This is a genomic window from Serratia sp. KG1D (genome assembly GCF_037150675.1).
In the GTDB taxonomy this organism is placed as follows: Bacteria; Pseudomonadota; Gammaproteobacteria; order Enterobacterales; family Enterobacteriaceae; genus Serratia; species Serratia nematodiphila.
In genome coordinates this window covers 456,021-513,691 of sequence record NZ_JBAGIH010000004.1, presented here as the reverse complement: position 1 = coordinate 513,691, position 57,671 = coordinate 456,021, and the positions used below count along the sequence as shown (strand labels likewise).

The following is a 57,671-nucleotide window of genomic DNA, read 5'->3' as shown; positions in this document are numbered from 1 at the left end:
CTCGCCGGGCAGATGCTCCAGCGCCCATGCGACGCGCTGTTCGGCGCTGAGGGTCTCCAGTTGGCCGTTGACCACCGCCAATGCCAGCGCCTGCCCGGATTTGGGCAACGCGTTCAGCGCCGCCAGATCGAATTCAGCCATGTTGTCTCTCCTGATACTTGAAATTTTCTGTGCGGCCCCTCTGCCCAGGGGCCGCCCGGCCTCACTCCCAGAAATCTCGCGCCGGATCCAGCACCGGTTTGACGACGCCCGCGCGCACGGTGAAGTCACCGAAACCTTCGCCGGCGTTGCGCTCCTTCGCCCAGCGTCCCACCAGCAGATCGATCTCGCTCAGGATCTCATCTTCGTTGATGTTCTCGCGGTACATGCGCGGAATGCGCGTGCCTTCGCGGTTGCCGCCCAAATGCAGGTTATAGCGGCCGACCGCCTTGCCCACCAGCCCCAGCTCCGCCAGCAGCGCGCGGCCACAGCCGTTCGGGCAGCCGGTGATGCGCAGCACGATATGCTCGTCGCCCACCCCATGCCGATGCATAATCCCTTCCACCTTGGTGACAAACTGCGGCAGGAAGCGCTCGGCCTCCGCCATCGCCAGCGGGCAGGTCGGGAACGATACGCAGGCCATCGAGTTCTTCCGTTGCTCGCTGATCTGGTCGTCGATCAGGCCATGATCGCGCGCCAAGGCTTCGATCTTCGCCTTCTCGCTTTCCGGCACGCCGGCGATGATCACGTTTTGGTTCGCCGTCAGACGGAAGTCGCCTTTATGGATCTTGGCGATCTCCGCCATGCCGGTCTTCAGCGGGCGCCCCGGATAGTCCAGCAGGCGGCCGTTCTCGATAAACAGCGTCAGGTGCCACTGATCGTCTATGCCCTTCACCCAACCGATGCGATCGCCGCGGCCGGTGAATTCATACGGCCGGATCGGCGCGAAGGTGATGCCGGCGCGCTTTTCCACTTCGGCGCGGAAAACGTCCACGCCGACGCGCTCCAGCGTGTATTTGGTCTTGGCGTTCTTGCGGTCGGTGCGGTTGCCCCAGTCGCGCTGTGTGGTCACCACCGCTTCCGCCACCGCCAGCGTATGCTCGAGCGGAATGTAGCCGAACTCGCTGGCCTGACGCGCGTAGGTTTTCTTGTTGCCGTGCTCAATGGACAGCCCGCCGCCCACCAGCAGGTTGAAGCCCACCAGCTTGCCGTTTTCGGCGATCGCCACAAAGTTCATGTCGTTGGCGTGCAGATCGACGTCGTTCTGCGGCGGGATCACCACCGTGGTTTTGAATTTGCGCGGCAGGTAGGTCGGCCCCAGAATCGGCTCTTCGTCGGTGGTGGCCACCTTCTCCTGATCCAGCCACACCTCTGCGTAGGCGCGGGTGCGCGGCAGCAGGTGTTCGGAGATCTTCTTCGCCCACTCGTAGGCTTCCTGATGCAGCTCGGACTCCACCGGATTGGAGGTGCACAGCACGTTGCGGTTCACGTCGTTGGCGGTCGCCAGCGCGTCCAGCCCCAGGCGGTTCAGCAGCTGGTGCACCGGTTTGACGTTGCCTTTCAGAATGCCGTGAAACTGGAACGTTTGGCGGTTGGTGATGCGAATGCTGCCGTACAGCGTGCTCTCCTGGGCGAACTTGTCGATGCCCAGCCACTGCTGCGGGCTGATGATGCCACCCGGCAGGCGACAGCGCAGCATCATGGCGTGGCGCGGCTCCAGCTTCTGCTCGGCGCGTTCGGCGCGAATGTCGCGGTCATCCTGCTGGTACATGCCGTGAAAACGGATCAGCAGGAAGTTGTCGCCGTTGAAGCCGCCGGTCAGGCCGTCGTTCAAATCTTCGGCGATGGTGCCACGCAAGAAGTTGCTTTCCTTCTTCATGCGCTCCGCATCGGCCAGTTTGCCTTCGACTACCAAAGGCCCGGGGTGTTTATCACTCATCAGTAAACATCTCGCTGATAACGGCGCTCAAGGCGCAGCTCACTTAAAAATTCATCCGCCTGCTCGGTATCCATGCCACCGTGCTCGGCCACCAGTTCCAGTAATGTGTTTTCCACGTCTTTCGCCATGCGATTGGCATCGCCGCAGACGTAAATGTGCGCGCCTTCCTGAATCCAGCGCCACACTTCCGCGCCCTGTTCGCGCAGTTTGTCTTGTACATATATTTTATGTTGCTGGTCACGGGACCAGGCCAGATCGATGCGGGTCAGCAGGCCGTCTTTCACATAGCGCTGCCATTCGACCTGATACAGGAAATCTTCGGTAAAGTGCGGGTTGCCGAAGAACAGCCAGTTTTTGCCGCCGGCACCGTCGGCGTCGCGCTGCTGCATAAAGGCGCGGAACGGCGCGATGCCGGTGCCCGGGCCGATCATGATCACCGGCGTTTCCGGGTTGGCCGGCAGGCGGAAGTTATCGTTGTGTTCGATAAACACCCGCACGTCGCCGTCTTCCTCCAGGCGATCCGCCAGGAAGCCGGAGGCGCCGCCGCTGCGGGCGCGCCCGTCGATGTCGTAACGCACCACGCCCACGGTGATGTGGACTTCGCTTTCGTTCTCCGCCTGTGAGGAGGCGATGGAGTACAGGCGCGGCGTCAGCGGGCGCAGCAGGCCGACCAGCTGTTCGGCGCTCAAGTCCGCCGGCGCCTGGCGCACCATGTCGACGATCGGCGTGTTGTGCGCGTAATGCTGCAGCGCGGCTTTATCCGCCAGCAGGCCGATCAGCGTTTCGTCGCGCGACAGCGCGGCGTATTTATCGACGATCGGCGTGGTGTTCTGCGTCAGCTCGAAATGGCTGCGCAGCGCTTGCGCCAGCGGCAGGGTCTGCCCTTCCACCTCGACCGGCTCGTCGCCTTTCAGCCACAACAGCTGCACCAGTTCGTCCACCAGCGCAGGATCGTTGTCGAACCATACGCCGAGCGCATCGCCCGGCTGATAGCGCAGGCCGGAGTCACCCAGATCGATCTCGATATGGCGCACGTCTTTATCCGACGCGCGGCCGGTAATTTTCTGCTTGACCGCCAGTTGGGCGGTGAGCGGCTGTTCCTTGCTGTACGGGCTGCTGTCGATCAGATCGACCGCGCCGCTGGCCAGCACGCCCGGCGCGGCGCTTTCCGCCGGCGCGCGCGCCTTCAGCACCGACACCACCTGTTTGCGCCAGGCGGCGGCCAGTTCCTGGTACTCCACGTCGGCGTCCACGCGCTCCACCAGGCGCTCGGCGCCCAGCTCGGCCAGCTTGCCGTCGAAATCCTTGCCAGACTGGCAGAAATTCTCATAAGAGGTGTCGCCCAGCCCGAACACCGCAAAAGCGGTATCATTCAGCTTCGGCGCCTTTTTCGAGAACAGGAATTTATGCAGCGCCACCGCTTCTTCCGCCGGCTCGCCTTCTCCTTGCGTGGAGGCGACGATCACCAACAGGCGCTCTTGAGCTATCTGCTTGAACTTGTAGTCGCCGGCGCTGATCAGCGTGGCGCTCAGATTGGCGGCCAGCAGATCGTCGCGCAGCTGCTCCGCCAGGCGGCGCGCATTGCCGGTCTGCGAAGCGGAAATGATGGTGATGCCGGCGGCAGCCGCAGGGGCAACAGGCGCAATGGCCACGGCTCCGGGCTGTTGATTGACCATGCCCCAAAAATAACCGGACAGCCACGCCAGCTGCGTCGGCGAATAGTCGCCGATCGTCGCCTGCAAGCGTGCCAGCTGTTCGGGCGTCAGCGGGAGCAAAGATGTTGGAGGAGCCTGAGTCGTCATTGCTGTACTTATTTCCTATACTTAGCGCCTTTCCTGCCAGGCGCGCGCCAGTGTCAGTCGCTGTCTCTTCGCTGCGTCGGGCGTGCGGAAAAGATCAGGAGAGTTTGTAAGGTTACCGAGCAGAATAGCAACGATTAAATAAGGGATAGCAATAAATCATAACCAAAATGACTAAGCTGTTTTTCTGGTAAGGGATAACGCTTAAACCGTTAAACAAAGTTTTTTATCCAGATGAAATTAAAGCGCTTTTTTTCATCGTTTTTTCACCGTTCAACATTTCGGCTCATAACCCCAGCCGATAGGTGCCGCAAACACCAAACAAAAAAAGTGTTAAACGGGCGCGTTGGCCGTGGCGGTAGACCATAACGGTATAAATGGCAAGCAGACGCGCTTTCCGGTACTATGCGGCGGTTTTTGAGTCAATGAGGCCGTAATAATGGCAACCACGCTGTTTAAAGATTTTCAGTTTGAAGCCGCACACCGCTTGCCGCACGTGCCGGAGGGCCATAAATGCGGCCGTCTGCATGGGCATTCGTTTATGGTGCGTCTGGAAGTGACCGGTGAAGTGGATCCCCACACCGGTTGGGTGATGGATTTCGCCGAGCTCAAGGCTGTGTTTTCCCCGATCTGGGAACGGCTGGATCACCATTATCTGAACGATATTCCAGGATTGGAAAATCCCACCAGCGAAGTGCTCTCCGCCTGGATTTGGCAGCAGCTCAAGCCCCAGCTGCCGGAATTGACGGCGGTGATGGTGAAAGAGACCTGTACGGCGGGATGCGTATATAAAGGTTAAAAGAAAGGGCGCCGCAATGGCGCCCTGATTTTAGGCGATGTTCAGATACTTGTGGGTCTGCATCGACAGCCGCCAATTGCGCGCGATACAGGTTTCAATACACAGACGGGTCGCCTCTTCTTTCTGGCTGATCGGCTGCAGTGCGATAATGCGCGCCTTGTCATCCTGCAACGTCGCCAGCAGCGCATCCAGTGCCTCGATGTCGCGCTCGCGCGCCACCGGATGCTTCACCTCGTCGGCGCGCCGCAGCGCCTGATCCAACACCTTCATGCCGCCGCGCATATTCACCTTGGGCGAAACCGTCACCCAGGTGTTGGCGGAACAGCGAATTTCGTGGGTGCCGCTGGTCTCAATCTGGCAACGGTAGCCGTGCTGTTCGAACAGCTCGGTCAGCGGCACCAGATCGTAGATGCAGGGTTCGCCGCCGGTGATCACCACATGACGCGCGGTGTAGCCTTGCTGACGCATCACCGCCAGCAGCTGCTCGGCGCTGGCATTGCCCCAGGCGTCGCTCTCTTCTGTTTTGACCAGGATCCGTTGCAGGTCTACTTCCCGATGGGCTTCCTTTTCCCAGGTATGTTTGGTGTCGCACCAGCTGCACCCTACCGGGCAGCCCTGCAGGCGGATGAAAATGGCCGGCACGCCGGTGAAAAAGCCTTCGCCTTGCAAGGTTTGGAACATCTCGTTGATCGGGTACTGCATCGGTTTCTCAATCTGGAAAAGTAAAAAACGATTATCGCAGATTCCGGCTCGGCGACCAAACGGCCAAAATTGTATTAAATTTTTTCCTCCGCGCCGCCGCCAGCATATCTCACCGCCAATGGCGTTCATTTAATTTGTTAACCGGTCTTAGGCCTTTCATCCGCGGTGCAACCTGCTCCACAGAAAACAACACGCAGTTAACAAATAAGATAATTATATTTGACATAAAGCGCCGACGCGCAGATGTATATACAAGCAAACACAAGCCGAGCATCAGTTTCGGCCACGTACTATTCATCACGACTACATCTGCGTTTAGAGGGTGCCATGACTCATTCCACCAGCGAGTTAAACATTCAACAGGCCATCGACAACAGCAAGTTTTCGCTGTTTCACTGGACACTGATCATTCTCGGATTCCTGATCCTCGCCATCGACGGTTTCGATACCGCCGCCATGGGCTATATCGCCCCCTCGGTCGCCAAAGACTGGGGCATCGTCAAACAGGATCTGGGGCCGGTGCTGAGCGCCGCGCTGCTGGGGCTGTCGCTCGGCGCGCTGATCGCCGGGCCAATCTCCGACCGCATCGGCCGCAAGCGCGTGCTGGTGTTTTCCTGCCTGTTCTTCGGCCTGTCAAGCCTGGCCACCGCCTACGCCGGCTCGCTCAATAGCCTGACGCTGTGGCGTTTCCTCACCGGCCTCGGGCTGGGAGCGGCGATGCCCAACGCTATCACGCTGATCTCCGAATACGCGCCGCAGCGCTGCCGTTCGCTGGCGATCAATACCATGTATTGCGGCTTTCCGCTGGGCGCGGCCGGCGGCGGCGCCATTTCATCGTGGCTGATCCCGAGCTACGGCTGGCACAGCGTGCTGTTGCTCGGCGCCATTGCGCCGCTGGCGTTGACGGTGTTGCTGATCCTGCTGCTGCCGGAATCGGTCAAATATATGGTCAACCGCGGGCAGGATGCGGCGAAGATCAAACGCATCGCGCAACGCTTCGTCAGCCAGAGCCTCGACGGCGTGACGCGTTTCTACCTGTATGAAGAGAAGCTGACGCAGGCCAAGACCAGCGTCGGGCTGCTGTTCAGTCGCCCTTACCTGCTCGGCACGCTGATGCTGTGGGTGACCTACTTCATGGGGCTGGTGATCTACTACGTGTTGCTGAGCTGGATGCCGATCCTGATGCAGGGCTTGGGCTATCAGCTGGAGCAATCGGCGATGCTCACCTCGCTGTTCACCTTCGGCGGCACGCTGGGCATCCTGGTGGCCGGCTGGCTGATGGACCGCTGGAATGCGCACAAAGTGGTCTCGAGCGGCTTTGTCGTCACCGCCCTGCTGATCGTGGCGATGGCCACCGAAGACAAACAGATCGTGCTGCTGGGCGCCTTCATCTTCCTGATGGGCGTCACCATGAACGGTGCGCAGTCCGGGCTGCAAACGCTGGCGGCCACCTTCTACCCGACCCACAGCCGCGCCACCGGCATCGCCTGGATGCAGGGCATCGGCCGCTTCGGCGGCGTCGCCGGCACCATGATGGGCGCCCAACTGCTGGCGATGCAGTGGGAAGTGCAGAGCATCCTGATGTTCCTGTGCGTACCGGCGCTGATCGCCGCCATCGCCACGGTGTGCAAGATGAGCCGCAAGCCGATGCTGCAACCGGCCGCCTGAGCCTGGCAAGCCCGCCCACGGCGGGCTTTCTTGCCGCGGTGATAGGGCTTGTTTATCCTCCGCCGCCAACTGTAATCAGTCTGTAAAAATATTGTGACTAGCCGCCCAAAAATGAGTCAACTTTAATTCATTTTTGCCGAACAGCTCACTTTTCTCCGGCTTTTCGCACATGAAACCGGCGATAAAAAATCGCATATCAACCTGATATAAAAAGAAAATAACTTTTTCTTATGCCACTTTTCAGCGGCAACTGGTCAGTGTTGCATATGCTTGTACATACAAGTATATGTTAATAAGCCCTACGCATTGTTATGCCGTGGTACTCATCCCCACCGCGGCATGGAATCTGCACCGATACTGTTTGAGGAAACTGCTGTGACTACAAATAACAAAGTTCGCAATGTCGATGTACGCGCGCCACGCGGCACACAATTAAACGCAAAAAGCTGGCTGACCGAAGCGCCGTTACGCATGCTGATGAACAACCTCGATCCTGAAGTTGCGGAGAACCCACATGAGCTGGTGGTGTACGGCGGCATCGGCCGCGCCGCGCGCGACTGGGATTGTTACGACAAGATCGTCGAAACCCTGAAAACGCTGGAAGAAGACGAAACCCTGCTGGTGCAGTCCGGCAAGCCGGTCGGCGTATTCAAAACCCACAGCAACGCGCCGCGCGTGCTGATCGCCAACTCCAACCTGGTGCCGCACTGGGCGACCTGGGAACACTTCAACGAACTGGACGCCAAAGGCCTGGCCATGTACGGCCAGATGACCGCCGGCAGCTGGATCTACATCGGCAGCCAGGGCATCGTTCAGGGCACCTATGAGACCTTCGTCGAAGCGGGCCGCCAGCACTACGACGGCAGCCTGCAGGGGCGCTGGGTGCTGACCGCCGGTCTGGGCGGCATGGGTGGCGCGCAGCCACTGGCCGCCACGCTGGCGGGCGCCTGCTCGCTGAACATCGAATGTCAGCAGAGCCGCATCGATTTCCGTCTGAAAACCCGCTACGTCGATGAGCAGGCCAAAGATCTGGACGACGCGCTGGCCCGCATCAAAAAATACACCGCCGAAGGCAAAGCCATCTCCATCGCCCTGTGCGGCAACGCGGCGGAAATCCTGCCTGAGCTGGTGCGCCGCGGCGTGCGCCCGGACATGGTCACCGACCAGACCAGCGCCCACGATCCGCTGAACGGCTACCTGCCGAAGGGCTGGAGCTGGGAAGAGTATCGCCAGCGCGCCCAGACCGAGCCAGCCAAGGTGGTCGCCGCCGCCAAGCAGTCGATGGCCGATCACGTCAAAGCCATGCTGGCGTTCCAGCAGATGGGCGTGCCGACCTTCGACTACGGCAACAACATTCGCCAGATGGCGAAAGAAACCGGCGTCGACAACGCCTTCGACTTCCCAGGCTTCGTGCCGGCCTACATCCGTCCGCTGTTCTGCCGCGGCATCGGGCCGTTCCGCTGGGCGGCCCTGTCCGGCGATCCGCAGGACATCTACAAAACCGACGCCATGGTGAAAGAGCTGATCCCGGATGACGAACACCTGCACCGCTGGCTGGACATGGCGCACGAGCGCATCAGCTTCCAGGGCCTGCCGGCGCGCATCTGCTGGGTTGGCCTCGGCCAGCGCGCCAAGCTGGGCCTGGCGTTCAACGAGATGGTTCGCCGCGGCGAACTGTCCGCCCCGATCGTCATCGGCCGCGACCACCTGGATTCCGGCTCCGTTTCCAGCCCGAACCGTGAAACCGAAGCGATGAAAGACGGCTCAGATGCGGTCTCCGACTGGCCGCTGCTGAACGCCCTGCTGAACACCGCCAGCGGCGCCACCTGGGTTTCCCTGCACCACGGCGGCGGCGTCGGCATGGGCTTCTCCCAACACTCCGGCATGGTGATCGTCTGCGACGGCACCGATGAGGCCGCCGAGCGCATCGCCCGCGTGCTGCACAATGACCCGGCTACCGGGGTCATGCGTCACGCCGACGCCGGCTACGATATCGCTATCGACTGCGCCCGCGAGCAAGGCCTGAACCTGCCGATGGTTGCCGCCACCCAAGGAGAAAAAGCATGAAAGCGCTGACTATTCGCCCAGGCAAACTGACGCTGGCCCAACTGCGCGACGTCTATCAACATCCGGTGACGCTGACGCTGGACGACAACGCCTACGGCCCTATCCAGCAGAGCGTGGCCTGCGTAGAGCGCATCGTTGAAGAAAACCGCACCACATACGGCATCAACACCGGGTTTGGCCTGCTGGCTTCGACGCGCATCGCCCGCGACGATTTGGAAAATCTGCAGCGCTCGATCGTGCTGTCACACGCCGCCGGCGTGGGCGAGCCGACCGACGACAATCTGGTGCGCCTGATCATGGTGCTGAAGATCAACAGCCTGTCGCGCGGCTTCTCCGGCATTCGCCTGGAAGTTATCCAGGCGCTGATCGCGCTGGTCAACGCCGAAGTCTATCCGCATATTCCGCTGAAAGGCTCCGTCGGCGCCTCCGGCGACCTGGCGCCGCTGGCACACATGAGCCTGGTGCTGCTGGGCGAAGGTAAGGCACGCCATCAGGGCCAATGGCTGCCGGCGACCGAAGCGCTGGCCAAAGCCGGCCTGAAACCGCTGACGCTGGCGGCGAAAGAGGGCCTGGCATTGCTGAACGGCACTCAGGTCTCCGCCGCCTTCGCGCTGCGCGGCCTGTTCGATGCCGAAGATCTGTTCGCGGCCGCGACCGTGGCGGGCAGCCTGACGGTGGAAGCGGCGCTGGGCTCCCGCAGCCCGTTCGATGCGCGTATCCACGAGGTGCGCGGCCAGCGCGGCCAGATCGACGCCGCCCTCGCCTACCGCCACCTGCTCGGCGCGCGCAGCGAAGTCTCCGACTCGCACCGCAACTGTGAAAAAGTGCAGGATCCTTACTCCCTGCGCTGCCAGCCGCAGGTCATGGGCGCCTGCCTGACGCAGATCCGTCAGGCCGCCGAGGTGCTGGAGATTGAAGCCAACGCCGTCTCCGATAACCCGTTGGTGTTCGCCGAACAGGGCGACGTGCTGTCCGGCGGCAACTTCCACGCCGAACCGGTGGCGATGGCCGCCGATAACCTGGCGCTGGCATTCGCCGAAATCGGTTCGCTGTCCGAGCGCCGCATCTCGCTGATGATGGACAAACACATGTCGCAGCTGCCACCGTTCCTGGTGGAGAACGGCGGTGTGAACTCCGGCTTCATGATCGCTCAGGTCACCGCCGCAGCGCTGGCCAGCGAAAACAAAGCGCTGGCGCATCCATCAAGCGTCGACAGCATTCCGACCTCCGCCAACCAGGAGGACCACGTTTCCATGGCGCCGGCCGCCGGCCGCCGCCTGTGGAACATGGCGGACAACGTGCGCGGCATTCTGGCGGTCGAGTGGCTGGCCGCCTGCCAGGGCCTGGATTTCCGCAACGGCCTGAAGACCTCGGAAGGTCTGGAGCAGGCGCGCCGTCTGCTGCGCGAGCATGTCAGTTTCTACGACAAGGATCGTTTCTTCGCCCCCGACATTGAAGCCGCCAGCCAACTCTTGGCGGCCGGTCACCTGACATCGCTGCTGCCTGCGGCGCTGCTGCCTAGCCAGGCATAATCATCACATACTGAATCACGCAGTTTGTTCTGCCCCGCCGGGTGCGTTCCACCCGGTGCGGGCAGCGCGTGCCTGTTCGGCAAACACTTAACGGGAAGCAACATGCGTAACGAAACGACACAACTCAGACGCGGACTAAACGCGCGGCATATCCGTTTCATGGCTCTCGGCTCGGCGATCGGCACCGGCCTGTTCTACGGCTCCGCCGGCGCCATCCAGCTGGCCGGCCCGGCGGTGCTACTGGCCTACCTGGTGGGCGGCGCGGCGGTATTCATGGTGATGCGCGCGCTGGGCGAAATGGCGGTGCACCAGCCGGTTTCCGGCTCGTTCGGCCACTACGCCAGCCACTATCTCGGCCCGCTGGCCGGGTTCCTTACCGGCTGGACCTACACCTTTGAAATGGTGATCGTCGCCCTGGCGGACGTCACTGCCTTCGGCATCTATATGGGGCTGTGGTTCCCGGACGTCGCCCAGTGGGTTTGGGTGCTCAGCATAATCCTGTTTATCGGCGCGCTCAACCTGTGCAGCGTCAAGGTTTTCGGCGAGCTGGAGTTCTGGCTGTCGCTGGTCAAGGTCGCCGCCATCGTGGCGATGATCGTCGGCGGCGCGGCGGTAATGCTGTTCGGTTTCGGACAAGCCCAGCACGCCACCGGCATCAGCAACCTGTGGCAGCACGGCGGCTTTATGCCTAACGGCATCGGCGGCGTGGTCGCGTCATTAGCGGTGGTGATGTTCGCCTTCGGCGGCATCGAGATCATCGGCATCACCGCCAGCGAGGCGAAAGACCCCGCCAAAGTGCTGCCGAAGGCGATCAACGCCGTGCCGGTGCGCATCCTGCTGTTTTATGTGCTGACGCTGACGGTGCTGATGGCGATCTATCCGTGGAACAGCATCGGCCAGAACGGCAGCCCGTTCGTTGAGATCTTCAGCAACCTCGGCATCAGCTCCGCCGCCAACGTGCTGAACGTGGTGGTGATCACCGCGGCCATTTCGGCCATCAACAGCGACATCTTCGGCGCCGGCCGCATGATGTACGGCATGGCGCAGGACGGCCAGGCGCCGCGCAGCTTCACCAAACTGACCGCCAGCGGCGTGCCGTGGATGACGGTGCTGGTGATGTCGGTCGCCCTGCTGCTGGCGGTGGTGCTCAACTACCTGATCCCGGAGAAGGTCTTCATGATCATCGCCTCAATCGCTACCTTCGCCACCGTCTGGGTGTGGCTGATGATCCTGCTGTCGCAGATCGTCATGCGCCGCACGCTGTCGCCGGAGGAAACCCGTCAGTTGAGTTTCCCGGTGCCGTGGTGGCCGGTGGCGCCGGCATTGGCGACCGCCTTTATGGCGTTCGTCATCGGCCTACTCGGCTACTTCGAAGAGAGCCGCATCGCCCTGTATGTCGGGCTGGTGTGGATCGCGTTCCTCACCGCGGCTTACTGGCTGTGGGTGCGCAAAAAAGGCGGCGGTTCGCCGGTGACCACAGCGACGCAACAGATGTAACGCTCGCTTCGGCCAAAACCCGCTGCGGCGGGTTTTTTTATTGCGCCTGCGCCAGCGCCTGCAGGATATCCGCCTGCAGATCGTCAAACGCCTCCAGCCCGGCGGACAGCCGCACCAGCCCCTCGCTGATGTGGTGCCGTTTCCGCTCTTCAGGCGTGTAGGCCGAGTGCGTCATGCTGGCCGGGTGTTGCGCCAGGCTTTCGCAATCGCCCAGGCTGACCGCGCGCAAGATGAGCTGCAGCGCATTGAGGAAGCGAATGCCTGCACACAGGCCACCCCGCAGCTCAAACGCCAGCATGCCGCCGGGGCGCGCCATTTGCCGCTGCGCCAACGCATGCTGAGGGAAGTTCGCCAGGCCGGGGTAATATACCCGCTCGACCGCCGGATGCTCCGTCAGCATCTCCGCCAGGCGCTGCGCATTATCGCAATGACGATCCATGCGCAGCGGCAAAGTTTTCATCCCACGCAGCACCAGCGCGGCATCCTGCGCCGACAGTACCGCCCCATTCATGTCCTTTAGCCCCTCCAGACGGATCGCCTCGGCCAAGGCCTGACGCGTCACCGCGATCCCGGCCAGGAGATCGCCGTGCCCGCCGAGGTACTTGGTCGCCGAGTGCACCACGATATCGGCGCCTAGCGCCAAAGGCCGCTGCAGATAGGGCGTACAGTAGGTGTTGTCCACCAGCAACAGCGCCTGATGCCGATGGGCAATCTCCGCCACGGCGGCGATATCGATCAAACGCATATTGGGATTGGCCGGCGTTTCGCAATACACCAGGCGGGTACGCGGTCCAATGGCCGCCGCCAACCGCTCCGGCCGGGTCAGATCAACGTGGGTTATCTTGACGCCAAAGCGCGCCAGACCATGATGAAAGTAGCTGAAGGTGCAACCATAGACGGTTTCGTCGACAATCAGCTCATCACCCGGTCTGAGCAGCGTCCAACAACACGCGGTGATCGCCCCCATACCGGAAGCGAACGCCACCGCAGCTTCCCCTTCCTCCAGGTTGGCGATGCGTTGCTCGAGCAGGTTTAACGTCGGGTTGGAGATACGCGAATAAAAGTACCCCGGCTCGGTGCCGGCAAAGCAGGCGCCGCCGTATTCCGCCGTGGGAAAAGCAAACGTAGAGCTCATAAACACCGGCGGAGACAGTGCCCCCTGATACCGCTGAGGATCGTAGCCGTAATGAATAGCCCGGGTGGCAAAGTCGTGGCCAACTGCTGTAGCGGACATAACACAACTCCTTACCTGAGTGGGTGAAGCTTAATTCGACGATTCATCTGACAGGGCTGACGGCAACGCGCTGTCTCGCGTGCGCTGGCCGATGATTTGTAAAGTACGCAGCAGCAGCGTTAACCCCAGCAGGGTATCCGGCTGCTTCAGCAAGGCGTACAGCGCGCGAAAACTGGCCGGTGGAGGATTCAACTGCAGCTCGCTGTGCGCCATCTGCAGCGCCGTTCCGCCTTCCCAGCCGAGGGTCACCAAACCTTCAAAGACGCCGGCCAGTTTCTCCATCAGCGCGTTGTCGGCAATATCCACCACGTCCGACAGCAGCGACAACAGATCGACCACGTTATCCAACCGGCCACCCGCCAGTAGCGGCTGCAGTTTCTCGAGCAACGCCGCCAATGATTGCAGGTCAGCCGCATGCACCGTGCTTCCCGTCATAGCATCCCCCTTACCGTGGCCCAGTAAAGGCCGCGGTTAAACCCATTGCGCAGCATGCCGCCCACCTTGGTGGCGGGCGTCGGCAGCACGTCGTGACGGTAGTCGTACACCAGCGGCATGCCGGCATTCAGCCCCATTTGCGCGACCGCCTGCACCTTGCCGTCATAATGGCTCACGGTTTGGCCCAGCCGCATTTCCGCCACGATGTTGTCGGCAATGACCGGCGCCTGATTATGGCAAGAGCCGCCGGCCTTGCTGACCGGCAAATCCACGGTATCGCCTATGACATACACGCCCTGTTGGCCGTAGACCTGCAGCGTTTGATGATCGGTCGGCAGCCAGCCTTCACCGTTTTGACTCTCGCTCAACCCGGTATTGCGCACCGCCTCGACTGCGCGAATCGGCGGCGTTGCCATCAGAATGTCGAACGGCTGCTCTTCCCCCTCAGCGGAATAGGCGATGTTACGTTGGGCGTCTACCCGGCTGAGGGTAAACCCACGCTGGTGGAGAATGTCACGTGCGGCAAAAATGGCGGGTAGCGCTTCGCCTGTCGGGCGCTGTAAAAACAGGCAGTTACGCAAGAGTTGAGAAATGGTCGGATAGGTGTACACAATCTCTACCGCCTTGCGCACGCCGCGCCGCCGCAGGTAGTCATCCAGCATCAGGGTGGTTTCGATCGGGGCGATACCGCACTGGTGGGGCACGTTGGGCGTTTCAGGGAAGGACACGGTGATGAAAATGCGGCCTTTCTCGATCGTCGCCAATTTATGCGCTAACCGCCTGGCGGCCTGATACTGGTAAAAATGATCGCCCGCCTGCGCCAATCCTTCGATGCGCTCTGGCCAGGGTACGCAGCCGGTGGCGAAAACCAGAAAATCATAGGAATAAAATTTACCGCTTTGCGTCGCTATACTTCGCTGTTTTAAATCGAAAGATTCCGCTTTATCAATAATAAACTGTATTTCTGGCCGCAATAAACTCCGCTGTGAGCGCGTGAGCTCTTGCTTGAAAAAAGAATTGAATGCCACATACATAAACGCCGGTTTGTAATAATGCAGCGGTGAATCCGATATCATTAATAACTCGACTTTATTATTAATAATTTCCCGGTGTAATTTTGCGGCCAATAAATTGGCCAGGATGGTGCCGCCGGTTCCACCGCCGACAATGATGATTCGTTGTCGCATCAAGCCCTCGCTCAACCGGCCAGCAAGCCGGCAGTATTAAGGTATGGTGATGATGAAGGTCCACGGCAGAACGGCGAAAATAAACTGCCTTATTGGCAGTCTAGTAACGAATAGTTATAAAGCAAACAAAATGGGAATATAAAATAATCGCGTTTACTATCTTTAATGAAATTATCGGGTTAAACAAAACCACGCTTTCAATGAAAAACTTATTATTAAACTGACAATCATCACGAATTTAAAACATAAAAAAACCCGCCGCAGCGGGTTTTTATTTAGCAACCGAATCGGTCGAACTTACTGGCCTTTAACTTCTTTCAGGCCGTTGAACGGCGCACGGTCACCCAGCGCTTCTTCGATACGGATCAGTTGGTTGTACTTGGCAACGCGGTCAGAACGGCTCATGGAACCGGTTTTGATCTGACCAGCCGCAGTCCCTACCGCCAGGTCAGCGATGGTCGCGTCTTCGGTTTCACCGGAACGGTGAGAGATCACCGCAGTGTAACCGGCGTCTTTCGCCATCTTGATAGCTGCCAGGGTTTCGGTCAGAGAACCGATCTGGTTGAACTTGATCAGGATGGAGTTAGCGATGCCTTTCTCGATGCCTTCTTTCAGGATCTTGGTGTTGGTCACGAACAGATCGTCGCCAACCAGCTGGATTTTGTCGCCCAGTACTTTGGTCTGGTAAGCGAAGCCCGCCCAGTCGGATTCATCCAGGCCGTCTTCGATAGACACGATTGGGTACTGTTTGGTCAGCTCTTCCAGGAAGTGAGTGAACTCTTCGGAAGTGAAGGCTTTGTTACCTTCGCCGGCCAGCACGTATTTACCGTCTTTGTAGAATTCGGAAGCCGCGCAGTCCATCGCCAGAGTGACGTCTTTGCCCAGCTCGTAGCCCGCCGCTTTTACCGCTTCAGCGATAACCGCCAGCGCTTCGGCGTTGGAACCCAGGTTTGGCGCATAGCCGCCTTCGTCGCCCACGGCGGTGTTCATGCCTTTGGCTTTCAGAACTTTCGCCAGGTGGTGGAACACTTCAGAACCGATGCGCACCGCTTCTTTCAGGGTCTTCGCGCCAACCGGCTGAATCATGAATTCCTGAATGTCGACGTTGTTGTCAGCGTGCTCGCCGCCGTTGATGATGTTCATCATCGGCAGTGGCATGGAGAATTTGCCTGGGGTGCCGTTCAGTTCAGCGATGTGCTCGTACAGCGGCATGCCTTTAGAGGCTGCGGCCGCTTTCGCTGCTGCCAGGGAAACCGCCAGAATGGCGTTGGCGCCGAAGTTGGATTTGTTCTCGGTGCCGTCCAGCTCGATCATGATCTTGTCGATGTTCGCCTGGTCTTTGGCATCTTTACCCAGTACTGCCTGAGCAATCGGACCGTTTACTGCAGCAACGGCTTTCAGTACGCCTTTACCCAGGAAACGAGACTTGTCACCGTCACGCAGTTCCAGCGCTTCGCGGGAACCGGTAGAAGCACCTGACGGCGCAGCAGCCAGGCCGACGAAACCGCCTTCCAGATGAACTTCGGCTTCAACAGTCGGGTTACCGCGGGAGTCGATGATTTCACGACCGATGACTTTAACGATTTTGGACATTAGGTTTTCCTCAGTACAAGTTAAACTAAAACTCCAGACAAACAGCGCGCGGTTCTCACCGCGCGCCGCCTACCAAATATGTTATTTCACCTGGCGCTTCTGATGCTCGCCAGCGGCTTTCACGAAGCCGGCGAACAGCGGATGCCCATCACGCGGCGTAGACGTAAATTCCGGGTGGAACTGGCAGGCTACAAACCACGGGTGATTCGGCAGTTCAATGATCTCAACCAGCTTGTTGTCGGCGGAACGACCGGCGACACGCAGCCCTGCGGCTTCGATCTGCTTCAACAGCATGTTGTTAACTTCGTAACGGTGACGGTGACGCTCGACAATGGTCGGTTCGCCGTACAGCTGGCGCACCAGGCTGTTGTCGCTCAGGTTGCACTGTTGGCCACCTACGCGCATCGTGCCGCCCAAATCGCTTTCTTCGCTGCGCACTTCGACGTTGCCGTCTTCATCGCGCCATTCGGTGATCAACGCCACCACCGGGTACTTACAGTCTGGCATAAACTCGGTGGAGTTGGCGTTCTCCATGCCGGCCACGTTGCGAGCGAACTCCATCAACGCCACCTGCATGCCCAGGCAAATGCCCAGGTAAGGAATGTTGTTCTCGCGGGCATAGCGCGCGGTCATCACTTTGCCTTCCACGCCGCGGTAACCGAAGCCGCCCGGGATCAGGATCGCATCCAGCCCTTTCAGCACTTCCACGCCGCGGGTTTCCACGTCCTGCGAGTCGATCAGCTTGATGTTCACGGTCAGACGGTTTTTCAGCCCGCCGTGCTTCAGCGCTTCGATCACCGACTTGTAAGCGTCCGGCAGCTCAACGTATTTGCCGACCATACCGATGGTCACTTCGCCGCCCGGATTGGCTTCTTCGTAAATCACCTGTTCCCATTCGGCCAGGTTGGCTTCCGGCGCGTTCAGGCTGAATCGTTTACAAATATAATCGTCCAGCCCCTGAGATTTCAATAGGCCTGGGATTTTATAAATAGAATCAACGTCTTTCAGAGAGATAACCGCTTTTTCCGGCACGTTGCAGAAAAGCGCGATTTTAGCGCGTTCGTTAGCAGGAACCGCGCGATCGGAACGGCAAATCAGCACATCAGGCTGAATACCGATGGAAAGCAGCTCTTTTACGGAATGCTGGGTCGGCTTGGTTTTCACTTCGCCCGCCGCCGCCATGTACGGCACCAGCGTCAGGTGCATGTACAGCGTGTGCTCGCGGCCCACTTCCACCGCCATCTGACGGATGGCTTCGAGGAACGGCAGCGATTCGATATCGCCGACGGTGCCGCCGATTTCCACCAGCACCACATCGTGGCCTTCGCCGCCTTCGATGATGCGCTCTTTGATCGCGTTGGTGATGTGTGGAATGACCTGCACGGTCGCGCCCAGATAGTCGCCGCGGCGTTCTTTACGCAGCACGTCGGAGTAGATGCGGCCGGTGGTGAAGTTGTTGCGACGCGACATCTTGGTGCGGATGAAGCGCTCGTAGTGACCCAAATCCAGATCGGTTTCTGCGCCGTCTTCGGTGACGAAAACTTCCCCATGCTGAATCGGGCTCATGGTGCCCGGATCCACGTTGATGTACGGGTCCAGTTTCATGATGGTAACGTTGAGGCCACGGGCTTCAAGAATAGCCGCCAGAGAGGCTGCGGCAATGCCTTTACCCAGAGAGGATACGACCCCGCCGGTCACAAAAATATAATTAGTTGTCATGCTGAACCTGAGAGTTTAGGTTTAAAGACGATGGAAGAACCAGGACGGGAAAGTAGTATACCCGAACCTCTCCTGACCTACAAACGATCGTTTTGCTGTCCATCATCTCGGCCGCCCTCCCGTGTTCATCAGGGTTTACTCCGCCGGCGCGCCCAAAACCCTCCAGGAAATACAAAGAGTTAGCGGAGAAAATTTCTTTTTACCGCCCCTCAGGAGCGATAAAACACCTTAGATTTCAGTTTGTTGGCCTTTTGCTGCCGACGGCAGCCCTGCGCCTGTGACCTGACCGCAAGCTTAACCGTTTCAGCTTGAGTGAACCTTGTCGTCGATCAACATTGTAGCGGCAGTTCAGCTTCCCTAAACCCGATTAGCCTGGGATCGAAGCGCATCGGGTTAACGACTGATGTAGAGCATGCGTTCAGGCATATCAACAATCACACGATGACCCCGCATAAAGCCCATTCCCAGCAGACCATCAAAACCCAGCGCCTCAGACGTTGGACCTTCGGTAACGATGGCCAAATCGTTGTGACGCCGGCCCCGGCGATCGGTCAAGGTGAATCTGGTCACTCGGCAATCCAGGTTCTCGGCCTCAGGCTCAATGGAACGACAGCCGGAAAACAAGAGGCCAGCCGGCAAGCCTGCGGCAAACAAAAGAGAATGGCTGGCGCCGGTATCAACAATCAGGCGCAACGGTTTATTGCCAACGAAGGCCGTCACGCTCAGCCCCTCATCGGTCTGTTCGAATGGATATGAAGCCCATATTGCAATGTCTGAAGGCAGATGAGTCAACATTTGCAAGCGGTCGTTTTCGAAATCCATCAGCACCTTTCGATCGCGGAACAACCCAAGCCCCATCACTTCACTTACCGGCACCTCGTTTCCCAGGCTGAGTCCCCAGGGCTTAAAACTCACCGCTTCGACGTCGTTAAACGGGATATTGCCAATAAACAGCCGACTAATCCGCCAGGCAGACACCTGATTTTCACCGCCAGAGAGATCTCTCAGCCGCCGAGGCGCCAGCTGCACCGCCTTCAGACTCGGTTGCGCGACCAGACGCTCCAGATCGTGTTGATAAAGGTGTATCCCTTCTGCGCTGCCGGTATCCAGCATGAGCGTGTGTAACCGGTTATCGATCTGCACATCGACTAATGGCAGCCTGCGCTCATCATACCGCAGCCGCCCAACATCAGCAGGAGGAGACGCCGAGCTGAAACCGGGGAAAAAACAGGCTAAAAGCATTAGCCTCTTGATCATGACGCCACCTTCCCTTGTCTGCGTGGAACGTCCTTCATGTTCACCCCGGCGCCATGAACGCCGGAAGCGCATCAGATTTCAGATTTCTTCACCTGCTGCCAGGCGTCTTCCATCTGCTCCAGCGTGGCGTCTTCAAGCCGCAGCCCGCGTTGCTGGACGATCGCTTCCACCTGGCGGAAGCGGCGCTCGAACTTGCGGTTCGCCGCCTGCAGCGCGTTCTCCGCTTTGTGCCCCAGATGGCGCGACAGGTTCACCGTGGCGAACAGCAGATCGCCGATCTCCTCTTCCAGCTTGCTCTCATCGACCACCGCCTGGCGGGCTTCGTGCATCACTTCATCGATCTCTTCGTACACTTTGTCCAGCACCGGCCCCAGGGTGTTCCAGTCGAAACCGACCGAGGCGCAGCGTTTTTGGATTTTGTGCGCCTTCATCAGCGCCGGCAACGCCTGCGGAATGTCGTCCAGCACCGAGTGCAGCGCTTTTTCGGCGCGCTCGCCGGCCTTGAGCTGCTCCCAGCGCGCGGCCACGGCTTCGCTGTCCCCACCACCCTCGGCGTCACCGAAAATGTGCGGGTGACGGCGCTCCAGCTTATCGCTGATGGCGGTGCACACCTCATCGAAATCGAACAGCCCCTGTTCCTGCCCCATCTGGGCGTAGAACACCACCTGGAACAGCAAATCGCCCAGTTCGTCGCGCAGATCGGCGTAGTCCTGCCGCTCGATGGCGTCCAGCACTTCGTAAGTCTCTTCCAGCGTGTAGGGCGCGATGGTGGCGAAAGTTTGCTTGCGATCCCACGAGCAACCGACCTGGGGATCGCGCAGCGTTTTCATGATGTTCAGCAGGCGCTGCAGCGGAGTGGATTGGGTCATAAAAAATCTCTGAGAAAGAATGAGGGCGCATGGGAGCGCCCACCGAATGCATGGTTCTCGGGCCGTATCGATGGCGCATACGGCCCGAAAGGCGATGTGAGCTTAGTTGCCGTGCAGACGCTTGGCGTCTATCACGTCCGGCAGCTGGTTCAGCTTCGCCAGCACCCGGCTCAGCACCTGCTGGTTGTAGATTTCGATATCCATGTCGATGGTGGCCAACTGTTTCTTGGTGTCGCTGCGGCTGGCAACCCCCAGCACGTTGACCTTTTCGTTGGCCAAAATGGTGGTAATGTCGCGCAGCAACCCGCTGCGATCGTTGGCCATCACGCGCACCACCAGCGAATAACCGCTGGAGTAGCTTTCACCCCATACCGCATCGACGATGCGCTCCGGCGCGTGCGATTGCAAATCGACCAGTTGATCGCAGTCCGCACGGTGGATCGAGATACCGCGCCCCTGGGTGATAAAACCGACGATGTCGTCGCCCGGGATCGGCTGGCAACAGCGGGCAATGTGGTGCATCAGGTTGCCCACGCCCTCCACCACCACTCGGCCGTTGTCCTTGTTGCGGGCCGGCGGCGGCGCTTTCTGCTGCACCAGCTGGCGCAGCGCCTCGCGATCCTGTTCTTCGGCGCTCGGCTTGTTGAACTTACCCTGCAGGTAATTCACCATCTGGTTCAGGCGAATGTCCCCGCCGCCGATCGCCGCCAATACCTCGTCCAGCGAGTTCATGTTGTAGCGCGGGATCAGCAGCTTTTCGGCCTCTTTCAGGCTGATGCCGAGGTGTTCCAGTTCGTTGTCCAGCATCTGGCGGCCGGCGAGAATGTTCTTGTCGCGATCCTGCTTGCGGAACCAGTTGTGGATCTTCGAGCGCCCGCGGCTGGTGGTGACATACCCCAGGTTTGGGTTCAGCCAGTCGCGGCTCGGGTTCGGCTGTTTCTGGGTGATGATCTCAATCTGATCGCCCATCTTCAGCTGATAGGTAAACGGCACGATGCGGCCGCCGATCTTGGCGCCGATACAGCGGTGACCGACGTCGCTGTGAATGTGGTAGGCGAAATCGAGCGGCGTGGAGCCGGCCGGCAGATCCACCACATCGCCTTTCGGGGTAAATACATAGACCCGATCGTCGAACACCTGGCTGCGCACTTCGTCGAGCATCTCGCCGGAGTCCGCCATTTCTTCCTGCCAGGCGATCAGCTTGCGCAGCCAGGCGATGCGTTCTTCGTAGCCGGAGCGCACGGTCACGCCTGCGCCCTCTTTGTACTTCCAGTGCGCGGCCACGCCCAGTTCGGCGTCTTCGTGCATTTGGCGCGTGCGGATCTGAATCTCTACGGTTTTGCCGCGCGGCCCCAGCACCACGGTGTGGATCGACTGGTAGCCGTTCGGTTTCGGGTTAGCGACGTAGTCGTCGAACTCATCCGGCAAATGGCGGAAGTGGGTATGCACGATGCCCAACGCCGCGTAGCAATCCTGCAGGCGCTCCGCCACGATGCGCACCGCACGCACGTCGAACAGTTCGTCGAACGCCAGGTGTTTTTTCTGCATCTTGCGCCAGATGCTGTAGATGTGTTTCGGCCGGCCGTAGATCTCCACCCGAATGCCTTCGTTGGCCATCTCGGCGCGCAGCCCGGCGACGAAATCGTCGATGAACTGTTCGCGATCGATGCGGCGCTCATGCAACAGCTTGGCGATGCGCTTATATTCTTCCGGATGCAGGTAGCGGAAGCAGAAATCCTCCAGCTCCCACTTCAGCTGGCCGATGCCGAGCCGGTTGGCCAGCGGGGCGTAGATGTTGGAACACTCTTTCGCCGCCAGCACGCGTTCGTCTTCCGGCGCGTCTTTCACCTCACGCAGGTGGGCGATGCGCTCCGCCAGCTTGATGACCACGCAGCGGAAATCCTCCACCATCGCCAACAGCATGCGGCGCACGTTGTCGACCTGTTCGGAGGCCATCGAATCGTTTTGGGTGGCTTTCAGTTGGCGAATGGCGTCCATATCACGCACGCCGTGCACCAGCGCGACGATGCCCTTGCCGAACGCTTCGGTCAGGGTCTCTTCCTGCACGATGCCGGCGTCCACCAGCGGGAACAGCAGCGCGGCGCGCATGCTGTCGTTGTCCATGCTCAGCGTCGAGAGAATTTCCACCATCTCCAGGCCGCGCCACAGCAGCAGCGAGGCGTCAGGATGGTTTTGGGTCTGCTGCTCACAATAACGCCAGGTTGCGGCCAATCGCTCACATGACTGCGGGTTAGGTAGCCCCAAGCCGGCGATCCACTCATCAAGAGCGAACTCACCCGCCGTATTCAGATGTGCACTTCTTACCGCAACCATAACTTCTCCCTACTTTGCAGCGACCTCTGGCGCACGCTCGTTGATAAACAGCGCCATTGATTCAAGATGCCCCGTGTGCGGAAACATATCCAACATCCGCACGCGCGCAAGACGATAACCGGCGTTCAACAGCACGTTGCTGTCGCGAGCCAGCGTGGTGGGGTTACAGGAAACATACACCACCCGCGCCGGCGCCAGTTTTACAATGTGTGACATCACCCCGGCCGCACCGGCGCGGGCGGGATCCAGCATCACCTTATCAAACCCTTGTGCTGCCCAAGGTTGCCGCGCAACGTTGTCCTCCAGATTCTCATGGAAGAACGACGCATTATTCAGCTTATTCTTATGTGCATTATATTGCCCATTCGCTACCAGCGTGGCAACACCTTCGATGCCCACCACCGCGGCGGCGCGGCGCGCCAGCGGCAGGGTGAAATTACCCATGCCGCAGAACAGGTCCAGCACCCGATCATTGGGTTGAATGTCGAGCCATTCAAGGGCCTGCGCCACCATTTGTTGGTTTACGACGTCATTGACCTGAATAAAGTCGCGCGGACTGAAGTCTAAGCGTAGCCCGTCAACCTGATAATACGGCGTTTCACCGCACAGTTTTTCCACCCGTTCGCTGTCCGGCGCCAGATAAACGGCGACCTTTTCCCGCTCGCCAAACGCCAACAGCGCCTGGCGATCCGCCTCTTTCAGCGCGTCGAGATGACGCAGCACCAGCAGCGGGCCGTTATCCGCCAGCACCAGCTCCACATGCCCCAGCCGCCGCACCGCCTGCAGCCCGCTCAGGCAGGCGCGCACCGGCGCCAGCAGCTGCTCCAGCTCCGGCCGCAGCACCGGGCAGTGCTCCACCGCCACCAGCTCGCTGGAGGCCGCCTGCCGAAAGCCCATCATCAGGCGCTGCAGCTTCGGCTGCCATGCCAGGCTCAGGCGGGCGCGGCGGCGATAGCCGTATTCCGGGCCGGCGATCACCGGTTCCTGTTGCGGGGTTACTCCGGTTTCGCGGGCGATCATGCGCACCAGCGCCGCCGCCTTGCTCTGCTGTTGCAGCGCCTCATCCGCGTGCTGCTGCTGGCAGCCGCCGCACACGCCGAAATGCGGGCAGCGCGGTTCTACCCGCTGCGGGCTGCGGCTCAGCAAGCGTTTGAGTTTGCCTTTGGCGAACTGACGCTTGTCTTCGGTCAGCTGGATTTCCGCCTGCTCGCCCGGCAAGACGCCCGGTACGAACACCGCTTTGCCGTCGTGGCGCGCCACGCCCTGGCCGAAAGGATCGAGATCGCTCACCGTCACGGTGAAGATTTGTGAGCTCTGCCGGGTCGTCACGCGGCGTTTGGGAGAGTAGAATTGCGCCATATTTGTCGATTGTGTGCTGGTTCATTAAGCTAGTGTCAGCTGTCAATTCTCCCACATTGGAATCCCATGACCAAATACAGCCTGCGTGCGCGCATGATGATCCTGATTCTGGCACCGACCTTGCTGATTGGTTTGCTGCTCAGCACCTTCTTCGTGGTGCACCGCTATAACGAGCTGCAGGAACAACTGGTCGACGCCGGCGCCAGCATCATCGAGCCGCTGGCGGTGGCCAGCGAGTACGGCATGACGTTCCGCAGCCGCGAATCGGTCAGGCAGTTGGTCAGCCTGTTGCACCGCCGCCATTCGGACATCGTGCGTTCGATCACCGTGTTTGATGCGCAGAATAACCTGTTCGTCACCTCCAATTATCATCACAACTTCGCTCAGCTGCAGCTGCCGAAAGGCGTGCCGTTGCCCACCGATCTGATGCTCACCCGACGCGGCGATTCGCTGATCCTGCGCACGCCGATCCTGTCGGAAAGCCAGTATCCGGATGAAACCGCCGACGGCGGCAGCCATCCCGACAACAACCTGGGCTATGTGGCGATCGAGCTGGATCTGCAGTCGGTGCGGCTGCAGCAATATAAAGAGGTCTTTGTCTCTACCCTGCTGTTGCTGCTGTGCATGTGCATCGCCATCCTGTTCGCTTACCGGCTGATGCGCGACGTGACCGGCCCGATCCGCAATATGGTGAACACCGTCGACCGCATCCGCCGCGGCCAGCTCGACAGCCGCGTGGAAGGCTACATGCTCGGCGAGCTGCACATGCTGAAAAACGGCATCAACTCGATGGCGATGTCGCTTACCGCCTATCACGAAGAGATGCAGCAGAACATCGATCAGGCCACGTCAGACCTGCGCGAAACGCTGGAGCAGATGGAGATCCAGAACGTCGAACTGGATCTGGCGAAAAAACGTGCGCAGGAGGCGGCGCGCATCAAGTCCGAATTTCTGGCCAACATGTCGCATGAGCTGCGTACTCCGCTCAACGGCGTGATCGGCTTCACCCGCCAGATGCTGAAAACCGATCTGAGCGCGACCCAGACCGACTATTTGCAGACCATCGAGCGCTCAGCCAACAACCTGCTGACCATCATCAATGACGTGCTGGACTTCTCCAAGCTGGAGGCCGGCAAGCTGGTGCTGGAGCATATTCCGTTCGCCCTGCGTGAAACGCTGGACGAAGTGGTGGTACTGCTGGCGCCCAGCGCCCACGACAAGGGCCTGGAGCTGACGCTGGATGTGCACAACGACGTGCCGGAGCAGGTGATCGGCGACTCGCTGCGCCTGCAGCAGATCATCACCAACCTGCTGGGCAACGCCATCAAATTCACCGAAACCGGCAATATCGACATTCGCGTCGAGCTGCGCAAACAGCTGGATCGCCGGGTGGAAGTGGAAGTGCAGATCCACGATACCGGCATCGGCATCTCCGAACGCCAGCAGTCGCAGCTGTTCCAGGCATTCCGCCAGGCGGACGCCAGCATCTCCCGCCGCCATGGCGGCACCGGGCTGGGGCTGGTGATCACGCAAAAGCTGGTGAAAGAGATGGGGGGCGATATCTGCTTCCACAGCCAGTTGAACCGCGGCTCGACCTTCTGGTTCCATATCACGCTGGATCTGAATGAGGGCATGCTGTCGCTGGCGCCGAGCCTGCCGGATCTGAACGGCAAAACGCTGGCCTATATCGAGTCCAACCCGACGGCGGCGCAGGCGACGCTCAACATGCTCAGCGTCACGCAGCTGGTGATCACCCACTCGCCGACGCTGGGCCAGTTGCCGCCAAGCCACTATGATTTCCTGCTGGCCGGCGTGCCGATCCCGTTCCGCGACAACATGGCGCAGCACGAGGACAAATTGCTGGCCTCGCTGAAGCTGGCCGATAGGGTCATTCTGGCGCTGCCGTGCCAGGCGCAAATCGATGCCGAGCTGCTGAAACAACAAGGCGCGCTCGGCTGCCTGATCAAGCCGATCACCAGCACCCGACTGTTCCCGATGCTCCGGATGGAGGCGCCGGCACGCCTCACCGCGCAGCCTGAGCGTAAACGCCTGCCGCTGACGGTGATGGCGGTCGACGACAACCCGGCCAACCTGAAGCTGATCGGCACGCTGCTGGGCGAACAGGTGGAAAAAACCCTGCTGTGCGAGAGCGGCGAGGAAGCGCTGGCGCTGGCACGCGACAACGTGCTGGATCTGATCCTGATGGACATTCAAATGCCGAAGATGGACGGCATTCACGCCAGCGAGCTGATCCGCCAGTTGCCGCATCACAACTCCACGCCGATTGTCGCCGTCACCGCCCATGCCGCCAGCGGCGAACGCGAGCACCTGTTGCAGGCCGGGATGGACGACTACCTGGCCAAGCCGATCGACGAGAAAATGCTGACCCGCGTGCTGTCGCGCTATCACAGCGGCGACGTGGAAAGCGCCGTCGCCGACGATGCCCCGCTGTCGCTCGACTGGCCGCTGGCGCTACGCCAGGCGGCCAATAAGCCGGATCTGGCGCGCGATCTGCTGCAAATGCTGCTCGATTTCCTGCCGCAGGTGCGCGAACGGGTGCAGGCGCTGCTCGAGGGGCAACACGACGACGAAATCCTCGATCTGGTCCATAAGCTGCACGGCAGCTGCAGCTACAGCGGCGTGCCGCGCCTCAAACAGCTGTGTTTCTACCTCGAGCGGCAGCTGCGCCAGGGCATCACCAACGACGAACTGGAGCCGGAGTGGCTGGAGCTGTTGGATGAGATTGAACTGGTGATCCACGCGGCGCGCGCGCATCTGGCGCAACCGGCCTGAATCCTCAGGCCATAATGCAAAAAGGCACGCCATAGCGTGCCTTTGTTGCTTTTAGCGCCTGACGTTTATCACTGCGCCAGCAGGTACAGTTGGCTATCGCCGCGCTGAATATTCAACGCCAGCACCGACGGTTTGCTGTCGAGGATTTTACGCAGCTCGCCCAGGTTCTGGATCGGCTGTTGGTTCACGCCCAGGATCACATCGCCCTTTTTCAGGCCGATGCGCGCGGCGGCGCTGCCGGCTTTCACGCTGTCGACCTTGACGCCTTTCACGTTGCCGACCTGGGCATTGCTCAGCTCGGCGCCTTCAATGCCGGTGTAGATATTGCCCGAGGCCACCTGGGTCTGCGCGCTTTGCTCCAGCGTGACGTCAATGGTCACCGGTTTGCCGTCGCGGATAATGCCCAGCGACATTTTGCTGCCGACCGGCAGCGTGCCGATCTCCGCCCGGAACGAGGCGAAGCTGGAGATGGCCTTGCCGTTCATGGTGACGATCACGTCGCCGGCCTTAATGCCCGCCTTCGCGGCGGAAGATTTCGGCATTACCTGGCTGACGAAAGCGCCGCGCTGCGCGTCGACCTTCATCGCCTTGGCCAGCTCCGAGTTCAGCTCGGTGCCCATAATGCCGAGCTCACCGCGTTTCACCTGGCCATACTCGACCATTTGCGCCGTCAGGTTTTTCACCATATTGCTCGGAATGGCGAAGCCGATGCCGATGTTGCCGCCGTCCGGCGCCAGGATCGCGGTGTTGATGCCGATCAGCTCGCCGTTCAGGTTAACCAGCGCGCCGCCGGAGTTGCCGCGGTTGATCGCCGCATCGGTCTGGATAAAGTTCTCGTAGTTTTCGATGTTCAGGCCGCTGCGCCCCAGGGCGGATACGATGCCTGAGGTGGCGGTTTCGCCCAGCCCGTACGGGTTGCCGATCGCCACGGTGTAATCGCCGACGCGCAGCTGATCGGAGTCCGCCATCTTGATCGCCGTCAGATTCTTGAAGTCTTTCAGCTGGATCAGGGCGATGTCGGAACGCGGATCCTTGCCGATCACCTTGGCGTCGAAACGGCGGCCGTCGCTCAGCTGCACCTGGATCTTGTTGGCGTTATCCACCACGTGGTTATTGGTCACCACATAGCCCTTGGCGGCATCGATGACCACCCCGGCGCCCAGCGCCTGGAATTTCTGCTGCGTGCCCTGCGGCTGGCCATCCGGCCCAGGCTGTTCACCGCCCTGACACATCGGCGAGCCCTGGAACGGCGAACCGTCCTGGCAGAACGGCGAATCTTCACCGAAGAACTGTTGGAACTGCTGCGGCATGCGCGACGTATTGACCGTGGTGCTGCCCTCAACGTTAATGCTCACCACGGAAGGCATCACCTTCTCCAGCATCGGCGCCAGGCTCGGCAACTGCTGGGTGCTGGAAGAGGCGGTTTCAGCGGCGCTGGCCGTGACCGGGCCGATCGCCATGCCGATGCTGAATGCCAATGCGCTCAGAACTAATGCGGTTTTTTTCATCTGTGTGTCTCTTATAAAGTCGTTCAAAAAAGAATGGCCGTCTTGCGTGCTTATTCAGAGTTAATTAATAGCCTGAAGTTCCGGCACAGATGATTGGCAATAGTAAACAAATATTGTCCGTCTTTACAAAAATCAAGACAGCCAACCGGTTGGAATTGCTGATAATTATTCCTCAGTTTAATTATTCCGCCGCCATTAATCGACGATATTCATCATAGGCATAAAGGTCGGTCATTCCGCTGATATAGTCCTGCAATAAACGCGCGCGGAAATAATATTCCCGAATGGCTTGCTGCTCCGGCGATAAATGCTGCAGCCCTTCTACCGCCTCCGCATACGCCAGCCGATGCTTGGTGGACAGCTTGTGGAACAGGCGCGTTTCGATCGGGTAAGCGCGGTGGCTGTCCTCACGCACCAGCAGGCTGAAGTCCGCCAGCGACATCGCCAACAGCGGGCTGTAAATGTCCAGCAGGCCGCTGATCACCCGGTAGCCTTGCAGCTCGAGCTGCTCGACCTCCGGGTGGTTGAACACATGCTTGAACGCCACATTTTTAAATATTTTCAGCAGCCGATAGGCCGGGCTGGAATCCTCCAGCAGCGCCTGATTGAAGCTGCCCTGATAAACCGCGTCCAGATTGTCGATAAAGCGCTGCGCCGCGTGCGGCACCAGCCGCGCCACGGTAAACACCCGCAGATACATGAAGAACTGATCTTCCGCGCTGCGCCGCGCGCCGCCGCGATCGATCTTGCGAAACGCGCTGGCGACGGTCTTGTCGAACAGATCGCCCGGCGCCACCTCGCCCCACTCCTGAATCAGGTGCTGATACAGCTGCTCGACGGTGAAAATGCTCTTCTCCACCGCGTCTTCCAGATCGGCCACACAGTACGAGATATCGTCGGCGGCCTCCATAATGTAGGTCAGTGGGAAACGATCGAACTCGCCCATATGCAGCTCACGCCGCAGCCGATCGACGAAGGCCTCTTCCGCCAGATAGTAGCCGGGCTTTTTCATCAGATAACTGTGGCTGGCGGGGATGTCGCTCGCCCAGTAGGCCGGGCGGGTGTATTTCAAAATGCAGCCGACCTGCGCGTAGGTCAGGTTGAGCTTGAGCAGGCTGTACACCATGCGGATCGCCTGGGCGTTGCCCTCGAAGTGGCTGAGATCCTGACGGATCCGGCTGCGCAGCCGGTTCAGATCGCTCTCCCCTTCATGCAGGCGCAGCGTCGCCACCTGGCAGCGATCGTGGCTGCCCGGCTCGCTGCCGCAGCTGGCGGGATCGAGCCGCTGGGCAAACCAGTCATTGATCGCCGATTCGCCGAAGTGACCGAACGGCGGATTGCCGATGTCGTGCATCAGGCAGGCCATTTCCACGATGCTTTCAAACGGATCGAGCAGCCGGGTCAGGCCGAGTTCGTCGATCTTCCCCGCCTGTTTGAAGCGGTTGAGGATCTCTTTGGCGATATGGCGCCCGACCTGCTGCACCTCCATCGAGTGCGTCAGGCGGCTGCGCACCGCCGCGTTGCGCTCCAGCGGAAATACCTGAGTTTTTTGCTGCAGACGGCGAATGGCCGCCGAGTTGACGATGCGCCCGCGATCGCTCTCGAACTGCCGCACGATGTCGTACTCTTCCTCGGCCTCGATCGGTTTGCTGAAAGGCCGTTGGAAGCTGATTTTTTGCTTGAAGTCGATCCCGGACATCTGTTTCTCCGCCGTTGCGCCCTGCCCCCGTGATAACAATTCCCGGCGGCGGATGCAACGCATTATCTCTCTTACACAGCCATGATAGACTATGCCGCAATTCTCACGGCCAATCAGCGAGTGTTATTTATGAAAGTAGGCATCATCGGCGCAATGGAGCAGGAAGTCACCCTGCTGCGCGATCAAATCGAAAACCGTCAAACCATCCAGCGCGCGGGCTGCGAAATCTACACCGGCCAGATCGGCGGCGTTGACGTGGCCCTGCTGAAATCCGGCATCGGCAAAGTCTCTGCGGCTATGGGCACCACCCTGCTGCTGGAGCACTGCAGCCCGGACGTGGTGATCAATACCGGCTCCGCCGGCGGCCTGGCCAGCACGCTGCGCGTGGGCGATATCGTGGTGTCGGAAGAAGTGCGCTACCACGACGCCGACGTCACCGCCTTCGGCTACGAGCCGGGCCAGATGGCCGGCTGCCCGGCGGCGTTCGTCGCCGACGACGCGCTGATCGCGCTGGCGGAAAGCTGCATCAAACAGCTGGATCTGCACGCGGTGCGCGGCCTGATCTGCAGCGGTGACGCCTTCATCAACGGCGCCGAACCGCTGGCGCGCATCCGCGCCACCTTCCCGAGCGTCGCCGCCGTGGAAATGGAAGCCGCGGCGATCGCCCACGTCTGCCATCTGTTCGGCACGCCGTTCGTGGTGGTGCGCGCCATTTCCGACGTCGCCGACAGCGAATCGCACATGAGCTTTGACGAGTTCCTGGTGGTAGCGGCCAAGCAGTCCACGCTGATGGTCAACGCCATGCTGCAAACCCTGGCCAAGCGCGGTTGATGTGAGACTGCGCTTCACCTCGATGTTCTGCCTGTTGGCGCTCTGGCTGGCCCTGCCGGCCGGCGCCGCGCAGCGGGTGATCAGCCTGGCGCCCAACGCCACCGAACTCGCCTATGCCGCCGGCATGGGCGATGTGCTGGTGGCGGCGAGCGCCTATTCCGATTACCCGCCGCAGGCCGCCAGGCTGGAGCAGGTGGCCTCCTGGCAGGGCATCAATCTGGAGCGGGTTCTGGCGCTCAAGCCGGATCTGATCCTCGCCTGGCGCGGCGGCAATCCGCAACGCGCGTTGGATCAGCTCGCCGCGTTCGGCATCCCGATCTTCTATGCGGACGCCGACAATCTCGAAGGGATCGCCGGCTTGCTGGACAAGCTGGCGCGCTACAGCCCGCACCCGGACCAGGCGCATCAGGCCGCAGAAGGCCTTCGCCGCCAGTTCGCCGCTCTCAAGCAACAGTACGCCACTAACGTGCCACGCCGCGTGTTGCTGCAGTTCGGCACCCAGCCGCTGTTCACCAGCTCCGGCGCCACGCTGCAAAGCCAGGTGCTGGCGCTGTGCGGCGGGCAGAACGTCTTCGCCGACAGCCGCACCCCTTGGCCGCAGATCAGCCGCGAGCAGGTGCTGGCGCGTCAGCCGCAGGCCATCGTCATCACCGGCGGCGCGAAAGAGGCCGCCAATGTGAAAGCCTTCTGGGCGCCGCAGCTGCAGGTGCCGGTGATCGCGCTGAACGAAGACTGGTTCAATCGCGGCGGGCCGCGCATCCTGTTGGCGGCGCAGCAGCTGTGCCGCCAGCTGGCGGAGATCCGCTGATGCTGGTGTTCTGGCTGGATATTCTCGGCACGGCGGTGTTCGCCGTCTCCGGCGTGCTGCTGGCCGGCAAGCTGCGCATGGATCCGTTCGGCGTGCTGGTATTGGGCGTGGTCACCGCGGTCGGCGGCGGCACCATCCGCGACATGGCGCTGGCCAACGGCCCGGTATTCTGGGTCAAGGATCCCACCGATCTGGTGGTGGCGATGATCACCTGCGTCTTGACGCTGCTGCTGGTGCGCCAGCCGCGCCGCCTGCCGAAGTGGGTGCTGCCGGTGCTGGACGCCGTCGGGCTGGCGGTGTTCGTCGGCATCGGCGTCAACAAGGCCTTCGCGGCCGGCACCGGCCCGCTGGTGGCGATCTGCATGGGGGTGATCACCGGCGTCGGCGGCGGCATTATCCGCGACGTGCTGGCGCGCGAGATCCCGATGATCCTGCGCACCGAAATTTACGCCACCGCCTGCATCATCGGCGGCATCGTGCACGCCACGGCGTTTTACACCTTCAATATGCCGCTGCAACAGGCCATGATGCTGGGCATGCTCATTACCCTGGCCATTCGGCTGGCGGCCATTCGTTGGCATCTCAAGCTGCCCGCCTTTATTCTCGAACGCTGAGCCGCCGCACATCACTCACGGCCGGCCGGCCGGCGCAGGAGAACGGCACGGCAGCGATCCTCGTGGAAGGGTAGGCATAAAAAAACCCGCCGGCCGTAAGGCGAGCGGGTTGATATTCTGGCAGGCAAACTCAGATGCTGAACGACGAACCGCAACCGCAGGTGGTTTTGGCATTCGGGTTGGTCACCACAAAGCGCGATCCTTCCAGCCCTTCGGTGTAGTCCACCGAACCGCCGACCAGGTACTGCAGGCTCATCGGATCGACCACCAGCGCCACGCCCTGCTTCTCGATGGTCATATCGCCATCGTTGACCTTGTCGTCAAAAGTGAAGCCGTACTGGAATCCGCTGCAGCCGCCGCCGGTAATATAAACCCGCAACTTCAGGTTCGGGTTTTCTTCGTCAGCAATCAGGAATTTAACCTTGTTTGCTGCTGCCTCGGTAAATTGCAGGGGCAGTGCCGTTTGATCACTCATACTCTTTACTCCCAACATTATTCAGCATCAGATCGCGACTATGGCTGCCTGATTAATATTAACGATTATCCGATACCTGAGTGTTGCGTTCAAGTATTCACCGCATTTGTTGTATTTTCCTTACTTGTTTTCTGCGCTGCCTCCCGCGCCAGCTGCGCCTCCTGCTTTTGCAGCGTGCGGGCCAGGATCGACGAATACAGCGGCTTGCCGCCGAGCAGCTGCGCCACCACCGTGGCGCCGAGGCAGGTGATGATCATCGGTAAAATAAGTTGGTAGTTGTCGGTCATTTCCAGCACCAGCACGATGCCGGTCAGCGGGGCGCGCACCGTGGCGGCGAACAGCGCCCCCATGCCGGCAATGGCGAAGGTGCCCGCCTCGATGCCGTACTGCGGGAACAGATGCGCCCCCGCCAGCCCGAAGGCGGTGCCGAACAGCGTGCCCAGCGCCAGCATCGGCGCGAAGATGCCGCCCGGCGCGCCGGAACCGAAGCACAGCAGCGTGGTGAAGATGCGGGTGATAAAGATAAACATCAACATGCCGACGCTGTAGTTGCCCGCCGCGGCGATCGGGATCAGCCCAAAGCCGCCGCCCGCTGCCTCCGGCTGGATCAGCCCCAGAATGCCGCACACGCCGCCGAGCAGCCCGCCCATCAGCAAGACATTGCGCATTCTGCCGCCGTGCAGGCGCGCGAACATGTCCTGGGTGCGGAAGATCAGCGCGTTGAACCCCACGCCCACCGCGCCAAAGATTGCCCCCAACACCAGATAGAGCCACAGGGTATTGATGGGCGCCGAAGAAAGTTTGTCGACCGCGATCACCGCCCCCTGGCCGTTAAACAGCTGGAACACCACGCTCGACATGATAACGCCGATAAACACCGCTTTAATCGAGATCAGGTTGTAGCGGAACTGCGGCCGCATCTCTTCGATGATGAACAGGATGCCGGCCAGCGGCGCGTTGAACGCGGCGGACAAGCCGGCGGCGGCCCCGGTCGCCAGCAACGTATGACGCGCCTCGGCGCCGCGAATGCGCAGCACGTCCAATACCATGCGCCCGACGTTGCCGCCCATCTGCACCGTGGGCCCTTCACGCCCCAGCACCATGCCCGCCCCCAGCGTGCCCATGCCGCCGATGAATTTCACCGGGATCACGCGCCACCAGCGTACCGGCCGCAGCTCTTCCAGCGCGCCTTCGATTTCCGGAATGCCCGAGCCGCCCGCCTCAGGCGCAAAGCGCCGCACCAGGTAATAGCCCAGCGCCGCCAGCGCGGCGGACAGGATAAACGCCAGCGGCCACACCAGAAGCCAGGAGTCGGCGACCTGCGCCAGCGAAGCCAGCCGCTGCTGCTGCACCCACTCCACCGCTTTATCGAAGGCCACGCCGAGCAAACCGGCCAGCGCCCCCACCAGCGCGGCCATCACCAGGATCGCCACCGGGGTTTTATCGCGGCGAATAAACTGACGCACCGCATCGCTGCGGCGCAGACGCGGGCTCAACGTCCCGACGGGCTGTGATTGTGATTCTGTCATCGCGAGTGATTCGTCAGGTAATTTGTAATACAAATAGGCAGGGCGATAATTCTACCCCAACCTGGCGGCGGGCGCTGCCGTTAATGGTATCTGACTGTGATCGTTTCATAACGCGGCGCTCTCCTCTAGAATAGCGCGGTCAAATCATTCAAAAGAGAATCCAGGAGCCGATTTATGAGCCTACACAGCAAGTCCGAAAGTCTGTACGCCCAGGCGCAACAGTTGATCCCCGGCGGGGTAAACTCTCCGGTGCGTGCATTCACCGGCGTAGGCGGTGTGCCGCTGTTTATCGAGCGGGCAGACGGGGCTTACCTGTTCGATGCCGACGGCAAGGCCTATATCGACTATGTCGGTTCCTGGGGGCCGATGGTGCTGGGGCATAACCACCCGGCGATCCGCGACGCGGTAATCGAAGCGGCGCAGCGCGGCCTGAGCTTCGGCGCGCCGACCGAGATGGAAGTCAAAATGGCGCAGCTGGTCACCGAGCTGGTGCCGACGATGGATATGGTGCGCATGGTGAACTCAGGCACCGAAGCCACCATGAGCGCCATCCGCCTGGCGCGCGGCTACACCAACCGCGATAAAATCATCAAGTTCGAAGGCTGCTATCACGGCCACGCCGACTGCCTGCTGGTGAAAGCCGGCTCCGGCGCGCTGACCCTCGGCCAGCCGAACTCACCGGGCGTGCCGGCCGACTTCGCCAAGCACACTCTGACCTGCACCTATAACGATCTGGATTCGGTGCGCGCCGCCTTCGAACAGTACCCGTCCGAAATCGCCTGTATCATCGTCGAGCCGGTCGCCGGCAACATGAACTGCGTGCCGCCGCTGCCGGAATTCCTGCCGGGCCTGCGCGCCCTGTGCGACAAGTACGGCGCGCTCTTGATCATCGACGAAGTGATGACCGGCTTCCGCGTCGCGCTGGCCGGCGCGCAATCCTATTACGGCGTCGAGCCTGATCTGACCTGCCTCGGCAAAATCATCGGCGGCGGCATGCCGGTGGGCGCCTTCGGCGGCCGTCGCGAGGTGATGGAGGCGCTGGCGCCGACCGGCCCGGTCTACCAGGCCGGCACCCTGTCCGGCAACCCGATCGCCATGGCGGCGGGCTACGCTTGTTTGACCGAAGTCTCACAGGTCGGCGTGCACCAGACGCTGACCGAACTGACCGAGATGCTGGCCGCTGGCCTGCTGCACGCGGCGCAGGAGGAGAATATTCCGCTGGTGGTCAACAACGTCGGCGGCATGTTCGGCCTGTTCTTCACCGACGCGCCGGCGGTCACCTGCTACCAGGACGTGATGCAGTGCGACGTGGAACGCTTCAAGCGCTTCTTCCACCTGATGCTGGAAGAAGGGGTGTATCTGGCGCCGTCCGCCTTCGAAGCGGGCTTCATGTCCGTGGCGCACAGCAAGGAAGACATTCAGCGCACCATCGACGCCGCGCGTCGCTGCTTCGCCAAGCTGTAATCCTGGCCGAATGGCCAAAAAAAACGGGCGCCTCGGCGCCCGTTTTTTTTCTCTGCGGCTTAAAGCAGCGTGCCGTAAATGGTCAACAGCGCCACCACCACCACGATGATCATCGTCACCTTGCGCGCCAACGTCACCGCCGCCCGCGGCGTTTGCACCGGATCCATATGCGGATCGCGCGCCAGCGAGAACTGCGCCAGCCGCGTCAACACCTGATACGACGACGAATGCCGATCGCCGAGTGAGGCGAACCAGGCCGGCAACGCGCGCTCGCCGTGGCCGAACAACGCATAGGCCACCCCGGCCAAACGCACCGGGATCCAGTCCAGCCAGTTCAGCAGATGATCGATGCCCGACTGCGAACGCTCCAGCGGCGTATTGTGGCGCGCCAGCCAGGTTTGATAGGCGCGCAGGAAGGCATACCCCGCCAGCGCGATCGGCCCGTACGGCCCAAAGACCACGAACCAGAACAGCGGCGCCAGGTAATAACGGAAGTTGATCCACAGCAGCGCGTTTTGCAGCTCGCGCAGACGCAGCTCTTCACTGCAGTCCACCGGCAAACCGTGGATCAACGCCAGCTCTTCCGCCATCTGATCGCTGGCATGGGTATCCCCCTGCCGCGCCGCTTTCAGGTAGGCGCGATAGTGTTTGCGCTTGATGCCGGCGCCGACGCACAGCAGATCGATGACGATCCACAGCAGCAGCGTCACCACGCCGAAGAACAGCCCGTGCGACAACCACAGAACGCCCCAGACGATCACCATCCAGGCGGCGGTCATCGCCAGCGTCTGCGCCAGCGAAACCCGATGCAGCCGCTGAAATACCACTTCGAGGCGATGATCCAGCTGCCAGTGTTCTCCCAGCTTGAACAGGCGCTCCCAGGCCAAAACCAGCAACAGCGTAAACAGCGTCATTAGCGATTCCTCTCCCTTTTTCTTGTCTCAAGCATAGCGTCGGCGGGCGCGCCTCGTTGTTCCAGAGATGCCAGATAGCGATCCCAATCGAACGCCGGCCCGGGATCGGTCTTGCGGCCGGGGGCGATATCGCAATGCCCGGCGATATTGGCCGCCAGCGGTGGATAATGTTCGGCCAGCAGCACGGTGACCGCCTGCAGCGTGCGATATTGCGCTTCGGTGTAGGGTAACTGGTCAGTCCCTTCCAGCTCGATGCCGATGGAGAAATCGTTGCACCGATCGCGCCCCTGATACAGGGAAACGCCCGCGTGCCAGGCGCGCTGGTCGAAGGGCACATACTGCACGATCTCTCCGCCGCGGCGAATCAGGCAATGCGCCGACACTCGCAGCTGATGGATATCGGCGAAATAAGGGTGCTGCGCAGGGTCGAGCGTGCCGGTGAACAGCTGGTCGATATAGGGGCCGCCGAACTCGCCGGGCGGCAAGCTGATGTTGTGGATGACCAGCAGCGAGGGGTGCTCGTCATCCGGGCGCCGATCGCAGTGCGGCGAGAGCACTCGCGTCGCCCCGACAATCCAGCCATTTTCCAACTGCATCAGACACCTCTCTGCGGTGGTACTTATTCCTGCAACAGAGTAGCATGTTCCCCTACGATCTAACCGTCCATTTCGGAGTTTTCCATGCCGACACGCCTCTACAGTGCCGACAGTCGCCGCACCGAGCTTCTTGAACGAATTGAAAGTGATATTCCCTATGCCGTCGCCCAGGCGCTGCGCGAAGACCTGGGGGGTGAAGTCGACGCCGGGCGCGATATTACCGCGCAATTGTTACCGGCTGACAAGCAGGCCGAAGCCACCGTCATCACCCGTGAAGCCGGCGTGTTCTGTGGCCGCCGCTGGCTGAATGAGGTCTTTATTCAACTGGGCAATCAGGTGCAGGTGGAGTGGCTGGTGGCGGACGGCGACCGTCTGACGCCGAACCAACCGCTCTGCCGGCTGCGCGGCCCGGCGCGGGTGATGCTGACCGGCGAGCGCACCGCGCTGAACTTCGTGCAGACGCTTTCCGGCGTGGCGACCGAGGTCAGCCGCTACGTGGCCCTGCTGGAAGGCACCCGGACTCGCCTGCTCGATACCCGCAAGACCTTACCCGGCCTGCGCACCGCGCTGAAATACGCCGTGCTGTGCGGGGGCGGCAGCAACCACCGGCTGGGGCTATCCGATGCCTTCCTGATCAAGGAAAACCACATCATCGCCTCCGGTTCTATCAAGAACGCGGTGGAAAAAGCCTTCTGGCTGCACGCCGACGTGCCGGTGGAAGTGGAAGTCGAGTCGCTCGATGAACTGCAGCAGGCGCTGGATGCCGGCGCCGACATCATCATGCTGGACAACTTCAGCGTAGAGATGATGCGTCAGGCGGTCGCCCAAACCCAGGGCCGCGCCCAGTTGGAAGTGTCCGGCAACGTCACCCGCGAGACGCTGCGCACCTTCGCCGAGACCGGCGTGGATTACATTTCGGTCGGCGCGCTGACCAAGCATGTAACCGCGCTCGATCTGTCGATGCGCTTCAAATGATCCCCTCGCCCCCGGCCGCTGCCGGGGGCGTTACCGTAAAATTGCGAACCCCCTCTCACCGTTTTTTTCACCGCTGCAAACCACATCATTACTGATGGAAGCGCGCCGAGAAACGCGTAACCGCCCCTCGCCGTGCCCCCGAGCAAGCCGCTACCGTTGTCTTCCACACCCCAATGGAGGAAACAACGCATGGAAACACAACGCGGCTTTACCCTGATAGAACTGATGGTGGTGATCGCCATCATCGCCATCCTCAGCGCCATCGGCATTCCCGCCTACCAGCGCTACATCCAGAAAGCAGCGATGACCGACATGCTGCAAACCATGGCGCCGTATAAAATGGCGGTCGAGCTGTGCGTGCTGGACGAAGGCGCGCCCGCCGGCTGCGAGGCCGGCAGCAAAGGCATTCCCACCGGCGGCACATCGCGCTATGTCAGCGGGGTGAAAGTCGTCAAAGGCGTGATCACGCTGACCGGCAGCCAAACGCTGCAGGGCCTGGCGGTGGCATTAACCCCCAAGTCTAACGCCGATGGGCTGACCCGCTGGAGCCGGCTGTGCAGCAGCGAAAACGCGACGCTGGTTGAGGTGTGCCAGGAAGTCTTCCGCTTCGACAACGCGGCGGAGTAATGGCGATGAACGCGCAAATCAGCGAAGAGGTTCACGCCCTGTGCCGGCGCTATCAGGCGCTGGCGCTGAGCGAAGACCCGACCACCCTGACGGTCGCGCTCAGCGAAGAAGCGCCGCAGGGGCTGCTGGCGGCGCTGCGTTTCGCCACCGGCAAGCGCATCCATTTGGAACAATGGCCGGCGGCCAGGCTGGAGATGGCGCTGAACCAGCACCACGAGCCGCTCCCGGCGCCGTTGACGGCCGAAGAGGACACGACCGACATCGCCTACCCCGACGACGGCGATGCGCCGGTGGTACAGTTCATCAACCAGACGCTGCGCCTGGCCATTCAGCGCCGCGCCTCGGACATTCACTTTGAGCCCTTTCGGCAGCATTTTCGCATTCGCCTGCGCATCGACGGCGTGCTGCAAACCCTTGCCTCACCGCCGCCGCAGCTGGCTGCGCGCCTCATCGCCCGGCTGAAGATCCTCGGCCAACTGGATATCGCCGAGCGCCGTCAACCTCAGGACGGGCAGCTCAGCCTGACGCTGGACAGCGCGCGCTATGCCATGCGCATCGCCACCCTGCCGACGTTGCACGGCGAAAAGGTGGTGCTGCGCGTTCAGCAGGGCGAGCAGCAAGAGCTGCCGCTGGATCAACTGGGCATGAGCCGGACGGATCTGGCGCGCTACGCGGCAGCGTTGGCCTGCCCGCAAGGTTTGATCCTGGTGACCGGCCCGACCGGCAGCGGCAAGACGGTAACGCTGTACAGCGGGCTGCGCCAGTTGAATGATGCGCAAAGCAACCTGTGCAGCGTCGAGGATCCGGTCGAGATCCCGCTGTTCGGCGTCAATCAGACCCAGATCAACGCCAAAACCGAGCTGAACTTCACCCGAGTGCTGCGTGCCCTGCTGCGCCAGGATCCGGACGTCATCATGATCGGCGAGATCCGCGATGCGGAAACCGCCGAGATCGCGGTCAAGGCCGCACAAACCGGCCACCTGGTGCTAATTACAACTCTCTAATCACTAACTTCGATTTGTATAGATGTTAAGCGACTTCAAGGATATGGCTTAGAGCTTTACCAGACAGTTCCAATTAATTCCCATGCTGGTTTTATGTACAGTGAATCGTGATAAAGCAAGTAGCATTCAGGAGATTACTTATGTCCTCTTATGATTCGCGGGTTCAGTTGACGTCAAAAAGCAGCGTTATCTATAAGTTTCTGGTTCATGCGGATACCCCACAGGGGGCAAGAGTTAAAGTCCAAAACCATCTGAGAAAGCTGGGAGATTTTGATTTCAGTGAAATTTGCATTTCGTCTATGGAGGTGAGGGGTGATGTCTTGCTTCTAAACCCTGACGGTACGAAGTGCCTGATTCTTTAAGGTACAAGTCATCATCGAAATGTATGTTTTTCAAGTAGATGAGCAATAGCGATGTGATGTCGCTGCTTATCACTACACCCTGCAATACCGTAACGCTTAACCAGTTCATAGCCGACCTTATCCAGCCTTTTCAGTAGCAGCTCAGGTAGCGATAAGACCAAATTAAAGGCTACGGGGGTAAGCACCTCTTGCTTATCATTTTGTTTCAGTGGGTTGAATGCGTAAAGGTTCATTGTTCAGTCTCCACGTTTCGTATCATCTCACCAATTGCCAGTATTAGACGCTGTTCTTCTGACTGAATCCCGCTACCGATTCGGCTTGCCAGCCTTTCCAGTTTCCCCAAATAAAAAGGGTGAAGGTTGAGAGCTATGTTTGCTCGTACTTTCTGACCATAAGCATTGAAGAGTTGATGCATTAAAGCCCTCCCATCGACTGAACAACTTCAATCGCTTCTGAGGCTGCTGTTATGGTTTTGTTTCGTTTTGTCTGCGCTTCGAGAATTCGTACAGTTGCATCACGCTGCAAGCGGGTGACCTTTGAAGACGCTGTTTTCAGAATCCCGTCGCAGAATGCTTTATGCTGGTTGCTCATGGCACTGGTGGCCTTAACGTAATCAGTAGGATTAATGCCTATTGCTTCACAGAAAGGCTGTACAGCGTCGATAGCAGTCACTGTATGGCGTTGCATTAATTGAGACTGTAAAGCGGCAATCTGAGCTTTGTAGTTGGCCTCTGTGACTTTGTTAGTCATTACCCACCCCATCAGCGACCATCACAGACAGATAGGATTCGAGCGGTTTAATCCCCGATAACGCCTCTTTAGCCTGTTTCACCAATACGTTGTGAGCATGGATGGCCTTATTTATCTTGTTTGCTTTCTCAGTGATTCCTGCATCAACAAATTTCTCAGCGTCTGATTTAGCAGCTTTCTCAATTTCATTTAAAGGATTATGTTTTGTAGATTTGGGCGTCTGAATGAACTTAATAAAACCCTCTTTAATCTCATAAACAGTGAATCCCTGCTCCATCATGCTTTGAACAACTGGGGTAATCATTGCCGGACTTGTGATTTGGCGGATTCTGAATCCATACGTTTCAACTGGTTGTGCAATCAGTTGTTTTGTTTTGATAGCCACCAATAAATCACGGTTAAGTTTATCGGATTCATAAATATCTTTCGCATCATCAACTTTATCGAGAGCTGATTTAATTTTCGGAATGTAATGATTTTCAATTTCAATACGTTTCTGTGTAGGGCTATTCATTGTTTAATACCTTTTGAATAAGAAAAACAACAAAACCCGTATAGGCCGAATCAACGTTACCTATACGGGGATTGTAATTTTAATAAATTGGGTTGCTCACCTACTAATTGAATTCCCGTCACTCATTCGGGATGGATGCCTGAGAAGATAAACAGAAGGAAACTGAGGAATTAGAAATAATCGGTGATTTGATGGATAGTGAATATCTCTAACTCATATAACCATTCTGTCATATATTAACAAATTGTCAACGGTTATTTTTAATTCTTTCACTGATTGATTTGATGAGTAATAAGCGAGTGGCTTTAGTCATCATTCTTTTGATGTGATATTTCTTATTCGGGATTGGGTTAATCAAATCACCAATCTTTCGTAATTCAGTATGTATAGTGTGACAGGTTTTTCCTGTTACCTTGTAATATGTCTTCATTCATAATCGAACCTTTTCAATACAAATAAAAAAGGACTCCGAAGAGTCCCTTTTACATTGCTTTCTCAAAATACCTCTTGACCTGTACCAGTTGATTTTTTGATTAAGCAAACCAGAGAACCATTGTCACACGATAACTCTAATCTGTAAAACTCAAACAGTCATTAATCACCCAAATGTTCAGCGTTAATATTCAGGTCTTCAAAGCCACCAGTAAGAACCTGTGTCTGGAATGTTCCAATCTTCTGGCTATCCATATTCACACTAATGCTAATACGCTGGTCATTTCGGATAGTTGTCTGAGCAGGGTTATACATTGACGGTACAGCAAATGTATTAGCCTGACCGGACAGCGCATTGTTACCCTGAAGCCAGTCACCCAATGAACCCATAGCACGTGTGAAAGGGCTATTAGTGATTGAGTCACCATCCTGAGCACCCAACACCTTAGAAGGGTTAGTAAGCCAGTTAAGAACCTGAGCAATCGGGTTTCCAGTACCTACAGCGTTTGGATAGTTCTGTTCAACACCTGAAGCGTCTACAGCATCATGAGCAACCAGAGCGACACCAACAGGCCCAGCTAAACGGGATGCACCCTTGAGTAATCCACCTGCACCAGCAGCCGCACCAGCTTCAGCACCATCACCTAACAGAGCACTTAACCATTTCAGCTTGTTAGCTACTCCAGCGATAGACTTAACCAGAGCAAGAACACCAGCAGCCCCGATAGCAAATTGTTCAGCCGAATCAACCAGTTTCTTTTGACCGTCTGACAAGTCGTCATACCACGCTGATGTGCGTAGAATCAGGGCTGAGAGTTTACGGCTCCACTCATCTACATGGTCAACCGCTCCAGATGTCATAGAGGCAACCTTTCCGAGGATGTGACCTAAAGCCTCTGCGATTGGGGAAGCATCGTTGAGCATGTTAGCTACAGAAGCATTGAACTGACCTAAGCCCTTTTCAGAGCTGGTGAAAGCCTTGTTTAAATCGTTTTCTAAAGCTGCTTTAACACGTCCGATACCAGTTACAGCCATTTGTGATACACGGTCTAATCCACCTGCTTCATCAGCCATCTTTTTCATCTGAGCAGATACACGTGGGAGAACATCTTTAGACAGTAACTTGCCGTTCTGCATCAGTTTATCAAGCTGCTGAGTGTTTACACCCAAAGCATCTGCGAACATCTGTTCAGCACCCGGTAAGCGGTCACCTAACTGGCCTCTGAGTTCTTCAGCCTGTACACGACCCTTAGACGCCATCTGAGTGAACGCAACCATGATACCCTTCAACTGTTCAGCATCCAGACCACGAATACGACCAAACGTTGCAGCGTTCTTATAGAAGTCCTGTGTACCCTGATAACCTAACGAATTCTGAGCACCAGCAGCAAAGCCAGTGTACTGTTTCAAGGTCTCAGTGACACCCTGTCCGATTTGGTCAGAGAACTGCGCGGCGAACGTTTTAGCGTCACCAGCCTGACCCTTAAAGACAGCTTCAGCAGAGAGATTAACACCCTGACGGGCTACACCTGTTTCAACCACCTTACGGACTGCTTCAAATGTCCCGTATAAGGCCGCTGAAACGCTTACCAGACGCCCGAATGAGCTTGATAAGCCATCTTGCTTGCGGTTCTGAGAAGCCCATTTAGACGCGCTGTCAGTGGCTGCACGAAGAGCTAAACGGAACTGGTTCAGGCTGGCTGAAGGATTGGCTAGTGCGTCATCACGGAGTCCGTGAATCTGCTGGCGTAATTTCATCGCCCTTGCTTGTCCAGTTGAACCCATACCCTCAAGACGCCTGGTCAGATTCGAATAGAACTGAGTATTAGCAAGTGAACGGATTGAATTAGAAGCTGTTAAATCTGAGCCTCTGCCTTGTGGCTTTCCGGCTGGTGGATTCAAGCGACCTTTTCCTTTAGCCCCGTAAGCGTCCTGATACATGTCTTTAATGCGCTTTGCAGAAGCCTTAGCAGCATTCTCTACAGACTTCACCGATGATTTACCAGCTTCATCAAAATTCATGCTCTTTGAGAATGCACGGTTAATTTGTTTTGATGCGTTATTAGCGGATTGAATCACACTATTGAAATTACCCTTTGGGGTAAATGCACGGTTAAGGTTCTTTTCAATTCGTTCAGCGACTTTTAATGTTCTGCTTTCGAGGCGTTGAAGATTCTTTGAAACGTTCTCGTTAAAACCTAATTGGATGATGAATTCATCGACTGTATAGTTAGCCATTAGTCATATTGGTTACCTCGTATTCATTCCAGATTAAATCTGTCATTGCATCGTGTGCTTTGAGTACCATTTCATAGATTAGTGCAGCACCCATCAGTGATAGCCCTTGACCGCTGAAGAATGTAGCAATAGTGATTTGGTTAATCTCTGGAAGAGTTTTCAGGACGGTCAAGCATAACTCTGGTTCAGATACCGAATTAAAAATTGCGTCTGTTAAATCGGGATGCGGTACAGGATTGTTTAGCATATTCAAAAATCGGTTTTTCATTTAACTGCCTCAATGTGTTTTACGTAAGACTTCAGAATCATACTTTCCAGAGTCTTTCTGATTGTTGTTTCAGCGGTGACGGCTGTCAGCTTCACAAGTTGATTATCTGTCTTTTTAATTCGGACTGCTTTTGTCTTGCTCATTTAAATGACTCCTTTGATAATCAGAGTGATGACTTGTGGAATACTTACTTCAAAGTGTTCAGCCAGTGCTTTTAATTGCTGGTAAGCTGGCTCACCGATATGTGTTAAAGTGTGGTTCATTTTATGCTGCCTTTTGAATGTGTAAATCAAGGATGTCTTCTAATTCCCTGTCAGAATCTAATTCATCGTTTTCATAGTCACTGTTAAACATTACCTGAATTTCGCCTTTATCATGGCAATGTTCAATCATTATGATTGCTAACTGTAATGCCTGAGTAATATCATTACACCAGCTTTTACTAAAGCCTGTTTCATCCTCTACAGCGGCTGCTGTAATAACGCCTAATCGCTTCATTAAATTAAAGCAGAAAAATGGGGATAGCTTATCTGGACAGCTATTAACGCAACCCGTGAATACATCCTCAACTTTTGAAGGAAGGTTACTTACTGAGTCTTTATCAATAAAATATTGCTGAAGTGTATTCTCCATAGCCTTACGGGGTGTTCCTCTTCTGCGGTAAGGTTTAGTGCTTGCCGGTAATGGTTTATTGAAGCTGGTGTAACCTAATTCGATGAGGGTGTTTTTAAGAGATTCGCGGTATTCAGGGGTATCTATTAAATCGTGGTCATCTGAGAAGAAGCCTTTACCTGTGATTGGCTTTCCAGCCGGAGTCTTGACTCCATTGAATACTTTAGCTTTGTACATTACATAGTGGATACCTCAATTCGTTGTCTAATAAACCATACTAACCTAAATTTAACATTTTGTCAACATTATTAACAATTTGTGACAGGCGCTTTTAGATTTCAGTCAACCAAAAACCTATTATAAATCAATAACATTGAAGTCAGGCATATATGACTGGAAGGATACTTTTCAGGCGCTTGGGAATGGTTACTTTTCAGAGATTGCGTATGCAGGGCTGGTATAGGGTGTTTGCGGTAGGTTCTCCCGCCCAAAGGGGGAACCGTTGAACCGCGTTAGAAGGTGGTTGTACAGATTGATTGAAAAGGAATTTTAAGAGGGCTAGCGCCCTGAATCACCATGATTTATTTGCATCAACCGATTGTAATTGATTGTTTTTTATGCTACCCTGAAAACCTCTTAACAGATTCTTTTTGTTCTTTGTTTTTCATCTTCTTGTCTCTGAGTATCTTTTAAGAGTTCTTTAAAGAAGCCCTTCTAACCTCACCTTGCTTCGCTCATCGGTGATTCTGGTTCCACCTTGTGCCTTGACAGTAAACCATATCGGGATCCGTGAAAGAGGCTTGAAGCTGGTGGATAGATTTTCGGGATTTTTATTTTTCTAAAAAATTTCCAGACCTATTTTTATTTCAGCTTCACCGGAAACTTCCAGCATATCTAAAGCACCTTTTAAGATTTTTCGATAGTCTGAATACCTCTGCTTAGTAGCGCCCTTTTCAAAGATTCCATAGCAATGGCAAAAAATGAACATATCTGAGCCTGTACAGCGTTCTAAGCGATTATTTAATGATGTTAACCCTAACCCATAGGTTAATAATAAAGACTGCTTAGAATGCGTTACAGGGATCCTGATAAACGCCAGACATAAAAAAGCCCCGATAAAGGGGCATTGTGAATCACTATCTAATTGTTACTTGTTCAGTCGATAGAAAGTTGCCTTACTAATCTGTAACTCATCCTGTACCTGCTTTGGCGACATCCCCTGTCCAATTAGTTCCTGAACCTGTTCAGCGGTTGCTTTAATCGGTCTGCCACAATGGACACCTTCAGACTGAGCACGTTTAATCCCTGCTGTTCTACGCTCTGCTATCAAGTCTTTCTCTAAAGAAGCCAATCCAGCCATCATAGTGAGCATAGCCTTACCAACTGGTGTAGACAGGTCGAATCCTTCACGGAGACTGATAACCTTCACACCTTTAGCCTGTAAAGTCTCAACGGTTGAGAGCACATCAATAGTGTTACGGCCTAAGCGGTCAATAGCGATAACAATCAGCGTGTCACCTTCACGAACATAATTCAGCAGGTCACCGAATCCTTTACGCTCTGTAGCCTTAATGCCACCTGATACAGCCTCATCAGAGAACCACTTACCAACCTGATAACCAGCTTCTTTAATCTGCTGCTTCTGATTCTCAATAGTCTGGTCAGAAGTTGATACACGGACATAGGCGATTACAGATGACATTATGGTGATTCCCTGAAAGTTGTCTCAAAACCTAGTATCAAAATAATACCTGTACCAAAAAACAAAATCAACCTTTTGAGACAAACTAATCACACCTTTCAAGACCCTTTTCAGCAGTATCAAAACCACTTCCTTTTGAGACTGCATCGACTGAGGGTTGATTGTAACCACATGACCAATCAATTATCTTGAAAGCCACTTGATAGCCCCTAACATAGACGGTAAGAGCATGTTACACACAGCGGCATTGATTGCCCCAATCATCGGTTATTGTTCGTTCAGTTGTGGGATGACCTCATACTTATGGTGTAAAGGTAAAGAGTTGAGCAAGTTGGGGTGGGTACTTGCCATCTTTAACGTTGCGGCCTTTTTATATCTGAATCACATATTGCTTATTGACCTGATTCAACGTGTGGCTGATACGTCTGATGGCTATATAAGCATCTTTGATGATGACTTTGTGTCGGATGTTTCCCGCAACACCATTCAGATTATGATTACCTATATTGCGGCCTCAACTGCTGGCGGTTACTTTGGAGCAAAGAAGAAATTTAAACAGGATTAAATTCACTGAATAATGCCTGTTCTGAATAAAGAACAGTTAATAGGCTTCAGCTATTGATAATACTGGTTTCGATAGGTTTTTTAAGCCACCTATGAACACTGTTTTTCACTGTTAATTTAGCCATCTAAACGGCTATTCTTCAGCGTTAGCAAGTCATTGAAGGGGTCACTATGGAAATTTCAAGAATCGAAAAGGAAATCTGGCTAACCATAGCGGCTAAATAACTGTCTCACAAACTAACTTTTCACTAAGATGATAAGGATGACACAGCATAAGGAGCTTCAAAGGAAATGAAAGAAACCATTTATAACATCTTCTGCTTTTGTCCTGATGGAGTTCACATCACGCATTGCGGAATCGTTGCGCATGAAAGAGATGGTGACGATAATCAAAAACTGGAATTTTTACGCAAGCAGTTAGACACTGATTTAGCTTCTTGTAGGTCATTTCATGACATTCACCCTTCTGTGCTTGATGGTGACAAACAACTAACTCTCGCAAGATATAATTCAAATATGAGGGTAGGAAACAATTTATCCCCTTTTGAATTAGCTTTACAGGCCATGAATGCCCCCCTTCACCCTTTATCTATTGTTACGCCAGTAGTAGAAGGTAAACTTCATTATCACATCCAACTATCATTGTCTGAACAACTAAGGCATAAGCACATGCCCCATCACCACATAGAAGGTGTTAAAAACTTCCCTGATTACCTTGATGATTACATGAAAGAAGATGGTTTTCATATTAAGAAATTACTCAATGACGACCATATGAAGCCCATCAGAATGCTTTTTAATGAAAAACATTATCTGTCTAGTTTCAAACTGTTAATGTCCTTCATTGACACCATTGCTTACATTGAATATGGTAATTCCAAAAGGGTTTTCCAAAACTGGCTTGATACTTACTCAGAAATTAAAAAACTTGAAATAACATCTGATGAATTATATGAGTTAAGAAACTCACTCTTACACATGACTAACCTGAATTCACATAAGGTGACACAAGGTAAAGAGCGCCGCCTTAGTATTGCTGTTTGCAAAAGAGGCCACCCAACTCAGTGTCACGCTGACATTGTTTATTTGAACTTTACAGACTTTCTATTTTTATTTGATGAAGCTATAGATAAATGGCTTGACACTTATCGTGACAGCAACAAACAGTTAACGTTTATAGAAAGGTATGATGAAGTAGTGAGGGATAACTATTAAACCTTCAGAAGGGGCTATTTCGCCCCTATTCATTCACCGAACTAATATTTATTAAGGCATCCTTTTAAAAGGGACTAATTAGCGAATTGAGCCATCAGGATAAAGATACATTCCACCTTCAAGATAAACGGCTTCACCATCTTCAACAGCTATATCTTCATATAGTGCTGCTAATTCGTTCGGTTCTTTTTCCAGTGAAAGATATGTCTCAACATCATAATCTTGTGCTTCTAATTCTTCATTTGAAGAGACACCTAATTTTTGCTTTAAAGCTACAATATCAAAAATCCAAATCTTGCCATCCTTGACATAATAAGCGCCATTATCATAACCACGCTCATCAAGAACTTTTTCAAAGCCCATTGAAAGAGCTTTAAACACACTATGTTTTTTGTTAGCCATAACTACCCCTGAGAATATTTTTGTTTAGCAATAAGTTACCTTCTTTAGAGGGCTTACTCAATCATCCTGTAAGCGTCAAAATCGAACTCATCAGCTTCTAACACTGGCAAGACTTCTAAGAAGATTTCACCGTCAACCACCCTATCAAGTGGAAAGTTAAGCAGCTTCAAGCCGTTATGTAAGAAGACATCACATTTCTTTCCAGCCGTGTTAAGCCGGATTTCTTTCACTATCCGTTTGATGATAATTTGAGCCTCTATCCGGTCTTTCTTCACGGTTAAATCAAGATGGCTTATTGTCTCAAGCTGGCTTGATTGCTCTCGCTGGTGAACCTCTGAAACGGACTTTTCAGCGTCCTTAATTTGACTATTGAGGGCTTTCAAATCCTTTGCCATTGATTCGGTATCATCTGCCAGCATAGCCAGCTTAATGAGCCTCTCACGCTGTTTCTGAAGCTGTTCTAATTCACTTTGAAGAGAGCCTATAGCAGAGCCATTACCACGATTGAGGGAAAGACGGTTAGTGTTATACAGAAGCCCCTGAACAAGGGCATTATCAGCCAATCGACGGTTGATACTTTTTGCATCACATCGCCCTTCATACCTCATTGAGCACCTGTAAACCCCATGCCATTTTTCAGTAGCACAGTTAACAACGGTCACAAAACCGCATTCACCACAACGCATGACACCTTTAAAAAGGTTGGTGAGTAATGGCTTTTCCGATGATGGTCTGCGGCCTGCACCTTGCTTTAACTGCTGCACAGCATAGAACTGTTCTTCGCTAATTACAGCGGGGTAATAGTTGGGTATCTCCTTCACCCCTTGTGTAACTGTACAATTAGACGGCACTTTGAAACCAATCACTGAGCGGTTATCCAAGAGTGCTTTAACAGTGGTATGAGACCATGCACCTTTAACCGGATTGCGCTGGTTTAGAGTATAGAAACCTTCTTCATTCATCTGTCTGGCGATTCGTACAAAAGGCAATCCCTCTAAGCGAAGCTGAAAGACACGCTGAACCGCTTTCACGTTATCGGGTATCAGTTCAAAGTGAGACATATCACCAGACACTCTGAGCCACGCCACACAGCGCCGTGACATTATCTTACCCTTAGCTGCGTCTTCTCGTTTTGCATCCCATGCAGACCTTAACCGCTTCGATTTAGTGGCGGATTCTTCATTAGCACGCTGCATGATAAGTACAGCTTTAATCAAGCTGAGAGGGTCATTAAGACTTTCCTTCTTGTACCATGAGTTATCAGCCAATGTGACCACATCCACGCCAGCTAACAAAATCTTTCGCAGACGCTCCCTTGCAGTGTCAATGTCTTGACGGCTTACCCTATCCAGTGATTCAACTAACAACACTGAACCCGCCTGAATAACCCCTGATTCAACAGCGGCTAAGAATTCACCAAATGCACCTGATTTAGCATTAGCGCCAGAGTAACCACTTATGCCGAGGTCTTGAAACCTGAGCGACTCATCTAATTGATAGTCTGGATTATTCTTGAGCCATTCATTTATGTACTTGTTCTGGCGTTTGGTTGAGTCTCCAGATGCCTGAATTCTTGAGGAAAATCGAATGTATGAGATTGCTTTTGGCATGAGCTAGTAAGTTACCATGATAGACTTAACAGGAGTTTATCATAAGAGATGTGTAGTCCTGTCGACGCTGCATACCAACTCCACTGCTGAAACCCTGACGCGGCTGATGCACATGGGTATCCCCGGCTACCTGCTCGCCGGCTGCCTGAAGCTGGTCGTCGCCCAGCGGCTGGTGCGCAGGCTGTGTCGCCACTGCCGCTACCCGCAAAGCCAGCCGGCGCATTTTCCCACCGCGCTCTGGCCGGAACCGCTGACCGCCTGGCGCGCCGACGGCTGCGAGCACTGCTTCGGCGGCTATTATGGGCGCATCGGCGTGTATGAACTGTTGGCCATTACGCCGGAAATTCAGGCGGCATTGCTGGCGAACGCCGCTCCCAGTCTGCTGGCGGATATCGCCCGCGAGCAGGGGCAGCTTTCGCTGCTGCAGGCGGGTCTGGCGCTGGCCGCCGAAGGCACGACCTCGCTGGAAGAACTGTACCGCGTGATCGACGTCGTCCAGCCCGGCGTAACCACGCCATGAAAGCGCGCCGGTTGTTTCTGTGGCAGGCTTTCGACGCTCAGGGCACCTTACGCCGCGGCGAACTGATGAGCGATGAAAAACGGCAGGTGAGCCGGCTGCTGATCGAACAAGGCCTGCAACCTTGGCGGGTCGGGCACGGCAAACGCGTCACGCCCGGCCAATGGCGCGGAGAACCGTTAATCCACTTCACCCGCCAGCTCGCTACCCTGTTGCAGGCCGGGCTGCCGCTGGTCAATACGCTGCAGCTTCTGGCGGCAGAGCATCCTTCGGCAGCCTGGCGTTGCCTGCTGCGCCAGCTGGCCGACCAGGTGCGCGAAGGGCAGCCGCTCTCCGAAAGCCTTGCCGCACAACCAAGCGTTTTTCCACTGATCTATCGCCAACTGATCGCCATCGGCGAACTGACCGGCAACCTCGATCGCTGCTGCCTGCAGCTGGCGCAACAACAGGAGGCCCAGCTGCTGCTGCGCCGCAAGGTGACCAAAGCGCTGCGTTATCCCCTCTTCATCTGCGCAGTGGCGCTGCTGGTCAGCGTGCTGATGCTGGTGATGGTGCTGCCGGAATTTGCCAAGGTTTATCAGTCGTTCGATGCGCAGCTGCCCTGGTTTACCCAAGGATTATTGGGGTTGTCCGCGCTGCTGATCGCCGTTGGCCCCTATTTGGCGCTGCTGCTCGGCGCGTTGCTGTTCGGCTACTGCCGCTGGCTGCATCCGCGCCCTCCGTGGCGCCAACGCGAACAGGCCGCCTTGCTGCGCCTGCCGCTAATTGCCCGGCTGGTGAGCGGCGGCGCGCTGAGCCAAACATTTCGTATCCTGACCATGACCCAACGCGCGGGGCTGACGCTGGTGGAAGGCTTGAACGCGGCGGCGCTGGCGGCGGATCATCCGTTGTACCGGCAGGCGCTGGAGCAGGTGCAACGGCAGATCGCCGAAGGCGAAGCGTTTCATCATGCCCTGGGCCTGCAACCGCTGTTTCCGCCGCTGTGCCGGCAGCTGGTGCGGGTGGGCGAGGAGTCCGGTTCGCTGGACGCCTTGCTGGATAAGTTGGCGCAGTGGTATGAACGGCAGACGCACGAGCTGGCCGATACGCTGGCGCAAACGCTGGAGCCGCTGTTGATGCTGGTGGTGGGCGGGATTGTCGGCGCTTTGGTTATCGCCATGTATCTGCCTATCTTTCAACTGGGCAGCGTGCTGGGATAAAGAAGAGGATAGCGGGCGCCGTGGTGCGCGGCGCCCGAATGCAAGCTGCGGCTTATTTGCTGCCGAAGACGCGGTTTTCCTGCTCCGCCACGCGGATAAAGGTGGTGCGCTTGGTCAGCTCTTTCAGACGCTCGGCGCCGACGTAGGTGCAGGCGGAACGCAGGCCGCCGAGGATATCGCGCACGGTAAACTCTACCTCGCCGCGCAGCGGCAGCTTGACGGTTTTGCCTTCGGCCGCGCGATACTCTGCTACGCCGCCGACGTGGCGCTTCATCGCTGACTCGGAGCTCATGCCGTAGAACAGCATAAATTTCTCGCCGTTCTCTTCCACCACGGTGCCTTCGCACTCGTCGTGGCCGGCCAGCATGCCGCCCAGCATCACGAAGTCCGCGCCGCCGCCGAAGGCTTTGGCGACATCGCCCGGCACCGAGCAGCCGCCGTCGCTGACGATTTGGCCGCCCAGCCCGTGGGCCGCATCGGCGCATTCGATCACCGCCGACAGCTGCGGGTAGCCCACACCGGTCTTCACGCGGGTGGTGCATACCGACCCCGGGCCGATGCCGACTTTAACGATGTCGGCGCCGGAGAGGATCAACTCTTCCACCATTTCGCCGGTTACCACGTTACCTGCGCAGATGACGTGATTCGGGCAGGCTTCGCGCGCTTTCTGCAGGAAGGCGACGAAGTGTTCGGAGTAGCCGTTGGCCACGTCGATACAGATGAATTTCAGCGCCGGAGACAGGGCCAGGATCTGCTGCATTTTGGCGAAGTCGGCTTCGGAGGTGCCGGTGGAGACCATCACATGGCGCAGCACCGATTCCGGCATGCGCTGCACGAAGTCAGCCCATTGCTCGACGCTGTAATGTTTGTGTACGGCGGTGAGAACGTCGAAAGAAGCCAGGGCCTCGGCCATGCGGAAGGTGCCCACCGTGTCCATGTTGGCGGCGATAATCGGCACGCCGGACCAGCTGCAACCTGAATGCTTGAAGGTAAACTGACGTTCCAGTTCAACCTCGGAGCGGCTTTTCAGCGTGGAGCGCTTAGGGCGGATCAACACGTCTTTAAAGCCCAACTTCAAATCTTCTTCAATACGCATGACTTATGATTTCCTGGTTAATGGCGACGGATCGCAAGGAGGATATTCGAACCTCTACCCGACGGCTTTCCAGTGGCGCAAAAAGACGGCGGCGAGATTAATGCCAGTTCCAGTGACGTTATAATACGCGCTAATAATCGCCGAACAAGACTGCGAATTCGCCTTTATTTACGCTACAATCCGACAAATTTACCTGCATAATCGCAGTGTGACTGCCCGCTCATTTTTGCCGTGCCGCTGCGTTTTTTCTCACCACCCAATCGGTGCCGATGCGCAAGCGCCGCCTGCCGACTTGCACTTCTGCGCGATCGCTTTATGATTCGACTATTATTTTTTTATGAACATCGGATGCACCTAACACCATGGCCTACATTGTTGCGTTGACCGGGGGCATAGGCAGCGGCAAGACGACCGTCGCGAACGCCTTTGCGCGCCACGGCGCAACCCTTGTCGATGCCGACGTGATCGCCCGTCAGGTCGTCGAGCCGGGCACCCCTGCCTTGGCCGCGATCGCCGAACGATTTGGTAATGAAATGTTGCTGCCGGATGGTGCGTTGGATCGCGCTGCGCTGCGTCAGCGTATCTTCAGCCATCCCGATGACAAAACCTGGCTGAACCAGCTGCTGCACCCGCTGATACACCGTGAAACCCAGCGCCAACTGGCGCAGGCCACCAGCCCGTACGCGCTGTGGGTGGTGCCGCTGCTGGTGGAAAACCGCCTGCAGGATCGCGCCGATCGGGTGCTGGTGATCGACGTCGACGCCGAAACCCAGCTGGCTCGCACCATCGCGCGCGACGGCGTAAGCCGTGAGCAAGCGCAGAGCATTCTCGCCGCCCAGGCCACGCGCCAGCAGCGCCTCGCCGTGGCGGATGACATTATTGACAACAGCGGCGCCGCTCAGGGGATAGAGCCACAGGTCGCCGCTCTGCATCGTCGCTACCTTGAACTGGCGGCAACAGCGCCCCAACAGGATTAAACTGCATGAGTGATGTTTCCCCAACCGTTCTCTTTGAACACCCGCTGAACGAGAAGATGCGCACCTGGCTGCGCATCGAATTCCTGCTGCAACAGCTGCACGGCCAACGCGCCCTGAGTGAAACCGCCATCGCCCTCACCTTCTTTCGCACCGTCTCCGACTTGCTGGACGTGCTGGAGCGCGGCGAAGTGCGCACCGAACTGCTCAAAGAGCTGGAGCGCCAGCAGCAGAAACTGTTGGCCTGGGCCGATGTGCCAGGCGTGGATATGGCGCTGATCGACCAGCTGCGCGGCCAGCTGAAGTCGCGCTCATCGGCGCTGATGGCGGCGCCGCGCCTCGGCCAGGCGCTGCGCGAAGATCGGCTGATCGGCCTGGTGCGTCAGCGGCTGAACATTCCTGGCGGTTGCTGCAGCTTCGATCTGCCGACCCTGCACATGTGGATGCACGCGCCGCAGCAGGATCGCGATACCGACGTCGCCGCCTGGCTGCAGTCGCTGGAACCGCTGAACCAGGCGCTGATCATGGTGTTGGATCTGATCCGCCAATCCGGGCCGTTCCGCAATCAAATCAGCCTGAACGGTTTTTTCCAGGACAACGCCGAAGGGGCGGATCTGCTGCGCCTGCGCCTCCATCTGGCGCCGCAGCTTTATCCGCAGATTTCCGGCCATAAGACGCGTTATGCCATTCGTTTCCTGCCGCTGGACAGCGAACATGGCGCGGTGCCTGAACGCCTGACGTTCGAACTGGCCTGTTGTTGAACTTATGCAAGAAAGCCTTCTCAGCACTGTCAGAAGGCATAAGGAACCGTTATGACGACCGTAGTAAAATGCCCAACCTGTGGCACCGGCGTGGTTTGGGGTGAAGTCAGCCCATTCCGGCCGTTTTGCAGCAAACGTTGCCAGCTGATCGATCTTGGCGAGTGGGCCGATGAAGAGAAGCGCATTCCGAGCAACAGCGATCTGTCGGAAAGCGAAGACTGGAGCGAAATGGACGATCGCTGATCGCCCGCTGTTGGCCTGGCGGACGCCAGGCCAAACTGGTTATTGCGCGGCGTTCGCCTGTGCCACCAGCAGCTGAATAATGCCGACGTTGGCTTCCGGGAACTCGTCTTCACGCAGGTCCGCCTGTTTTACCCAGCGCATCGGTTGCCCCTCGCGGCCGAACGGCTCACCCGCCCAGGCTTCTACCAGATAAAAATTCAGCGTCACGATGCGATCGCTGAAGCGGTGCTCCACCACCTCCAGCAGTTCGGCGCGTTCGGCTTCGATACCGGTCTCTTCCCGCAGCTCGCGGCTCAACGCCTGTTCCGGCGTTTCACCCTGTTCGATCTTACCGCCGGGAAACTCCCAGAATCCGGCCATGTGCGCGTCAGCGGCGCGGCGGGTAATAAAGATCTCCTGTTGAGCATTGCGGATAATGCCCACGGCGATATTCAGATGTTTCATCTCACCCTCCTGATGGATGCCAAAAAACAGGGGCTCAGCAAGCTGAACCCCTGGGTGTTATCGGTTAACCGCGGCCGGCATTACTGCAGGCGGCCGTGGCACTGCTTGTATTTCTTGCCGGAACCGCATGGGCAAGGATCGTTGCGCCCCACTTTACGCTCGGCGGTCGCCGGCGCGTTCGGATCTTCAGTCACCAACGCGTTCTCGTCGTGGTGGCTCAGCTGTTGCTGCTGCGCCAGACGCTCGGCCTCTTCACGGCGCTGCTGTTCCAGCGCTTCCACCTCTTCCGGCATCCGCACCTGTACCTTGCTCAGCACGCTGATCACTTCATATTTCAGCGATTCCAGCATGGTGGCGAACATGTTGAAGGATTCACGCTTGTACTCCTGCTTCGGATCCTTCTGCGCGTAACCGCGCAGGTGGATACCCTGACGCAGGTAGTCCATCGCCGCCAGATGCTCTTTCCACAGAGAATCCAGCGTCTGCAGCATCACGCCCTTCTCGAAGTTGCGCATCATCTCGCTGCCGACCACTTCTTCCTTACGCTGATACTGCTCTTTGGCGTTCTCCAGAATGCGTTCGCGCAGCGTCTCTTCGTGCAGCTCCGGCTCTTTGTCCAGCCACTGGGCGATCGGCATCTCCAGATCGAAGTCGTTCTTCAGGCGCTCTTCCAGCCCCTGAATGTCCCACTCTTCTTCCAGCGACTGCGGCGTGATGTAGTTGTCGATGGTGCTCTTGAACACGTCCTCGCGGATGCTGGCGATGGTTTCGCTCACGTCGGACACGTCCAGCAATTCGTTGCGTTGGCTGTAGATGGCGCGGCGCTGATCGTTGGCGACGTCATCGTACTCCAGCAGCTGCTTACGGATGTCGAAGTTGCGGCTCTCTACCTTACGCTGGGCATTGGCGATCGCCTTGGTCACCCACGGGTGCTCAATCGCTTCGCCTTCTTTCATGCCCAGTTTACGCATCATGCCGGACACGCGATCCGAGGCGAAGATACGCATCAGGGCATCTTCCATCGACAGGTAGAAGCGGGATGAACCGGCGTCGCCCTGACGACCGGAACGGCCGCGCAGCTGGTTATCGATACGGCGCGATTCATGGCGCTCGGTGCCGATGATATGCAGGCCGCCCGCCGCCAGCACCGCGTCGTGGCGCTCTTTCCAGGCGGCTTTGATGGCTTCGATCTGCTCTTCGGTCGGTTCTTCCAGCAGCGCCACTTCAGCCTGCCAGCTGCCGCCCAACACGATATCGGTACCACGGCCCGCCATGTTGGTGGCGATGGTTACCGCACCGCTCTGGCCGGCCTGGGCGACGATGTCCGCTTCCATGGCGTGGAATTTGGCGTTCAGCACCTTGTGGTCGATGCCCGCTTTGGTCAGCTCACGGGACACCACTTCGGATTTCTCGATTGAGATGGTACCCACCAACACCGGCTGGCCTTTGGCGGTACGCTCGCGGATGTCCTCGATGATGGCGCCGATCTTCTCTTTCTCGGTCATGTACACCAGATCCGGCATGTCCTTACGGATCATCGGACGGTTGGTTGGCACCACGATGGTGTCCAGCTTGTAGATCGAGCTGAATTCGAAGGCTTCGGTATCGGCGGTACCGGTCATCCCGGCCAGCTTCTCGTACAGACGGAAGTAGTTCTGGAAGGTGATCGAAGCCAGCGTCTGGTTCTCGTTCTGGATCTCCACGCCTTCTTTGGCTTCCACCGCCTGGTGCAGGCCATCGGACCAACGGCGGCCCTGCATGGTACGGCCGGTGTGCTCATCGACGATGATCACTTCGCCGTCTTTCACGATGTAGTCAACGTCGCGGGTGAACAGCACGTGGGCGCGCAGCGCGGCGGTAACGTGGTGCATCAGCATGATATTGGTCGGCGAGTACAGCGATTCGCCTTCATCCATGATGCCAGCCTCTACCAGCATCTCTTCGATCAGGATCAGGCCGCGT

Annotated in this window: 50 protein-coding genes and 2 pseudogenes (2 of these 52 cut by a window edge); 20 read left to right on the top strand and 32 right to left on the bottom strand. The window is 57.3% G+C overall.

Annotated features, from left to right (window positions below; genetic code table 11):
* From WFM45_RS20475 to cysJ, 3 genes are all read right to left on the bottom strand, one after another.
* On the bottom strand, positions 1–141 hold the start of the coding sequence (locus WFM45_RS20475; protein WP_016929052.1) for a phosphoadenylyl-sulfate reductase. Its footprint begins 594 nt before the window's first position; the window shows 141 of its 735 coding nt (coding positions 1–141); the start codon lies at positions 139–141; its stop codon lies off the left edge, out of view.
* Positions 142–202: 61 nt separating this feature from the next.
* A complete protein-coding gene (gene cysI / locus WFM45_RS20470; protein WP_021505320.1) occupies positions 203–1,918 on the bottom strand; it encodes an assimilatory sulfite reductase (NADPH) hemoprotein subunit in 1,716 nt (571 codons plus the stop codon).
* Positions 1,918–3,720, bottom strand: a complete 1,803-nt coding sequence (gene cysJ / locus WFM45_RS20465; RefSeq protein ID WP_082997261.1) for an NADPH-dependent assimilatory sulfite reductase flavoprotein subunit — start codon at positions 3,718–3,720, stop codon at positions 1,918–1,920. Before cysJ ends, cysI begins: the two co-directional genes overlap by 1 nt.
* Positions 3,721–4,156: 436 nt before the next feature.
* Between cysJ and queD the strand changes: the two genes are divergently transcribed.
* Positions 4,157–4,516: a 6-carboxytetrahydropterin synthase QueD gene (gene queD / locus WFM45_RS20460; protein WP_336957076.1), complete on the top strand. Its 360-nt coding sequence runs from the start codon at positions 4,157–4,159 to the stop codon at positions 4,514–4,516.
* A gap of 30 nt (positions 4,517–4,546) precedes the next feature.
* Here queD and queE read toward each other — a convergent pair whose 3' ends face one another.
* Positions 4,547–5,218: a 7-carboxy-7-deazaguanine synthase QueE gene (gene queE, locus WFM45_RS20455; RefSeq protein WP_033631806.1), complete on the bottom strand. Its 672-nt coding sequence runs from the start codon at positions 5,216–5,218 to the stop codon at positions 4,547–4,549.
* Between the two features lie 327 nt (positions 5,219–5,545).
* Between queE and WFM45_RS20450 the strand changes: the two genes are divergently transcribed.
* From WFM45_RS20450 to WFM45_RS20435, 4 genes are all read left to right on the top strand, one after another.
* Positions 5,546–6,886, top strand: a complete 1,341-nt coding sequence (locus WFM45_RS20450; RefSeq protein WP_336957075.1) for an MFS transporter — start codon at positions 5,546–5,548, stop codon at positions 6,884–6,886.
* A 375-nt stretch (positions 6,887–7,261) separates the two neighbouring features.
* Entirely contained in the window at positions 7,262–8,953 is a 1,692-nt protein-coding gene (hutU, locus tag WFM45_RS20445) for a urocanate hydratase (RefSeq protein WP_336957072.1), read from the top strand.
* Entirely contained in the window at positions 8,950–10,485 is a 1,536-nt protein-coding gene (hutH, locus tag WFM45_RS20440; RefSeq protein ID WP_015376676.1) for a histidine ammonia-lyase, read from the top strand. The genes hutU and hutH overlap by 4 nt, the downstream gene beginning before the upstream one ends.
* Positions 10,486–10,587: 102 nt before the next feature.
* Positions 10,588–11,982 carry an amino acid permease gene (locus tag WFM45_RS20435; protein ID WP_015376675.1) on the top strand — a complete coding sequence of 465 codons (1,395 nt, stop codon included), beginning with the start codon at positions 10,588–10,590 and terminating at the stop codon, positions 11,980–11,982.
* A gap of 37 nt (positions 11,983–12,019) precedes the next feature.
* On the opposite strand, the gene WFM45_RS20430 is transcribed toward WFM45_RS20435, so the two are convergent.
* The 9 genes from WFM45_RS20430 to rlmD form a co-directional block, all read right to left on the bottom strand.
* A complete protein-coding gene (locus WFM45_RS20430) occupies positions 12,020–13,216 on the bottom strand; it encodes a methionine gamma-lyase (protein ID WP_336957068.1) in 1,197 nt (398 codons plus the stop codon).
* A 30-nt stretch (positions 13,217–13,246) separates the two neighbouring features.
* Positions 13,247–13,651, bottom strand: coding sequence for a hypothetical protein (locus WFM45_RS20425; RefSeq protein ID WP_336957066.1), 405 nt, complete (start codon positions 13,649–13,651; stop codon positions 13,247–13,249).
* Complete coding sequence (locus tag WFM45_RS20420; RefSeq protein WP_135637784.1) at positions 13,648–14,838, bottom strand: NAD(P)/FAD-dependent oxidoreductase; 1,191 nt, start codon at positions 14,836–14,838, stop codon at positions 13,648–13,650. Before WFM45_RS20420 ends, WFM45_RS20425 begins: the two co-directional genes overlap by 4 nt.
* Before the next feature lie 297 nt (positions 14,839–15,135).
* A complete protein-coding gene (gene eno / locus WFM45_RS20415; protein WP_004932670.1) occupies positions 15,136–16,431 on the bottom strand; it encodes a phosphopyruvate hydratase in 1,296 nt (431 codons plus the stop codon).
* A gap of 81 nt (positions 16,432–16,512) precedes the next feature.
* Complete coding sequence (pyrG, locus tag WFM45_RS20410) at positions 16,513–18,150, bottom strand: glutamine hydrolyzing CTP synthase (RefSeq protein WP_004932674.1); 1,638 nt, start codon at positions 18,148–18,150, stop codon at positions 16,513–16,515.
* A 393-nt stretch (positions 18,151–18,543) separates the two neighbouring features.
* Complete coding sequence (locus tag WFM45_RS20405) at positions 18,544–19,407, bottom strand: hypothetical protein (RefSeq protein WP_336957064.1); 864 nt, start codon at positions 19,405–19,407, stop codon at positions 18,544–18,546.
* 71 nt (positions 19,408–19,478) lie between these two features.
* Positions 19,479–20,276 carry a nucleoside triphosphate pyrophosphohydrolase gene (gene mazG, locus WFM45_RS20400; protein ID WP_099982109.1) on the bottom strand — a complete coding sequence of 266 codons (798 nt, stop codon included), beginning with the start codon at positions 20,274–20,276 and terminating at the stop codon, positions 19,479–19,481.
* A gap of 102 nt (positions 20,277–20,378) precedes the next feature.
* Positions 20,379–22,610 (bottom strand): GTP diphosphokinase, encoded by a 2,232-nt coding sequence (relA, locus tag WFM45_RS20395; protein WP_004932686.1) that lies wholly within the window; start codon positions 22,608–22,610, stop codon positions 20,379–20,381.
* A 9-nt stretch (positions 22,611–22,619) separates the two neighbouring features.
* Positions 22,620–23,969, bottom strand: a complete 1,350-nt coding sequence (rlmD, locus tag WFM45_RS20390; RefSeq protein WP_044029673.1) for a 23S rRNA (uracil(1939)-C(5))-methyltransferase RlmD — start codon at positions 23,967–23,969, stop codon at positions 22,620–22,622.
* Positions 23,970–24,035: 66 nt separating this feature from the next.
* On the opposite strand from rlmD, the gene barA reads away from it, so the two are divergent.
* A complete protein-coding gene (barA, locus tag WFM45_RS20385) occupies positions 24,036–26,762 on the top strand; it encodes a two-component sensor histidine kinase BarA (protein WP_033631801.1) in 2,727 nt (908 codons plus the stop codon).
* Between the two features lie 68 nt (positions 26,763–26,830).
* On the opposite strand, the gene degP is transcribed toward barA, so the two are convergent.
* Both degP and dgt read right to left on the bottom strand, forming a co-directional pair.
* A complete protein-coding gene (degP, locus tag WFM45_RS20380; protein WP_336957059.1) occupies positions 26,831–28,270 on the bottom strand; it encodes a serine endoprotease DegP in 1,440 nt (479 codons plus the stop codon).
* 181 nt (positions 28,271–28,451) lie between these two features.
* Positions 28,452–29,969: a dGTPase gene (gene dgt, locus WFM45_RS20375; RefSeq protein ID WP_044029676.1), complete on the bottom strand. Its 1,518-nt coding sequence runs from the start codon at positions 29,967–29,969 to the stop codon at positions 28,452–28,454.
* 129 nt (positions 29,970–30,098) lie between these two features.
* Between dgt and mtnN the strand changes: the two genes are divergently transcribed.
* The 3 genes from mtnN to WFM45_RS20360 are packed head-to-tail and all read left to right on the top strand — an operon-like array spanning position 30,099 to position 32,222.
* Positions 30,099–30,800 (top strand): 5'-methylthioadenosine/S-adenosylhomocysteine nucleosidase, encoded by a 702-nt coding sequence (mtnN, locus tag WFM45_RS20370; protein WP_015376665.1) that lies wholly within the window; start codon positions 30,099–30,101, stop codon positions 30,798–30,800.
* 22 nt (positions 30,801–30,822) lie between these two features.
* Positions 30,823–31,608 (top strand): vitamin B12 ABC transporter substrate-binding protein BtuF, encoded by a 786-nt coding sequence (gene btuF, locus WFM45_RS20365; protein ID WP_085337561.1) that lies wholly within the window; start codon positions 30,823–30,825, stop codon positions 31,606–31,608.
* Entirely contained in the window at positions 31,608–32,222 is a 615-nt protein-coding gene (locus WFM45_RS20360) for a TRIC cation channel family protein (RefSeq protein WP_015376663.1), read from the top strand. The genes btuF and WFM45_RS20360 overlap by 1 nt, the downstream gene beginning before the upstream one ends.
* Positions 32,223–32,352: 130 nt before the next feature.
* Here WFM45_RS20360 and erpA read toward each other — a convergent pair whose 3' ends face one another.
* Positions 32,353–32,697 carry an iron-sulfur cluster insertion protein ErpA gene (gene erpA, locus WFM45_RS20355; RefSeq protein WP_004932708.1) on the bottom strand — a complete coding sequence of 115 codons (345 nt, stop codon included), beginning with the start codon at positions 32,695–32,697 and terminating at the stop codon, positions 32,353–32,355.
* Positions 32,698–32,786: 89 nt separating this feature from the next.
* Positions 32,787–34,226, bottom strand: a complete 1,440-nt coding sequence (gene clcA / locus WFM45_RS20350) for a H(+)/Cl(-) exchange transporter ClcA (protein WP_033634217.1) — start codon at positions 34,224–34,226, stop codon at positions 32,787–32,789.
* A 174-nt stretch (positions 34,227–34,400) separates the two neighbouring features.
* On the opposite strand from clcA, the gene hemL reads away from it, so the two are divergent.
* On the top strand, positions 34,401–35,690 hold the full coding sequence (gene hemL / locus WFM45_RS20345; protein ID WP_049242056.1) for a glutamate-1-semialdehyde 2,1-aminomutase: 1,290 nt from the start codon (positions 34,401–34,403) through the stop codon (positions 35,688–35,690).
* Positions 35,691–35,749: 59 nt separating this feature from the next.
* Here the strand turns inward: hemL and ampE are convergent, their stop codons facing one another.
* Both ampE and ampD read right to left on the bottom strand, forming a co-directional pair.
* Positions 35,750–36,604 (bottom strand): beta-lactamase regulator AmpE, encoded by an 855-nt coding sequence (gene ampE / locus WFM45_RS20340; protein ID WP_033631795.1) that lies wholly within the window; start codon positions 36,602–36,604, stop codon positions 35,750–35,752.
* On the bottom strand, positions 36,604–37,200 hold the full coding sequence (gene ampD / locus WFM45_RS20335) for a 1,6-anhydro-N-acetylmuramyl-L-alanine amidase AmpD (RefSeq protein ID WP_033631794.1): 597 nt from the start codon (positions 37,198–37,200) through the stop codon (positions 36,604–36,606). The genes ampE and ampD overlap by 1 nt, the downstream gene beginning before the upstream one ends.
* An 84-nt stretch (positions 37,201–37,284) precedes the next feature.
* Here ampD and nadC point away from each other — a divergent pair, with 84 nt between their 5' ends.
* From nadC to WFM45_RS20320, 3 genes and pseudogenes are all read left to right on the top strand, one after another.
* Positions 37,285–38,175, top strand: coding sequence for a carboxylating nicotinate-nucleotide diphosphorylase (nadC, locus tag WFM45_RS20330; protein WP_336957051.1), 891 nt, complete (start codon positions 37,285–37,287; stop codon positions 38,173–38,175).
* Between the two features lie 189 nt (positions 38,176–38,364).
* Positions 38,365–38,802 carry a prepilin peptidase-dependent pilin gene (gene ppdD, locus WFM45_RS20325; protein WP_033631793.1) on the top strand — a complete coding sequence of 146 codons (438 nt, stop codon included), beginning with the start codon at positions 38,365–38,367 and terminating at the stop codon, positions 38,800–38,802.
* A gap of 5 nt (positions 38,803–38,807) precedes the next feature.
* Positions 38,808–39,797 (top strand): annotated as a pseudogene (locus WFM45_RS20320) (ATPase, T2SS/T4P/T4SS family); the annotation flags it as partial.
* Positions 39,798–40,179: 382 nt separating this feature from the next.
* Here WFM45_RS20320 and WFM45_RS20315 read toward each other — a convergent pair.
* The 8 genes from WFM45_RS20315 to WFM45_RS20280 all read right to left on the bottom strand — a co-directional run bounded on the left by WFM45_RS20315 (position 40,180) and on the right by WFM45_RS20280 (position 46,684).
* On the bottom strand, positions 40,180–40,401 hold the full coding sequence (locus tag WFM45_RS20315; protein ID WP_336957048.1) for a hypothetical protein: 222 nt from the start codon (positions 40,399–40,401) through the stop codon (positions 40,180–40,182).
* Between the two features lie 181 nt (positions 40,402–40,582).
* Positions 40,583–40,918, bottom strand: coding sequence for a hypothetical protein (locus WFM45_RS20310; RefSeq protein WP_336957047.1), 336 nt, complete (start codon positions 40,916–40,918; stop codon positions 40,583–40,585).
* Positions 40,911–41,432: a hypothetical protein gene (locus WFM45_RS20305; protein ID WP_336957045.1), complete on the bottom strand. Its 522-nt coding sequence runs from the start codon at positions 41,430–41,432 to the stop codon at positions 40,911–40,913. The genes WFM45_RS20310 and WFM45_RS20305 overlap by 8 nt, the downstream gene beginning before the upstream one ends.
* Positions 41,433–42,026: 594 nt before the next feature.
* Positions 42,027–44,102 (bottom strand): tape measure protein, encoded by a 2,076-nt coding sequence (locus WFM45_RS20300; protein ID WP_336957044.1) that lies wholly within the window; start codon positions 44,100–44,102, stop codon positions 42,027–42,029.
* Entirely contained in the window at positions 44,095–44,370 is a 276-nt protein-coding gene (locus WFM45_RS20295) for a hypothetical protein (RefSeq protein ID WP_032667374.1), read from the bottom strand. The genes WFM45_RS20300 and WFM45_RS20295 overlap by 8 nt, the downstream gene beginning before the upstream one ends.
* Positions 44,367–44,513, bottom strand: coding sequence for a hypothetical protein (locus WFM45_RS20290; protein ID WP_164076823.1), 147 nt, complete (start codon positions 44,511–44,513; stop codon positions 44,367–44,369). The genes WFM45_RS20295 and WFM45_RS20290 overlap by 4 nt, the downstream gene beginning before the upstream one ends.
* Before the next feature lie 121 nt (positions 44,514–44,634).
* Positions 44,635–45,219 carry a hypothetical protein gene (locus WFM45_RS20285; protein WP_049012450.1) on the bottom strand — a complete coding sequence of 195 codons (585 nt, stop codon included), beginning with the start codon at positions 45,217–45,219 and terminating at the stop codon, positions 44,635–44,637.
* 910 nt (positions 45,220–46,129) lie between these two features.
* The gene (locus WFM45_RS20280) at positions 46,130–46,684 is read right to left on the bottom strand and encodes a recombinase family protein (protein ID WP_032667372.1); all 555 of its coding nucleotides are present in this window, start codon (positions 46,682–46,684) and stop codon (positions 46,130–46,132) included.
* Positions 46,685–46,913: 229 nt separating this feature from the next.
* Here WFM45_RS20280 and WFM45_RS20275 point away from each other — a divergent pair, with 229 nt between their 5' ends.
* Both WFM45_RS20275 and WFM45_RS20270 read left to right on the top strand, forming a co-directional pair.
* Positions 46,914–47,249, top strand: coding sequence for a hypothetical protein (locus tag WFM45_RS20275; protein WP_042893383.1), 336 nt, complete (start codon positions 46,914–46,916; stop codon positions 47,247–47,249).
* Positions 47,250–47,539: 290 nt separating this feature from the next.
* Positions 47,540–48,463: a hypothetical protein gene (locus tag WFM45_RS20270; protein WP_024622760.1), complete on the top strand. Its 924-nt coding sequence runs from the start codon at positions 47,540–47,542 to the stop codon at positions 48,461–48,463.
* Positions 48,464–48,541: 78 nt separating this feature from the next.
* Here the strand turns inward: WFM45_RS20270 and WFM45_RS20265 are convergent, their stop codons facing one another.
* Both WFM45_RS20265 and WFM45_RS20260 read right to left on the bottom strand, forming a co-directional pair.
* Positions 48,542–48,865, bottom strand: a complete 324-nt coding sequence (locus tag WFM45_RS20265) for a hypothetical protein (protein ID WP_077139326.1) — start codon at positions 48,863–48,865, stop codon at positions 48,542–48,544.
* Between the two features lie 53 nt (positions 48,866–48,918).
* Positions 48,919–50,475 (bottom strand): recombinase family protein, encoded by a 1,557-nt coding sequence (locus tag WFM45_RS20260; protein WP_336957037.1) that lies wholly within the window; start codon positions 50,473–50,475, stop codon positions 48,919–48,921.
* Between the two features lie 52 nt (positions 50,476–50,527).
* On the opposite strand from WFM45_RS20260, the pseudogene WFM45_RS20255 reads away from it, so the two are divergent.
* Positions 50,528–50,995: pseudogene (locus tag WFM45_RS20255) on the top strand (ATPase, T2SS/T4P/T4SS family); the annotation flags it as partial.
* Complete coding sequence (gene hofC / locus WFM45_RS20250) at positions 50,992–52,191, top strand: protein transport protein HofC (protein WP_336957036.1); 1,200 nt, start codon at positions 50,992–50,994, stop codon at positions 52,189–52,191. The pseudogene WFM45_RS20255 and the gene hofC, both read left to right, overlap by 4 nt.
* Before the next feature lie 52 nt (positions 52,192–52,243).
* On the opposite strand, the gene WFM45_RS20245 is transcribed toward hofC, so the two are convergent.
* Complete coding sequence (locus WFM45_RS20245; protein ID WP_015376656.1) at positions 52,244–53,287, bottom strand: GMP reductase; 1,044 nt, start codon at positions 53,285–53,287, stop codon at positions 52,244–52,246.
* A 362-nt stretch (positions 53,288–53,649) separates the two neighbouring features.
* On the opposite strand from WFM45_RS20245, the gene coaE reads away from it, so the two are divergent.
* Genes coaE through yacG form a run of 3 tightly spaced genes read left to right on the top strand, consistent with a single transcriptional unit; the run spans position 53,650 to position 55,265 of the window.
* Positions 53,650–54,264, top strand: coding sequence for a dephospho-CoA kinase (gene coaE, locus WFM45_RS20240; protein ID WP_004932729.1), 615 nt, complete (start codon positions 53,650–53,652; stop codon positions 54,262–54,264).
* 5 nt (positions 54,265–54,269) lie between these two features.
* Positions 54,270–55,022: a cell division protein ZapD gene (gene zapD / locus WFM45_RS20235; RefSeq protein ID WP_033631789.1), complete on the top strand. Its 753-nt coding sequence runs from the start codon at positions 54,270–54,272 to the stop codon at positions 55,020–55,022.
* A 51-nt stretch (positions 55,023–55,073) separates the two neighbouring features.
* Complete coding sequence (yacG, locus tag WFM45_RS20230) at positions 55,074–55,265, top strand: DNA gyrase inhibitor YacG (protein ID WP_004932737.1); 192 nt, start codon at positions 55,074–55,076, stop codon at positions 55,263–55,265.
* Between the two features lie 39 nt (positions 55,266–55,304).
* On the opposite strand, the gene mutT is transcribed toward yacG, so the two are convergent.
* Positions 55,305–55,709, bottom strand: coding sequence for an 8-oxo-dGTP diphosphatase MutT (mutT, locus tag WFM45_RS20225; RefSeq protein ID WP_033631788.1), 405 nt, complete (start codon positions 55,707–55,709; stop codon positions 55,305–55,307).
* A gap of 80 nt (positions 55,710–55,789) precedes the next feature.
* Positions 55,790–57,671, bottom strand: partial view of a preprotein translocase subunit SecA gene (gene secA / locus WFM45_RS20220; protein ID WP_046898126.1) — the 3' portion only. It continues 827 nt past the right edge of the window; only the last 1,882 of its 2,709 coding nucleotides appear in the window; the start codon falls outside the window, past its right edge; the stop codon is at positions 55,790–55,792.

Excerpts from the sequence above, each read along its gene's own strand:
- WFM45_RS20360 (WP_015376663.1), top strand. The coding sequence starts at position 31,608 with ATGCTGGTGTTCTGGCTGGATATTCTCGGCACGGCGGTGTTCGCCGTC.
- relA (WP_004932686.1), bottom strand. The coding sequence starts at position 22,610 with ATGGTTGCGGTAAGAAGTGCACATCTGAATACGGCGGGTGAGTTCGCT.
- WFM45_RS20270 (WP_024622760.1), top strand. The coding sequence starts at position 47,540 with ATGAAAGAAACCATTTATAACATCTTCTGCTTTTGTCCTGATGGAGTT.
- pyrG (WP_004932674.1), bottom strand. The coding sequence starts at position 18,150 with ATGACAACTAATTATATTTTTGTGACCGGCGGGGTCGTATCCTCTCTG.
- nadC (WP_336957051.1), top strand. The coding sequence starts at position 37,285 with ATGCCGACACGCCTCTACAGTGCCGACAGTCGCCGCACCGAGCTTCTT.
- ppdD (WP_033631793.1), top strand. The coding sequence starts at position 38,365 with ATGGAAACACAACGCGGCTTTACCCTGATAGAACTGATGGTGGTGATC.
- WFM45_RS20300 (WP_336957044.1), bottom strand. The coding sequence starts at position 44,102 with ATGGCTAACTATACAGTCGATGAATTCATCATCCAATTAGGTTTTAAC.
- erpA (WP_004932708.1), bottom strand. The coding sequence starts at position 32,697 with ATGAGTGATCAAACGGCACTGCCCCTGCAATTTACCGAGGCAGCAGCA.
- WFM45_RS20420 (WP_135637784.1), bottom strand. The coding sequence starts at position 14,838 with ATGCGACAACGAATCATCATTGTCGGCGGTGGAACCGGCGGCACCATC.
- WFM45_RS20280 (WP_032667372.1), bottom strand. The coding sequence starts at position 46,684 with ATGTCATCTGTAATCGCCTATGTCCGTGTATCAACTTCTGACCAGACT.
- btuF (WP_085337561.1), top strand. The coding sequence starts at position 30,823 with ATGTTCTGCCTGTTGGCGCTCTGGCTGGCCCTGCCGGCCGGCGCCGCG.
- queE (WP_033631806.1), bottom strand. The coding sequence starts at position 5,218 with ATGCAGTACCCGATCAACGAGATGTTCCAAACCTTGCAAGGCGAAGGC.
- WFM45_RS20285 (WP_049012450.1), bottom strand. The coding sequence starts at position 45,219 with ATGTACAAAGCTAAAGTATTCAATGGAGTCAAGACTCCGGCTGGAAAG.
- WFM45_RS20295 (WP_032667374.1), bottom strand. The coding sequence starts at position 44,370 with ATGAAAAACCGATTTTTGAATATGCTAAACAATCCTGTACCGCATCCC.
- cysJ (WP_082997261.1), bottom strand. The coding sequence starts at position 3,720 with ATGACGACTCAGGCTCCTCCAACATCTTTGCTCCCGCTGACGCCCGAA.
- WFM45_RS20275 (WP_042893383.1), top strand. The coding sequence starts at position 46,914 with ATGTTACACACAGCGGCATTGATTGCCCCAATCATCGGTTATTGTTCG.
- hofC (WP_336957036.1), top strand. The coding sequence starts at position 50,992 with ATGAAAGCGCGCCGGTTGTTTCTGTGGCAGGCTTTCGACGCTCAGGGC.
- WFM45_RS20430 (WP_336957068.1), bottom strand. The coding sequence starts at position 13,216 with ATGTCCGCTACAGCAGTTGGCCACGACTTTGCCACCCGGGCTATTCAT.
- WFM45_RS20260 (WP_336957037.1), bottom strand. The coding sequence starts at position 50,475 with ATGCCAAAAGCAATCTCATACATTCGATTTTCCTCAAGAATTCAGGCA.
- WFM45_RS20450 (WP_336957075.1), top strand. The coding sequence starts at position 5,546 with ATGACTCATTCCACCAGCGAGTTAAACATTCAACAGGCCATCGACAAC.
- degP (WP_336957059.1), bottom strand. The coding sequence starts at position 28,270 with ATGAAAAAAACCGCATTAGTTCTGAGCGCATTGGCATTCAGCATCGGC.
- zapD (WP_033631789.1), top strand. The coding sequence starts at position 54,270 with ATGAGTGATGTTTCCCCAACCGTTCTCTTTGAACACCCGCTGAACGAG.
- clcA (WP_033634217.1), bottom strand. The coding sequence starts at position 34,226 with ATGACAGAATCACAATCACAGCCCGTCGGGACGTTGAGCCCGCGTCTG.
- mazG (WP_099982109.1), bottom strand. The coding sequence starts at position 20,276 with ATGACCCAATCCACTCCGCTGCAGCGCCTGCTGAACATCATGAAAACG.
- WFM45_RS20290 (WP_164076823.1), bottom strand. The coding sequence starts at position 44,513 with ATGAGCAAGACAAAAGCAGTCCGAATTAAAAAGACAGATAATCAACTT.
- hutH (WP_015376676.1), top strand. The coding sequence starts at position 8,950 with ATGAAAGCGCTGACTATTCGCCCAGGCAAACTGACGCTGGCCCAACTG.
- ampE (WP_033631795.1), bottom strand. The coding sequence starts at position 36,604 with ATGACGCTGTTTACGCTGTTGCTGGTTTTGGCCTGGGAGCGCCTGTTC.
- coaE (WP_004932729.1), top strand. The coding sequence starts at position 53,650 with ATGGCCTACATTGTTGCGTTGACCGGGGGCATAGGCAGCGGCAAGACG.
- WFM45_RS20265 (WP_077139326.1), bottom strand. The coding sequence starts at position 48,865 with ATGGCTAACAAAAAACATAGTGTGTTTAAAGCTCTTTCAATGGGCTTT.
- queD (WP_336957076.1), top strand. The coding sequence starts at position 4,157 with ATGGCAACCACGCTGTTTAAAGATTTTCAGTTTGAAGCCGCACACCGC.
- mutT (WP_033631788.1), bottom strand. The coding sequence starts at position 55,709 with ATGAAACATCTGAATATCGCCGTGGGCATTATCCGCAATGCTCAACAG.
- WFM45_RS20245 (WP_015376656.1), bottom strand. The coding sequence starts at position 53,287 with ATGCGTATTGAAGAAGATTTGAAGTTGGGCTTTAAAGACGTGTTGATC.
- yacG (WP_004932737.1), top strand. The coding sequence starts at position 55,074 with ATGACGACCGTAGTAAAATGCCCAACCTGTGGCACCGGCGTGGTTTGG.
- rlmD (WP_044029673.1), bottom strand. The coding sequence starts at position 23,969 with ATGGCGCAATTCTACTCTCCCAAACGCCGCGTGACGACCCGGCAGAGC.
- mtnN (WP_015376665.1), top strand. The coding sequence starts at position 30,099 with ATGAAAGTAGGCATCATCGGCGCAATGGAGCAGGAAGTCACCCTGCTG.
- WFM45_RS20405 (WP_336957064.1), bottom strand. The coding sequence starts at position 19,407 with ATGATCAAGAGGCTAATGCTTTTAGCCTGTTTTTTCCCCGGTTTCAGC.
- eno (WP_004932670.1), bottom strand. The coding sequence starts at position 16,431 with ATGTCCAAAATCGTTAAAGTCATCGGTCGTGAAATCATCGACTCCCGC.
- barA (WP_033631801.1), top strand. The coding sequence starts at position 24,036 with ATGACCAAATACAGCCTGCGTGCGCGCATGATGATCCTGATTCTGGCA.
- cysI (WP_021505320.1), bottom strand. The coding sequence starts at position 1,918 with ATGAGTGATAAACACCCCGGGCCTTTGGTAGTCGAAGGCAAACTGGCC.
- WFM45_RS20305 (WP_336957045.1), bottom strand. The coding sequence starts at position 41,432 with ATGAATAGCCCTACACAGAAACGTATTGAAATTGAAAATCATTACATT.
- WFM45_RS20435 (WP_015376675.1), top strand. The coding sequence starts at position 10,588 with ATGCGTAACGAAACGACACAACTCAGACGCGGACTAAACGCGCGGCAT.
- hemL (WP_049242056.1), top strand. The coding sequence starts at position 34,401 with ATGAGCCTACACAGCAAGTCCGAAAGTCTGTACGCCCAGGCGCAACAG.
- ampD (WP_033631794.1), bottom strand. The coding sequence starts at position 37,200 with ATGCAGTTGGAAAATGGCTGGATTGTCGGGGCGACGCGAGTGCTCTCG.
- WFM45_RS20315 (WP_336957048.1), bottom strand. The coding sequence starts at position 40,401 with ATGAACCTTTACGCATTCAACCCACTGAAACAAAATGATAAGCAAGAG.
- WFM45_RS20310 (WP_336957047.1), bottom strand. The coding sequence starts at position 40,918 with ATGACTAACAAAGTCACAGAGGCCAACTACAAAGCTCAGATTGCCGCT.
- dgt (WP_044029676.1), bottom strand. The coding sequence starts at position 29,969 with ATGTCCGGGATCGACTTCAAGCAAAAAATCAGCTTCCAACGGCCTTTC.
- WFM45_RS20425 (WP_336957066.1), bottom strand. The coding sequence starts at position 13,651 with ATGACGGGAAGCACGGTGCATGCGGCTGACCTGCAATCATTGGCGGCG.